This is a genomic window from Streptomyces purpureus (assembly GCF_014648195.1).
Lineage (GTDB): Bacteria > Actinomycetota > Actinomycetes > Streptomycetales > Streptomycetaceae > Streptomyces > Streptomyces purpureus.
This window is the reverse complement of record NZ_BMQQ01000035.1, coordinates 18,824-61,844: the sequence shown is the minus strand read 5'-3', so window position 1 is coordinate 61,844 and position 43,021 is coordinate 18,824. Positions and strand designations below refer to the sequence as shown.

Below are 43,021 nucleotides of genomic sequence, written 5' to 3'. Positions count from 1 at the left end.
AAGGATTCGGTCACTCTCTCCGCGCAGGCGTCCGCCGCCCCTCAAGACGCCTCGGCCGGCTTGGTGGCTCCCGCGCGGCCGTAAGGATTCGGTCACTCTCTCCGCGCAGGCGCCCGCCGCCCCTCAAGACGCCTCGGCCGGCTTGGTGGCTCCCGCGCGCGGCCGTAAGGATTCGGTCACCATCCGACGCCAGTCGCCCCCCGCCCCCTCAGGACGCTTCGACCGCGGCCTTGATGCGGCGTCCGAACGCGGGCGCGTCCTTGCGTGCGGCGCGCAGGGCGAATCCGGCCAGGAGCTTGCCGAAGCCGTGGCCCTCCAGGACGTTGAAGATACGTACGCGCGTCCGCCCGCCCGGCAGCTCCTCCAGGTCGTAGCCGCCCTCGGGGACCGTCACGAGGTTCTCGCTCACCTCGGCCCACCGGATCCGGTGCGGCGCCTGGAACTCGCTGATGCGGAAGGCCCGGCCGGTGGTGACCCCGGCGTCCTTCACCGTGCTGCGGAACACCGTCCCCACCTGCGTCGGTTCGTCCGGGGACCGCTCGATCCGCTGGACGCGGGGGCTGAAGGAGGGGTCGTTGCGGCCGTCGGCGAGGAAGGCGAAGACCTCCTCGATGGGACGGTCGATCTCGACGCTCGCCTCGAACTGTCCGGCCATGTTTACTCCTGACTCACCGGTAGCTGCTCTCCCGCAGGATCCCAGAGCCCCCGCAGCCCCGCGCGCCGGCCGCGCGGACGCGATCAGCGGGCGAAAACCCTCAGCCATCGGCGTCGAACACCGGATCGTGAATCCATCATCCGTTTGTCAAGGGTGTGGCATCATGGCGGCGCATCCGCAAGACCGCCGGAAGGACCACGGGATGGGCCACCGGCAAGACCATCCAAAAAGCTTCAGGGACTTCCGAACGTGAAGGACTGCGAATGAAGTTACCTGGCCCTGCGTTACCGTCGTCGGAAGAGCGGCGGCTCAGGCGCCGTCTCAAAGAGGTGCGGCACACCTGCGAGGCGCTGCTTGCGGACTGGGGTATGGAGCACGGCTGCGGGATAGAGGAACTCCACCACTATCTGTCCACGCAGCGCCGAAGGCCCATACATCTGATACCGATGACCTTTCCGGAACGCCACCTCTTCGGGATGTGGCTGAAAATGGATGACTTCGACATCATCGTTTTCGAGAAGGCCGCTTCGGCGTCCCACAAAGAGCACATCATCGCCCATGAACTCGCCCACATCGCCTTCGAGCACCGTGGATCCGTGAGCCCCTCGCCGAACGGTTCCGGCCAATTCCTCGACGACGTCGATCCGGCGGACGTACGCGGCATGCTGATGCGCTCGCGCTACAGCGAGGACGAGGAGCAGGAGGCCGAGACCATGGCCTCGCTGATTCTCGCGCGGGCCACCAAACGCTGGCTCGAACCGGCCTGGGGCGTCCCCGAGGAAGCGGCGGAGATCGTGGCGCGTATCGAGAGCGGTGTCGGAAACCCGGACCAGGGGGGCGTGTGATCTACGGAGTTCTTTCGTGGATCTGCGCGATCGGCGGACTCGCGGCCTTCGGCTACCGGCTGCCCGATCTGCTGCGCAGAAAGCACGACATCGCCCTGTGGGCGCTGTGCACCTACTTCCTCTGCTCCGGTCTCAGCTTCCTCGTCGACCTTGACGTCCTGCGGCTGCACATCTCCGACCTGTTCGGACACGCCAACATCACCTCACTGATCGTGCAGGTGCTGGTAGTCGTTCTCACCGCGGCCCAGCAGGTCGTGCTCGTCTACTGGTCCTGTCCGCCCGACGAGGCCCGGCGCCGCGCCCGCCGCCGGTTGCTGTTCTTCGCCGCCGCGCTCTGCGTCCTGGTGGCCGCGTCCCTCGCCGTCAGCCCGGTGGCCGACTCCGAGACGGCGACCTCGACGATCCTGCGGAGCATCCAGGACGGCGGCTACGCCGCCTACATGTCGTTCTATCTGCTGCTGTGCGCCGTGGGCCAGTTCGAGACCGTACGGCTCTCGCTGCGGTTCACGAAGATGGCCAACCGGCAGTGGCTCAAGGTCGGCATGCGCACCGTCACCCTCGGCGCGAGCCTGATCATGGTCTACTGCGTCACCCGCGGCATCCAGATCGCCGGCACCCGGCTGCACTTCGACGGCTCCGCACTCGACCCCATCCAGTGGACCTGCGGCAGCATCGGCGCCCTGCTCCAGATCACCGGCTGGACCATTCCGTCCTGGGGCATCCACCTCACCCGCGCGCTCGGCTGGCTGCGCAGCTACCGCTCCTACCTCCGGCTGCGGCCCCTGTGGTGGGCCCTCTACCAGGCCTCGCCGGACATCGCGCTGGCCCCGCCGCGGTCCTGGCCGCGCGACATCATCCCCACCCGCGACCCGCACTACAGCCTCTACCGGCGCGTCATCGAGATCCGTGACGGCCAGCTGATGCTGCGCACCTCGCTCTCGCTGGAGGACTTCTCCCGGATGGCCCGCTCCCTGCGGCTCCCCGAGGACCCCACGTCACCCCTGGGCGAGGCGCTCCAGGTCCGCGCCGTGCTCAGCAGGCCGCCCGCCGAGCGGGCCGAACGGGCGGACGCCACCGACATTCCCGTACGCCCGCCGTACGAGGACTTCCGGGACGAGGTGGAGTGGCTGACCAAGGTGGCGTCGTCGTTCTCCGCCCTCGGCCGGCGCCGCCTGGGCCGGGACGACGCCGAGCTGCTGTCATGACGCGGGCCGCCCGGCCCGCCGTGGGCCTCGGGGCGGCCTGCGGCGACGGATCCGGTACGACGGTCGCGCGCGTCCGGAGCGCCGTCCGGCGGCTCGTCGCCCTGGACGCCGAGCAGGGGGCGACCGCCGCGATGGAGGGCGTACGCGAGACTCTGCGGGAGGTTCCCGAACTCACCGCACCGCCCGTGAGCCTGACCGGACTCGGCGGCGACCTGCTCGCGGCGCTGGCGGAGCTCACCGAGGTCATCGGCTGGATCCTCTTCGACGCCGGCCTGCCCCGCCACGCCCACCGGGCGAACCTGCGCGCCCTGGCGCTCGCGGAACGCGCGGGGGACCGGTGGACGGCCCGGCTCGTGCTGCTCAACCACAGCATGCTCGGGGCCTACGCCGGGCAGCCGAGGGCCGCCCTGGAGAGCGCCGCCCGGGTGGTCGGCGCGCGCCCCCTGCCGGCCCGGGTCGACAGCCTCGTCCTGATCCGCCAGGCGCACGCCACCGCCCTGCTAGGCGGCCATGACGAGACCCTGCGGCTGCTCTCCCGCGCCCGCGGCCGCTTCCTCGACGGACTCTCCCGCCACGATCCCCCCTGGGCGTGGTGGATCGACGAGACCGAACTCCTCGGCCACCGGGGCTGGGTGCTGGCCCGGCTGCGGCAGTGGGACCGGGCCGTCCCCCTGCTGTACGAGGCGGCCACCGCGCCCGGACCCTCGTACCGCCATCTGTTCGGCGCGGAGCTGCTGTCGGCGCTGGTGGGGGCCGGGGCCTGGCGGGAGGCGGAGGGCCTGATCGAGGACCTCGCGCCCCGGGCCGCCCGTATCGGCTCCGTACGGACCACCGAGAGACTCGGCGGCACCGCGCGCGCCACGCGCGCCCACACCGCCGCTCCGGCGCGGCTACGGGACGCCGCCGCCTACCTGCTGGACTCCCTGCCCGCCTCGGCAGCCGGCACCAGCAGCCCCAACCCCCGCTACAGATAAGGGACAGCATGCGCCACATCCGGGTGTCGACGTCCGCGGCCGCGATCTTCATCGCGGCCTTACTCCTCCTGGCCTCCGGAGGACCCGTCACGGGCGCCGCCGTCCCAGCCGCCCCGGCGCCCGCCGCGGCGGAGCAGAACGTCACCGGGCGCATGAGCCCGTACGTGTCCACCCACCTCTACTTCGGCACCGGCCGCCACGACGGCAAACCGCCCATAACCGACGCGGAGTTCATGCGGTTCGTCAACGACGTCATCACCCCCCGCTTCCCGTCCGGGCTGACCCTCCAGGAGGGCCGCGGCCAGTGGCGCGACAAGGACGGCGACATCAACAGCGAGCGGTCCTACGAACTGACCCTGCTGTACCCCGCGAGACACGCACCTGCCCTGAACGACGACATCGAGTACATCCGCCGGGCCTACTGCGCCCTCTACGACCTGGAGTCCGTGGGCCGCGCCGACGTCCGCGCCCAGGTCGACTTCTGACCGTCCCCCCCGCACCCCGCACCCCGCACCCCGCACCCCGCACCCCGCATCCCGCATCCCGCGGATTGGCCGGCCGGCGGATTCAGCTCCGGGGATCGTCCGCCGCCTCCAGAGGCTCGGTGGCCGGTCCCTGGAGGACCGAACCGTCCGGGGCGAACCGCGAGCCGTGGCACGGGCACTCCCACGCCTCCTCCGCGTCGTTGAACGCCACCAGGCAGCCCATGTGGGTGCAGCGGGCCGAGACCGTGCGCAGGGTGCCCGACGCGTCCCGGTGGACGGCATAGGCGTGTCCCCGGTCGCGTACGACGGTGCCCGAGCCCGGGGCCAGGTCCGCCACCGTCTCGGGGCCCGGCAGATGGAGCCGGTCGCCCACGAAGTGCCCGGCGACCGACGCCTGGGACTTCAGCAGCCCCGGCACCTCCCGGACCGGCGGCAGCCGGCGCGGGTCGTAGAGCTCGGCCCACGGCGGGCGCGGACCGCCCGTCAGGAACGCGGCGAGCAGCCGGCCGGCCATGATGCCGCCGCTCATGCCCCAGCCGCCGAACCCGGTGGCGACGTACACGTGCTCGGTGCCCGGATGCGGATGCCCCACGAACGGCAGCCCGTCGACCGGGTCCACGTCCTGCGCCGCCCAGCGGAGCACGGGACCCGTCTCGCCGAAGCCCGGGAAGTACGCCCGCGCCCAGGTCTCCAGGCGGTCCCGGCGCTCGGCCACGTCGCCGTCGCCGGGCCGGAACGCCTCGCCGGTCACGATCAGCAGCCGGGTGTCCCGCCCGTACGGCGCCGTGCGGACCGAGCGGGTGTCGTCCTCCGGGGTGATGTACATGCCGTCCGGATCCGTCTCCAGCGGCACGGGGGCCGCCACGACCAGTTCCCGCCGCGGCGTCAGCCGGACCATCAGGGAGATGGGCCCGAAGGCGGGGAAGTGGGTGGCCACCACCGCGTCGGAGGCGTGCACGTCGAAGCCGTCGGCGCTCTCCAGGCGGATCCGGGCCTGCTCGTGCAGGGAGGTGACGCGGGTGTGCGCGAAGATGCGCCCGCCGGCCGCCGTGAAGGCGTCCGCCAGGGCCGTCAGGAAGGCGGCGGGGTGGAACTGGTATTGCTCGTCCAGCCGTACGGCGGCGGCCACCGGAAACGGCAGCGGGGTCTCGGTGACGAAGTGCGCGTCGAGCCCGGCCGTCCGGGCGGCCGCCGTCTCGGCCCTGATCTCGCGGACGCGGTCGTCCGCGCGTACGTACGTGTAGGCCGACCGCCGCTCCAGCTCGGCGTCGATGCCCCACTCGGCGCAGCAGGCGGCCGCATGGGCCAGCGCGTCCTGCTGGGAGGCCGCGTAGAGCTCGGCGCCTTCGGTGCCCGCCGTGTGCCGCAGCCGTTCGTAGCGCAGACCGTGCAGGGCGGTGAGCTTGCCGGTGGTGAAGCCGGTGGTCCCCGAGAGGATCTGGTCCGCCTCCAGGAGCACCGTCTCGCGCCCCGCCCTGACCAGCTCCCAGGCCGTCATCAGACCGGCGATCCCGCCACCGACGACGGCGACGTCGGTGCTCAGGTCCTCCTCCAGACGGGGCCTGGCAGGACGGTGCGCGGTGGCCAGCCAGTGCGAGAGCGGGGCCGCCCGCCCGGTCGTGCCGTTCATGATGCCTCCCGCCGGTGGTGAGCCCGTGTCGAAGGGCGGCTACCCGGCGCCGGGGGCCGGATGCGTGAGTGATCGGACCGTCACGGGTTGCGACCGGACCCGGGGCGCCCCAGAGTGAATGAGGCAAACCCCCTCGAATGCCAAGAAAAGGAGTCCGAGATGGCCAAGGCAAAGGGCAAGGCGCGTCAGGTCAAGGGGAAGATGAAGGAAGCCGCCGGTGACATGACCGACGACCAGCGCATGCAGGCCGAAGGCCGCGGTGAGCAGGCCGGCGGCAAGATGGAGGAGACCTCGGCCAAGGCGCGCGAGCGGATGAAGAAGAACAAGTAGTCCGAGCCGCCGAGCGGTCCGTGACCGGTGGCCCCGCACCCGCCTCGCGGGTTCGGGGCCACCGGTCCATTCGCGTACAGGCCTGAGGCTTGTCCGGCGCGGTCAGCCGGCCCTCGTCGACTCGTCGAGGGTGAACAGGCCGCCGTCGGGGTCGCGCAGGGTCAGCCGATGCCCGTCGCCCCAGCCGGTGCCCTCGACGACACCGCCGCCGTGCTCGACCGCCGCGGCCTTGGCCGGTTCGAGGGCCGGGACCTTGAAGTGGACCAGCCAGCGCGGCCGCAGCTGCGGCTTCGGAGCCGCCTCCTCCACCGGGCCGCTGTTCAGCCGGGCCACCGCCTGGCCGTCGTTGCGCAGGACCACCCGGTCCTCCTCGTAGGAGACCTCGCAGGAGCCCGCGCCGTCGTGGGTGTCCTGGCCCCACTCCAGGACCTCGCCGTAGAACATGGCCGCGTCGAAGGCGTTGCGGGTGTGCAGCTCCAGCCAGGCGGGCGCCTCCCCGTCGCCCACCCGCCACTCGGCGAGGACGCGCCCCTCCCAGACCCCGAAGGCCGCGCCCTCGGGGTCGGACACGAGGGCCGCCCGGCCTCCCGGAGGGAAGGAGACCGGGCCCACGCCGACGGTCCCGCCGCGCTCCCTGACACGTGAGGCGGCGGCGTCGGCGTCGTCGACGGTGAAGTACGGCATCCAGGACACCGGCACGGCCAGCTCGCCGGCCAGCGCCCCGATGCCCGCCACCGGCACGCCGTCCAGCTCGGCCACGGAGAACACCTGTCCCATCGCGCCCCGCCGGAACCTCCACCCCAGGACCGCGCTGTAGAAGCGCTCCGCCGCCTCCAGGTCGCGGGCCATCAGGCTCAGCCAGCAGGGCGCGCCGAGCACCTCCGACTTCACCAGCACCATGGCCACCCCTCCTTCCCTCGGTGCGGGTCCGTTCGGTGAATCAGGTGTGCAGGCGGCTGTTCGGGCCGTCCTGACCGTCGGCGGACTCGTCGTTGAACCAGTAGTCGCCCGCGGCCAGATAGCGGAAGGAGTGGCTGCTGCTGCTCGGCAGGGCGATGGTGACGGCCCGCCGCTCGTCGGCCGTGGCCTTGAGGGGGTGGGCGTGCGGATCCCAGCCGTTGAAGTCGCCGACCACGCTCACCGGCCCCGGCGGGTTGTCGGCCGGAAGGACGAAGGTGACCTCGGTCCGGTCCTTGCGGTGGGTGCGTTCGAGCATGGGGCGGCTCCTGCCGGAATCGGAGGGGGGAATCGCGACCATCCTGCTCCCGGCTCCGGCGGTCCGCACGTCGACACGGCCGACGGGCACTGCTCGGCGGGCCTGGGGAGCGCCCCCACACGATGTCTCGGATAGGGTGATTCGAGAGGAAATGCGCCCCCCGGGGTTAGGTCGTTGCGTTGGACACTCATCAGTCGACGAGCGAGGTACCGGACCAGCACATGGCGGCTGTCGGGTACGCGGGCGTGCTCCGAGAGCTCCTGCCGATAGCCCTGTGGCGCGAGGACACCCACGGCCGTGTCGTGGAGTGGTCGCTGGCCGCGCAGGACCTGCTCGGTTACCGGCCCGAGGACGTCATCGGCCGCCCCGCCACCCCTCTCCTCGTCCCCGAGGCCAACCGCGAACTCGCCGGCCAGCTGACCCGCCGCGTCCAGGCAGGCGAGACCGTCGTCGGCACCCTGCCCGTACGCCACCGCGACGGCCACGACGTCACGATGGAGATGTGGATCGTGCCCGCGCGCGACCCGCAGGGCAGTCCCGGCGCCATGCTGATCGCCGTGGAGACCTCCGAGGTCCTGCGCATGCGCGACTCCCTGGCCGCCCTGGAGAGCCTGTTCACCCAGTCGCCGATCGGGCTCGCCACCCTCGGCCCCGACCTGCGCTTCCTGCGCGTCAACGACGCCCTGGCCCGGATGAACGGCGTCTCCGCCGCCGCCCACCTCGGCAAACGCCTCACCGAGGTGGTGCCAGGCGTCAACGCCACCGCTCTGGAGTCGATGATGTGGCAGGTCCTGGAACGCGGCACGGCCGTCGTGGACGCCCGCCGCACCGGCCGCACCGCCGCCGACCCCGACCGCGACCGGACCTGGTCCTGCTCGTACGCGCCCCTCCTCGACAACGCCGGACGACGGCTCGGTCTGATCGCCTCCCTGATCGACATCACCGACAGCGAGCAGGCGCAGATCGACGCCGAACGGGCCCGGCACCGCTTCGCCCTCCTCGCCGAGGCCGGGGCGCGGATCGGCACCACCCTCGACCTGCACCAGACCGCCGAGGAGGTCGTCCAGGTCCTCGTGCCCCAGCTCGCCGACTCCGCCGACGTACAGATGCTGGAATCGGTCCTCGAACCCGACGAGTCGGCCGCCTCCACCCGGGGCGTACTGCGCCGTCTCGCTGCCCGCTTCCCCGACCCCACGGCCCCGACGGCCAAGCTCGCCGCGGGCCAGACCATCCAGATCCCGCTCGGCTCGGTGTACGAGCAGGTCATCCACGACGGCGTGCCGATGAACCTGTACACCTCAGACGTACCAGCCCTGATCAAGGAGCCCCGCGCCGAAGCGCTGCGGACGTACCTCACCACCCACATCGGCTCCGCCCGGCTCGTACCGCTGGTCGCCCGCGGCAAGGTGCTCGGGGCCGTGGCGGTCACCCGCGTCCGTGGCCGCGAACCCTTCGACCAGCAGGACTGCGTGCTCATCGACGAACTCGTCGCCCGCGCCGCCCTCAACATCGACAACGCCCGGATGTACACCACCCAGCGGGCCGCCGCCCTCACCCTCCAGCGCAGCCTCACCAACAGCGCCCTGCCGGACGTCACCGGACTGGAACTCACCGGGCGCTACCTGCCCGCCAGCGCCCACGACGTGGGCGGCGACTGGTTCGACGTCATCACCCTGCCCGAGGGCAGGACCGGCCTGGTCATCGGCGACGTGATGGGCCACGGCATCCACGCGGCCGCCGTCATGGGGCAGCTGCGCACCGCGGTCCGCACCCTCGCCCGGCACGACATTCCCCCCGAGCGGATGCTGAGCTCCCTCGACGCGGTCGTCGCCGACCTCGGCGAGGACGAGATGGCGACCTGCGTCTACGCCGTCCACGACCCGGCCACCGGCGTCTGCGTGATCGCCCGGGCCGGACACCCGCCACCCGCCGTGGTCGGCCCGGACGGCACGATCGCCTTCCTCGACGGGCCCCAGGGCACCCCGCTGGGCACCGGCGGGCACGACTTCAGGACCGAGCAGGTGCCGCTGCCGCCCGGCAGCCTCCTCGCCCTGTACACCGACGGCCTCATCGAGGCCCGCGGCCGCGACCTCGACCAGGGCATGGCCCAGCTCGGACAGGCGCTGCGGCAGGTCGGCCGGCCGCTGGAGGAGCTCTGCGACGGCATCCTGGACCGGCTGCTGCCGCACCCGGCGCAGGACGACGTGGCGGTGCTGCTGGCCCGTACCCTCCCGGGCATCCGCAGCTGACCCCGGGCGGGCAGGCGCTCAGATCGGCTCGACCGAGTCGATGTCGAAGAAGTCGGGGTAGGGGCCCTCCGGCTCCTCGGAGGAGCCCGGCAGCGGCTGCTCGGCCCAGATGACCTTGCCCTCCGGTGTGTAGCGGGTCCCCCAGCGCCGGCTGAACTGCGCCACGAGGAAGAGTCCGCGCCCGCCCTCGTCGGTGGTGGCGGCGTACCGCAGATGCGGCGAGGTGTTGCTGCCGTCGGCGACCTCGCACGTCAGGGTGCGGTCCCGCAGGAGCCGCACCCGCACCGGCGCCGAGCCGTGCCGGATCGCGTTGGTGATCAGCTCGCTGAGCATCAGCTCCGTACCGAACGCGAGCTCCGACAGCCCCCATTCGGTCAGCTTCTCCGCGACGACCGCCCGCATGGCGCCGACCGCGCTCGGCTCGAACGGTACGGCCCACTCCACGACCTGGTCGGGGCCGAGGGTCCGGGTCCGGGCCACGAGCAGTGCCACGTCGTCCCGGGGCCGTTCCGGCAGGAGGACGTCGAGGGCGGCCCGGCAGCTCTCCTGCGGGTCCCGGCCCGGCCCGCTCAGCGCCTCGCGCAGCAGGTCAAGTCCCTGGTCGATGTCGCGGGTGCGGTCCTCGACCAGCCCGTCGGTGTAGAAGACGAGCTGGCTGCCCTCGCTCAGCTCCAGCTCCGCCGTCTCGAACGGCATCCCGCCCACGCCGAGCGGCTGCCCGGCCGGGACCGGGGGCACGTCCACCGTGCCGTCGGGCCGGACCACCAGCGGCGGCGGATGCCCGGCCCGGCCCACCACACAGCGCCGGGACACCGGGTCGTAGACGGCGTACAGACAGGTCGCGCCCAGCAGGCCGCCGCTGTCGCCGCTCTCGGCGCCGTGGTCGATGCGCTGCACGAGGTCGTCGAGGTGGGCGAGGAGCTCGTCGGGCGCCAGGTCGAGGGCGGAGAAGTTGTGCACGGCGGTCCGCAGCCGGCCCATGGTGGCGGCGGCGTGCAGGCCGTGCCCGACGACATCGCCGACCACCAGCGCGACCCGGCTGCCCGGCAGCGGGATCACGTCGAACCAGTCGCCGCCCACCCCGGACTGGGCCGGCTGGTAGAAGTGCGCCACCTCCACGGCGCTCTGCTCGGGCAGCGCGCGCGGCAGCAGACTGCGCTGGAGCGTCACGGCCATCGCGTGCTCGCGGGTGAAGCGGCGGGCGTTGTCGATGCTGACCGCGGCGCGCGCGGTCAGCTCCTCGGCGAGGGACAGATCGTCGTTGTCGAACGGCTCCGGCTTCTGCGAGCGCCAGAAGTTGACCACACCGAGCATCACGCCCCGGGCCTTGAGGGGGGCCGTGATCAGCGAGTGGATGCCGTAGTCGAGGATGGCCTGCGCCCGCGGCGGGTCCTGCGCGAACCACCCCGGCGCCTCGTGCAGGTCCGTTACGACCTCCGCCTGGCCGGTGCCGAAGCCGCGGGCCTGCGGGGTGGACGGCAGGAAGTCGATCAGCCGCCCGCTGGGGTAGAGCGGCGAGTCGTCCCGGATACCGCTGACCGCCGACCGCCGCAGCGGCATGTTGGTGCCACTCGGCTCGTCCCCCTGCAGCACCGGCTCGGCCAGGTCGACGGTGATGAAGTCGGCGAACCGGGGCACGGCCACGGCGGCCAGCTCCTCGGCCGTACGCACCACGTCCAGGCTGGTGCCGACGCCGACCCCGGCGTCGTAGAGCAGCTTCAGCCGCCTGCGCGCCAGCTCGGCGCGGCTGCTGAGGACGCGCATCTCGGTGGAGTCGCGGATGGTGACCACGGCCCCCTCCGGCTGGCCGCGGGGCACGGTGGGCCGCTGGTTCACCACGAGGAGCCGGTCTCCCGCCGCCATGACCTCGTCGGTGGCCACCCGGCCGGACAGCAGCAGCTCGGCCATGTGCTGGTCGAGCTCGGAGAGCTCCCGGATCGGGCGGCCTTCGGCGTCCCGGGGCAGCCCGAGCAGCCGTCGTGCCTCGTCGTTGGCGAGGACCAGCCGGGCGTCCCCGTCGGTGATCACCACGCCCTCGCGGACGGCGTGCAGGACGGCGTCGTGGTGCTCGTACATCCGGGTCATCTCCAGCGGCCCCAGGCCGTGGGTCTGCCGTCGCAGCCGCCGGGTGATGAGTGCGGTGCCGACCGTGGCCAGGGCGAGCCCGGCCGCGCTGACGCCGAGGATGACCGGGAGCTGCCGGTCGACCACGTCGGTGACGTTCTGCACGGTGAGTCCGGCCGAGACCAGGGCGACGACCTTGCCCTCGTCGAACACCGGCACGATGGCCTGTATCTCGTCCCCCAGCGGCCCGCGCACGCTCTCGGTGTGCACCTCACCGGCGAGCGACGGCTCGATCGTGCCCACGAACCGCTGGCCGATGCGGTCGGGCTGGGGGTGGGTGTAGCGGATGCCTTCGGTGTCCATGACCACGATGAAGTCGACCCCGGCGCTTCTGCGGGTCTCCTCCGTCAGCGGTTGCAGGATCGCGGACGGGTCCGGGGCCTTGAGGGCCTCACGCAGTCCGATGGAGTGGGCGAAGGTCTGGGCCACACCCACCGAACGGTTCCGGGCCTCACGGTCGACGTCGCTGCGGCTCTGGAGCACCAGCGCGAGCACCGCTCCGGCGGCGAGCAGCACCACGACCGCCACCTGGAGGATGAACACCTGCCCGGCGACGCTGCGCGGATGCCCGGTCAGTGACCGCACCATCGCGCCTGGCACGGGTTGCGAGGATCGCCCACAGTCTTATTTGTAGCACCGAGAACCTCGACAACCGTGCTGAAAAGCACAGCAAATGAAAAAACGGCCTTCCCTCTTGACTTGTGTCAAATAGGGAGGAAACTCGTCATTACACCAGACAACCAGAGAGAGCCGCACCCGCTGAGGGAGACGTCCCGAAGCCCGCGTGACCCTTGTCTCGGCTCTGGCCAGGCCCCCGGCAGATCCTGCCCACGAGGGAGCCGTCAGCGACGGCTGACGACCCTCGGAGTGGAGCAGGAATGCCGGGGACTGTCGTGTGTCCGCGCGGCTACGCGGCGGTCCGCTCCAGCAGCCCCTTCAGACGCTGCTCGTTCTTCGGCATCTCCTTGCGGGCGTGCGGCCGGACGACCAGCGGGACGAGAACCTTCCCGATGCCGTGCGACTCGAAGTCCAGGGCGAGGGTCAGCCGGGAGCGCGTTCCGCCCTCCAGTGGCTCGATCGTGCCCCGCACGTCCCCGCGCACCGGGCCGTCGATGCCCTTCATGTGCCAGTACCGCGGTGGATCCATCTCGGTGATCTGCATGGTCATGGGGAACTCCCGCTTGCCCACCCGCCGGGTCACGGCGACCTTGGAGCCCACGGCCATCGGGGTGTCGCCCAGCGGCTGGGCCGAGACGGCGCTCTCCTGCCATTCGGGCAGATGGGAAGGGTCGGTCACATAGGAGAAGACCTCTTCGGGCCGACGGGAGATGTCGATGGTTTCCCTGATCTCGGACATCGTGCCCCCTTCAGGGGTGCCCCCCTTCATTGGCCTTTCGTCCAAATGATCCCACTTGGTGCCCCGCTTGGCCATGGCCGCCCGACCGCCGACCAGGCGGTCGGACGGCGGATCAGACGGCGGTACGGCGCCGGGCCGCGGCAAGCAGGCCAAGCAGCGCGAGCACCATCCAGCCCGTCAGATACAGGAACGCGGCCGCCGGTGAGAACGCCGTCCAGAGGACACCGGCGACGGTGGAGGCGGCCAGATTGCCGAAGGACTGGACGGTGGCGAGCAGCCCGAACGCCGACCCGCGCACCTCAGGCGGGGCGAGCGCGGCCACCGCCGAGTGCTGGGCCGTCTCCACGGCCCCGATCCCGGCCCCGGCGAGGACGAACGGCACGGCCAGCACCGCCACCGCGTCCCCGGCGCCCGCGAACAGCCCGTACGCCACGCCGAACAGCGCCACCCCGCCCGCCAGCACCAGCACCGGCCCCCGCGCCCCCAGCCGGTCCGACAGCCGCCCCGCCGGGACGGAAGCCGCCGCCGCGGCCACGTTGTACGCCGTGTAGAGGGCGAGCGCGACCGTGGTCGCCGTCCGTGTGCCGTACGCGGGCGCCAGCAGCTCGGAGGCGCGCAGGATCAGCAGCGTCGCGGCCACGTTGCCGACCTCGAACGCCGCCACCGCGCCCATCAGCCGCCCCAGGTCGCCCCGCAGGACCGGCCGCACCCTGATCCGCAGCGGCACCCGGTTCCGGCGGACGGGCCGTGGCGTGCGGCGGATCGCGTAGAGGATCGCGGCGGCCGCGAGCAGCCCGGGGATCACCGACAGGCCGATGGCCCAGGTCACGCCGAGCCAGGCGACCAGCCCGAGCGCGAGCAGCGGCCCGAGGATCGCGCCCAGGTTGTCCATCATCCGTTCGAAGCCGTACGCCCGTCCGTACGCCTTCACCGGCACGATGTCCGCGAGCAGCGCGTTACGGGCCGGCACCCGGATGCCCCGCGCCGTCCACGCCGCCGCCCGCAGGACGCCGACCTGCCACACGGCCGTCGCCCCGGCCGTCGCCGCACCCAGCACGGCGGTGGCCGCGTACCCGCCCACCGCCACCTTCCGCCGCCGCGACGGATCGTCGGCCAGTACGCCCCCGGCGAAGCGCGCCGCGCCCGCGAGCGCGTCCGATACCCCCTCGATCGCCCCGAGCGCGGCGGCCGGCGCCCCGAGCGTCGAGGTCAGCAGGGAGGGCAGGAGCGCGGTGGGGATCTCGTGCCCGACGTCGGCGAGCAGGCTGGCGGAGCCGATGCCCTTGACCCCGGGCGTCAGCCACGTCTCCCGGCCGGGGCCGCCGTCGGCGCTGCCTGCCGCCCCGCCGCCGGCTCCGCTCTCGCTCACGCTCCGGAGTCTTCCTCAGAAGGCCGGGCCAGGCGCGCCCGAACGCGCGGCGGACCGGCCCGGACGCCGCCGGGCGGCCGCCGACCGCCGCCGAACAGGCCTACCTCGACGCCCTCGACGCATACGACGCGGACGACCGGGGCTACAGCGAGATCATGTGCACCCGGCCCGACACCCTCGCCGCGGCCCTCGCCGACTCCCCGGCCGGACTCGCCGCCTGGATCGTCGACAAATACCGCGCCTGGAGCGACTGCGGAGGCGACCTGGAGAGCCGCTGGGACAAGGACACCGTCCTGACCGTCGCCCCCCTCTACTGGGCCACCGGCACGATCGGCTCGTCCTTCCGCCAGTACTACGACTACCACCTGAACGAACGTGTCCCGCCCATCACCGTGCCCGCGGCCGTCACCCTCAGCCATGAACCCGCCTACGCCGGCTACCCCCGCAGCCTCGCCGAACGCCAGTGCACCGACCTGCGCCACTGGTCCACCCCCGGGCGCGGCGGCCACTTCATGGCCCACGAGGAACCGGACCAGGTGGCCGCCGAACTGCGGACGTTCTTCCGGCTCCTGCGGGACGCCCGCTGACCCTCAGACCGGCAGCAGCCGCCCGATCAGCGCGCCCAGTTGCCGGGCGTTGCGGCACTCGTGCATGGTCGCCAGCGCCGCGTACGCCTCGGCGGCCGAGTCTCCCGTGGGCCACAGGGAGCGCTGCTCGGGGTTGAGCCAGTGGACCTGGCGGGCCTTGTCGGTGATGTGCCGCAGGGCGGGCAGGTTCGGGTCCCGCATGTTGGTGCGCGCGTCACCGAGGACGAAGACGGTGGTACGCGGGCCCAGCGCGTCGGCGTAGCGCTCGGCGAACTCGCCGAGTGCCGCGCCGTAGTCGCTGCGCTCGTGCCACCCCGTCACCGCCGCCTGCGCGAGGATGCGCTCACCAAGCCCCTCGGGGTCGGCCGAGCCGCGCCTGAGCAGCCCGGTCACCTCGTCGACGGTGTTGACGAAGGCGAACACCCGCACCTTGCTGAATTGCTCATGTACCGCCTGCACCAGCAGCATCGTGAAATTCGCGAACCCTGCCACCGAACCGGACACATCACAGAGCAGCACCAACTCCGGCCGTCCCGGGCGGCGCTTGCGCAGCACCGGCCGCACCGGCACCCCACCCGTCGACAGCGAGCCGCGCAAGGTCCGCCGCAGGTCGATCCGGCCGCGGGCGGCCCGCCTGCGGCGCGCGGCGAGCCGGGTGGCCAGCTTCCGGGCGAGCGGCTGCACGGTCCGGCGCAGCTCGGTGAGCTGGTCGCGGCCCGCCACGAGGAAGTCGACCCGGTCGGCGGTCGGCCGCACCGCCCGGCGCGCGATCAGCTCCGTGCCGCGCCGCTCGGCGACCCGCCGCCGCGCCTCGGTCCGTACCCGCTCCCGGAACGCCTCGATCCTGCGCCGGATCTCGTCGTCGACGAGCCGGTCGGTGAACTCCGCCCCGCCGGCCTCGCCCGCACCTTGCCGCACCGACGCCCGCACCCGCGCGAGCAGGGTCTCCGGCCGCAGCCGCGAGAGGGTCTGGTACGACGACCAGCCGTCCGAGCCGGGGGAGTTGCCGTAGCCGCCGAGCCTGTCCACGGCCTCGCCCGCCAGCCGGTCCAGCATCGCCCGGTCGTCGGCGGCCAGCGCTGCGGCGAGCCGCTCGCGCAGCGCGGCCGTGTCGAACTCCTCGTCCGGGGCGCGGCCCGTGCCCTCCCGTACCCCGACGCCGAGCGGGAAGTACAGGTCGAAGACCGGGTCGAACACCGCCCGCTGCCCCTGGTGGTGCAGGAGCGCCGCCGCCAGTCCCTCCCGCAGCCGGACCCGGTCGGCCAGCCCCAGCACGGACACCACCTGGGCCGCGTCGACCGTCTCGCCCGTACCGACCCGTACGCCGTGCGCGCGCAGCGCCCCCACCAGCCCGGTCAGCCGGTCCGGGACGCTCACACCGTGTCCAGGTCCAGGGAGGTGGCCGCCTTCACGATGTCGTCCTGGTGCTTGAGGATCACCCCGAGACTGTCGCGTACGACGGTCTCGTCCAGCGTGCCGGCGCCGAGCGCGAGCAGGGTCCGCGCCCAGTCGATCGTCTCCGCGACCGACGGCACCTTCCGCAGGTCCATCGCCCGCAGCGCGCCCACCACCCGCACCACGGAACGGGCCAGCGTCTCGTCGAGACCGGGCACCTTCAGGGTGACGATCCGGCGCTCCAACTCCTCCTCCGGGAAACCGATGTGGAGGAAGAGGCAGCGGCGGCGCAGCGCCTCGGACAGTTCGCGGGTGGCGTTGGAGGTGAGGACGGTGAACGGCCGCCGGGTCGCGGTGATCGTGCCCAGCTCCGGCACCGTGACCTGGAAGTCGCTCAGCACCTCGAGCAGCAGCCCCTCGACCTCGACGTCAGCCTTGTCCATCTCGTCGACCAGGAGCACCGTCGGCTCGTCTCCGCGGATGGCCGTCAGCAGCGGCCGGGCCAGCAGGAACTCCTCGCTGAAGATGTCCGTACGGGTCTCGTCCCAGCTCTCGTCGCGGCCCGCCGTGATTCGCAGCAGCTGCTTGGCGTGGTTCCACTCGTACAGCGCGCGGGCCTCGTCGACGCCCTCGTAGCACTGGAGCCGCACCAGCCGGGCTGCGGCGGCCTCGGCGACGGCCTTGGCCAGCCCGGTCTTGCCGACCCCGGCCGGGCCCTCGACCAGCAGCGGCTTGCCGAGCCGGGCGGCGAGGAAGACGGTGGTGGCGACCGCGGGGGAGACGAGATAGCCGGTGGCGGCCAGTCGCTCGGTGACATCGTCCACGGACGTGAACAACAGGGCCTCCAGCTGGGCGCGCGACGACGGTCAATGACCGCACTTGATCAGCTCCCGGCCTCCCCGCACAACGGGTGAGCGCTCGTTCATGTCGAACATCACGCTCCACCATCCGGCCGCCACCTCGAAATGGCCCACGCGACGGGGTGCCGCTGGGCCGGATCGCCGACCGGCGCGGGGCCGCGCGGGGCCGCCGTCGTCCTCGCCACGGCCACGAGCACCGCCGTCGCCTCGTTCCTCGTCATCCGCTCCTTCGGGACAGGAGTCACCGTCGCCCGGCCCCTCGGGCCGCTGCTGCTGACCGCACGCCTGGTCACCTGGGGCGTACCGGGCGGGCTGCTGCTCGGCGGGCTCGTCCTCGGCGCGCGTCGTACGCCATGGGGGCCGGTTCGCGCGCCGGGCCGCCGAGCGGGACGCGCGGGCGCGGGGGCCGACCGGGGTGCCGACGCCGGGCGGGAGCCTCAGCCGGAAGGCTTGGCGTAGTCGACGAAGCCCTGCCAGTCGAGCGCCACACACGGTTCGTCGCCGACCACCCAGGCGTCGTGTCCGGGCGGGCAGACCATGCTGTCACCGGGGCCGAACTCCTCCTCCGCCCCATCGTTCATCCGCACCCTGATCCGGCCGGACACGACGTAGCCCACGTGCGAGGCTTCACAGCTGTCGGTGCCGGCGATCGGCTTCACATGTTCGGACCAGCGCCAGCCGGGCTGGAACGTGGCCCGCCCCACCGAAGCGCCTTCCATGTCGACCAGTTCGAGCTGGCCCATGCCCGCCTCGAAGGGGCGGGTCTCGTCAGGGGTGTTCAGGCTTCTCTTGATGAGACCGGGCATCGTGTCATCTCCCTCGCCGGCTGCCCAGGCGGACATCGCCGCCGCGAGGACAGCCTTCCTCCTTCAGGCTACGCGCGGCCCACCGGTCGGTCCTGCTGGGCGTACGGCTCCCCGACGCCGTGAGGGTCATGCCGTCCGCCCCGGCCCCGACGCCCGGCCGACCGCCTCGACCAGCGGCAGCAGCCGGTACGGCACCCGCTCCCGCAGCGCCATCTCCGTCCGCGTCCGCACCACCCCGGGCAGCTGGATCAGCCGCTGGATCACATCTTCCAGATGGCCGTTGTCCCGGGCGACGACCCGGGTCAGCAGGTCCCCGCCACCGGTGATCGAGAACGCCTCCACGATCTCCGGCACGGCCGCCAGTGCGTCGCCGACTTCGTCCAGATGGCCCTGGGTCACCTCGATGTGCACGAAGGCGAGGACTGGATGGCCGAGCGCGGCGGGCGACAGGAACGGACCGGTGCCCGTGATCACTCCGTCCCGCTCCAGCCGGTCGATCCGCGCCTGGAGCGTGCCCCGCGCGATGCCGAGGATCCGCGCGTACTCCCGCACGCTCGTGCGCGGCCGCTCCAGGAGGAGCCGGAGGATGCGGGTGTCGAGTTCATCCACCGCCATGGTCCGTTGGCCTCCCTCCGGCCGGGCTGTCAGCGCCGTGACTGTACCAATGGCTCAGTGTACGAGGAGGCAGTTGAGCCACTGGTGCCTCCGATGCTTCCATCGTCGGGTAGATGGCGCCGCGCACGCGCCGGACCGGCGAAGGAGCCGGCCCCGGACCCGCGGCGCCTTTGCCATGTCCGAAAAACTCCGAAGTCCCGAAGGGTGTGCGTGTTCGGCAGTGGGGGCGGGACGACCGCCGTGAAGGGCGCGTCGAGCGTCGAGAACAGCTTCAAGAGCAGGTCCGGGAGGGGCGCCGCCCTCGTCGGCGCGGTGCGGCGGATGTTCGTCGCCCCCGACCCCGGACGCGTCCGGCTGCGCGTCTCCACCCGTGCCGTGCTGGGTGTCGCGCTCGCGGTGGCCGCCGCCGAGCTCGCCGGGCTCTCCCTGACCGCCTCCATCACCGGTGGTCTCGCCGCCCTCCTCGCCCTGTTCACCGTCGCCGACCCGACGGTCCGCCGTCAGGCCGTCACCACGGCCCTGCTGCCTGTCGTCGGCTTCCCCGTCCTCGCCCTGGCCACCACTGTGCACGGGGCCCCTCTCGTACGCGACTCGGTCTGGCTCGCGGTCGTCTTCTGCGGTGTGTACGCCCGCCGCTGGGGGCCGCGCGGCCACGCGCTCGGCATCTTCGCGTTCATGATGTTCTTCGTCACGCAGTTCCTGCACGCGCTCCCGGCCCAGCTGCCGGAGCTGTACGGAGCCGTGGCCCTGGCGCTCGCCGCCGTCTCCACCGTCCGCTTCGGCGTCTGGTGCATCGAACGGCGGGTGCCACCGCCCGCCGCACCGACCCCGCTGCCCGGCCGCGGCTTCGACCGCCCGACCACCCGGCAGGCCTTCCAGGCCACCGTGGCCTGCGCGGTCGCCCTCGCCGCCGGACAGATGCTCTCCCAGGAGCGCTGGTACTGGGCCGTCGGCACCGCCTGGTGGATCTTCGTCAACACCACGTCGCGGGGCGAGACGCTGGTCCGCGGCTTCCGCCGGGTCCTCGGCACCGTCATCGGCATCGCGGCCGGACTGCTCATCGCCGTACCGCTGGGCGGCGCCCCCGGCCCCACCGCCCTCCTGGTCGCCGTCTGCGTCTTCGGCATCTTCTACACCGCCGCCCCCTCCTACAGCTGGATGATGTTCTTCGTCACCGTGATGGCCGGGCTGCTCTACGGACTCCTCGGTGTTCTGCACCCGGGGCTGCTCCTCCTGCGCTTCGAGGAGACCGCGGTGGGCGCCCTCGGCGCGGTGGCCGGTGTCGCCCTGATCCTGCCCGTCACCACGCACGCCGCCACCAACGCCTGGATCCAGCGCGCCCTGACCTGCGTCCACGCCTGCACGGCCGCCGCCGCCCGGCGCCTCGCGGGTGACCCCGAGGCCGACCCGGCGCCGCTCGCGGCCGAGCTGGAGCTGCTGCTCGGGCGCGTACGGCTCTCCCTCGCCCCGCTCGTACACCCGCTCAGCCCCCTGCGGGCCCGCAAGGCACGGGCGCGCCAGGTCATCGCCCTGCTCGACACCTGCGCGCGGGAGATCCGCGGCCTGTCCGCCGTGGCGGCCGACCCGGCCGCCTCGCACGACGCCCGGCTCGTCGCCGCCGCCTGGCGTGTCGAGGCCGCCGTCCACGCGCTGGTCAGCCCCGACGAGCCGGTACGCCCCACGCCGGGCGAGGTGGCCGCCCCGCACCACCACCCCGGCGCCGAGGCGGCGCTCGGCCACCTCCAAGGCCTGGAGCGGGCGCTCGCCGACCTGGCCACCCCGCTGCGCTCCGCCCCGGGCGCCCCGCTGGTCTCCGCCTGACCTCTTGCCACCAACACCCCTCTTTGGTCTAGACCGCCTGCTACCGTCGGCGTGATCACGCGGACCGGGCAGAGGGGAGACGCCATGGGCGGCACAGACGGGAAGACGGCGGGTCTACGGGCCTACATCGGTTCGTTCACCTCGGCCGGCGGACGAGGGATCACCGCCGCGACCGTGGACGAGGCGACCGGCGCCCTCACCCCGACCGGCTGGACGGACGCCGTCGCCGACCCCTCCTACCTCGCGCTCGACCCCTCCCGGCCTGTGCTCCACGCCGTCTCGGAGACCGAGGAGGGGGCCGTCGCGGCCTTCTCCGTCGACGGCCCTGGGCCCCGGCCGCTGGGCGAGCCGGTGGCCGTACGGGGCTCAGGCCCCACCCATCTGTGCGTCACCGCGGGGCACGTCCTGACCGCCAACTACGGCTCCGGCAGCGTCACCGCCCTGCCGCTCGCCCCGGACGGCACGCCCGGGCCCGCCCGCGACGTGCTCCGGCACGAAGGCGGCGGCCCGGACCCCGACCGGCAGAGCGGGCCCCACGCCCACCAGGTGCTTCCGGACCCGAGCGGCCGCTGGGTGCTCGCCGTGGACCTCGGCACCGACAGCGTGACCGTCGCCGCCCTCGACCCCTCGGGCGGCACCCTCCGGCTCCACAGCCAGGCCCGGCTGCGCCCCGGCTCGGGCCCACGGCACCTCGCCTTCCACCCCTCCGGCACGTACGCCTACATCCTCAACGAACTGACGCCCACCCTCACCGTCTGCCGCTGGGACGCGGAGAAGGGCGCCCTGACGCCGCTCCACGAGGTCCCGGTCCTCCCCGAGGACACCCCTGCTGGAACGGTGCGGTGGTACCCCTCGGGGATCGTCGTCGCGCCCGACGGACGCTTCCTCTGGGCCGCCGTACGCGGCCACGACGGCATCGCCGTCCTCGCGCTCGACCCGGCCGGTGAGCGGCCCGCCCCGGTCGCCGCCGTCGGCTGCGGCGGACGCTGGCCCCGCGACCTCGCCCTGGACCCCTCGGGCCGCCGCCTCTACGTCGCCAACGAGCGCTCCGGCGACGTGACCTGGTTCGACCTCGACCCCGAGACCGGCCTGCCGCGGCGTAAGGGCGCCCTGGAGGCCCCCGCGGCCTCCTGCGTGGTCCTCGGCTGACTGTCCCCGCCGCAACGCGTGAGGGCCCGCACCGGACATCCGGTGCGGGCCCTCACGTACGTACCAGCGAACCGCCAGGTCAGCGGACCGGTGCCCCCTGCGGCTGCGCCGGGATGCCGAGCGCGGTCGTGTACTGGGCCAGCACCAGCTTGCCGATGGCCGGGTACGCGCCCAGCGGCTCGGCGGCCTGGCAGCCGGCCTCCTTCGCGGCGTCCTCGAGCAGCCCCTCCGCCAGCTCAGGACCGATCAGGTACGGGGCCAGCGCGAGCTGCGCCGAACCCGAACCGCGCAGCTGCTCCGCGACCGCGGTGATGGAACCCTCCTGGTCCAGCGCGGCGGCCATCACCGGCACCGCCAGGCGCGCGGCCAGCAGCATGCCCGTGATACCGGCGGCCTGCACGGCCTCCTCGCCGCCCACCGTGGCCAGGACGATGCCGTCGGCCGCCGTGGCGACCGTGAACAGCCGGGCACGGTCGGCGCGGGCCAGACCGGCCTCGGAGAGCCGTACGTGCACGGCCTCCGCGAGCAGCGGGTGCGGGCCGAGCACATCGGTCAGCTGGGCGGTGGCACGGCTGTCGGTCACGGCCTGGCGTATCGCCCGCACCAGCGCGCTGTCCGGGCCCGCGAGCAGCGGCACCACGACCGCGTCCGGGCCGGTGGGCTCCTCGACCTCGCGGCCGGCGGCCTGGGCGAGCTCGTAGCGCTCCACGCGCAGGGCCGCGGTCCGCGTCAGCACGGTCGCCAGCGTGGGGTACTCGTCGTCGTCGCCGTCCAGGTACCCGATGGCCGCCTCCAGGCCGGGCAGCTCGGAGCGCGCGATGCTGACGACCTCTTCGGCCAGGCTGCGCACGGCCGCGGACGGGGCGCCGGGAACGGCGAGAACGAGCGCGGGTGCGCCCTCGGGGGCCGCCGCGGGTTCAGGGCGACGGTGCCGCCCGGACTGACGGGGTCGCGGCATTCGTACAGGCAGGCCGGAAGCGGGCCCAGTGGGGGAGCTCATGGCGCCGCATGCTACTGGTTTTGCCCCTGGGACTGCTCGGGGAGGGGGCATTCCCGTGCCATCTGTCCGGCTTTGTCCGTTGGGTTCGGTACCGGTCAACTGCCCTGAAATGCCGGTACGCAGAGCATGCGGCCGTCCTGAGGCAGCCGCAGCGCGCCGGTGGCCAGGGCCGAGGCGATCCGCAGCGCACCGGTCAGCGGATCCCCCTGCGCCGACACCGGCCGGGCGTGCGGGAGTTGCCCGGCGAGCTCCGCCCGCAGCGGAACGAGCAGCGGCTCGCCCAGCTTGAACAGCCCTCCGGTCAGGGCCACTTCACACTCGGCCTCCGTCGACGCCGGATCCGGGCACACCGCCGCCGCCGTCTCCGCGATGTGCCCGGCGGCCCGTGCCAGGACGGCCGCGGCCACCGGGTCGCCGTCCGTCGCGCAGGCGGCCACCTCGGGCGCGAAGGACGCGAGGACGGCCGGCCGCTCGGAGCGCGGGTACAGCAGTCCGGGCAGCCCGTCCGCCGCTGTCCCGAACGCCGCCCCGGCCCGCGCGAGAAGCGCCGCGGAGCCGCCGCGGCGCCCGTCGAACGCCCGCATCGCCGCCTCCAGGCCCGCCCGCCCGATCCAGGCGCCGCTGCCGCAGTCCCCGAGCAGATGACCCCACCCGTCCGCCCGGCGCCACCCGGACGCGGCCGACAGGTCCGTGCCGAGGGCGATCAGGCCGGTGCCGCCCGCGACCACCGCCCCGGGCCGCTGCCCGAGCGCCCCGGCGTACGCGGTGACGGCATCGGCGGCCAGCGCCAGGCGCCGTACCCCGAGCGCCCGCTCCAGGGCCGAGGGCAGCTCGCTCCGCAGCCCGTCGCCGAGCGTCGCCATCCCGGCGGCCCCGACCGCCACCGCGGCCAGCTCCGCCCCCGCCGCCGGACCACCCGGGACCGGGGCGTCCGGTCGCGGCGCCGCCGTGGCGCCCACCCGTGCCAGCAGCTCCCGGGCCGCGGGCAGCAGTTGGGCCAGCAGGTGCCCGGCGTCGATCCCGGACGCGCCCGTCCGTACCGGCTCCCGGGAGGAGACGGTCTCCACCGGCGTGCCCGTGGCCGCGTCCGCGAGGGCGATCCGCAGCCCGGAGCCGCCCGAGTCGACCCCGAGCACCCAGCCGGACGCGGCCGCCGGTCTCACGGGAGGCGCCAGTCGACCGGCTGCGCCCCCTGACGGACCAGCAGGTCGTTGGCGCGGCTGAACGGGCGTGAGCCGAAGAACCCCCGGTCCGCGGACATCGGCGAAGGGTGCGACGACTCGATCGCCGGCAGGTTCCCGAGCAGCGGGCGCAGATTGCGGGCATCACGCCCCCACAGCACGGACACCAGTGGCTTGCCGCGTGCGGCGAGCGCCTTGATGGCCTGCTCGGTCACCTCCTCCCACCCCTTGCCGCGGTGCGCGGCAGGCTTGCGCGGCGCCGTCGTGAGCGCCCTGTTGAGCAACAGCACCCCCTGCCGTGTCCAAGGGGTCAGGTCGCCGTTGGACGGCCTCGGCGCGCCCACGTCGGTGTGCATCTCGCGGAAGATGTTCTCCAGGCTTCCCGGCAGGGGCTGTACCTCCGGGGCCACCGAGAAGCTGAGCCCCACCGCGTGTCCCGGAGTCGGGTACGGGTCCTGGCCGACGATGAGGACCCGCACCTCGTCGAAGGGCTGCTGGAAGGCGCGCAGGACATGCGCTCCGGCCGGTAGGTAGGTCCGTCCCGCCGCGATCTCCCCGCGGAGGAAGTCGCCCATGGACGCGATGCGTTCGGCCACGGGTGCGAGGGCTTCCGCCCACCCCGGCTCGACGATTTCTTTCAAGGGTCGTGCTGCCACGCCGTCACTCTACTGGCGCAGCCGTACTCTCCCGACCCGCTCGGGGCGGCGCTCAGCCGATCACCGCCGCCCGTACGCACAGCACGTCCGGCAGATGCGCGGCCACCTGCTGCCAGCTGTCACCGTCGTCCGCGCTCGCGTACACCTCGCCGTTGCGGTTGCCGAAGTAGACGCCCGCCGGATCCGCGTCGTCCGTACGCATCGCGTCCCGCAGCACCGTGCCGTAGTGGTCGCCGTCGGGCAGCCCGGCCGACAGCGGCTCCCAGCTGCGGCCCGCGTCACCCGTACGGTAGACCCGGCACCGCCGTCCCGCCGGGACCCGGTCCTCGTCGGCGTTGATGGGGAACACATAGGCCACGTCGGGCCGGTGGGGATGGGCGGCGACCGCGAAGCCGAAGTCGGAGGGCAGTCCCTCACCGATGTCGGTCCAGCTGCCGCCTGCGTCGTCGCTGCGGTACACCCCCCAGTGGTTCTGGAGGTACAGCCGGTCCGCGTTGCCCGCGTCCTGGGCGATCTTGTGCACGCACTGGCCGAACTCCGGATGCGGATCGGGCAGGAAGACCGCCGAGACCCCCTTGTTGGACGGAGCCCAGCTGTCCCCGCCGTCCAGGGAGCGGAACACCCCGGCCGCCGACACGGCCACCGTCAGGGCCTCGGGGGCCCGCGGGTCGGTCACGACGGTGTGCACGGCCTCGCCGCCGCCACCCGGCTCCCACCGGGACCGGGTGGGGTGCTCCCACAGCGGCCGCACCAGCTCGAAGGTCTCGCCGCGGTCCTCGGAGCGGAAGAGCGCGGCCGGCTCCGTGCCCGCGAACACCACGTCCGGCTGCTCGGGCCCGGCCGGCTGAAGCTGCCAGACACGCTCCAGCGAAGCACCCGTGTCCTTGGGGAACTTGATCGCCTGCCGCTTCGGCTCGGTCCAGTTCGCGCCGAGGTCGTCGGAGTGGAACACCGAAGGACCCCAGTGCGAGCTGTCTCCCCCGACGAGCAGTCTCGGCACGTCCCGGCGCGTGTCGATGCCGATCGCGTACACGGCCTGCGCGTTGAAGAACGGGCCGTCCAGCTTCCACCGGCCGCCGCGCCTGCGGCCGAGGAAAAGCCCCTTACGAGTACCTACCGCGAGTAGTACGTCGGACATCGCCGACACCTCCAAAACGCCGTTGTCTCGGATAGGGGCAAGTCTGCACCCGGCCACTGACAACGGCCCTTGGAGCCGTCGTTTACGCAGGTCGGCCCGGTCGTGTCCGCCTTCGCGGCGGACGACCGGGCCGGTCCAGGGGTGGATCAGATCGCCCAGGCGTACTGGTCGGGGGTGGCCGTCCGGGCGCCGAGCTCCCGGGCGGCGTGCAGTGCCCACGACGGGTTGCGCAGCAGTTCCCGGCCGAGCAGGACCGCGTCAGCCTCACCGTTGGCGACGATCTTCTCGGCCTGCGCGGTGTCGGTGATCAGGCCCACGGCCGCGACCGGCAGGTCCGTCTCGGCCTTCACCCGCGCGGCGAACGGCACCTGGTAGCCGGGCCCGACCGGAATCGAGGCGTCCTTGACGTTGCCGCCGCTCGACACGTCGAGCAGGTCCACGCCGTGCTCCTTGAGCAGGCGGGCGAGGCGGACCGTGTCGTCACCGCCCCAGCCGCCCTCCTCCAGCCAGTCGGTGGCGGAGATCCGGAAGAACAGCGGCAGTTCCCCGGGCCACACCTCGCGCACCGCGTCGACCACTTCGAGGGCGAGGCGGGTGCGGTTCTCGAAGGAGCCGCCGTACTCGTCGGTGCGGCGGTTGCTGTGCGGGGAGAGGAACTCGCCGATCAGGTAGCCGTGGGCGCCGTGCAGTTCCAGCACCTCGAAGCCGGCCGCCAGGGCCCGCTCGGCCGCCGCCCTGAACTTCCCCACGATCTCCTTGATCCCGTCCGTCGTCAGCTCGGTCGGTACGGGGTACCCCTCGCCGAACGGCACCGGGCTCGGGGCGACCGGCTGCCAGCCGTGGTCCTCGGGCGCCACCGGACCGCGGCCCTCCCAGGGGCGCCGGGTCGAGGCCTTGCGGCCGGCGTGTCCGAGCTGGATGCCGGGAACGGTCCCGCGCTCCTTCAGGAACGCGGCGATCCGGCGGAGGGGCTTGATCTGGGTGTCGTTCCACAGTCCGAGGTCGGCGGGGCTGATCCGGCCCTCGGGGGAGACGGCGGTGGCCTCCACCAGGATCAGTCCGGTGCCGCCGGCGGCCCGGGCGGCGTAGTGCGCGAAGTGCCAGTCATGGGCGACGCCCGCGTTCGGGCCGAAGACTTCGGCCGAGTACTGGCACATCGGAGCCATCCAGACGCGGTTGGGAATGGTCAGCGACCGCAGGGTGTAAGGCTCGAACAGGGCGCTCACGGCGGACTCCACTTCACGACGGGGCGGGGGAACCGAGGGCTCCCGGCTCACGCTTGTACGATACCCATCGTAGTACGGCGACTGTCAAACTACGATGGGTCTCGTACAATGGAGTCCCCGGACGAAGTGGAGCCGCAGTGACCACCGCCGCCACCCCCCGCTCTCTCGAGCACCCCACGCGCGCCGAGATCCGCCTGGAGGGCGTCCTGCACGCGCTCGCCGACCCTGTCCGGCTCCAGGTGGTCCGTGAACTGGCCGCGGCCGAGGACGAGCTGTCCTGCTCGTACTTCGACCTGCCGGTCACCAAGTCGACCACCACGCACCACTTCCGCGTCCTGCGCGAGAGCGGGGTGATCCGGCAGACCTACCGGGGGACGGCCAAGATGAACGGCATACGCCGTGACGACCTCGAGGCGCTCTTCCCCGGCCTGCTGGCCGGCGTCCTCGCCGCGGCCGACGCCGAGGCGGCCCGCCCGTCCGGCACCTGACCGCCCCAGTCCGCCGGTCCGGCGCCTGGCGCCCCTGGGAGGGCCGCCGGCCCGGCGGCCTCCTCAGCCGGGGCCCAGTGCCGCTCCGCGCAGCCCCGCCCAGTCCGGGATCTTCACCGTCTGGCGGCCCAGCGAGCGGCCCAGGGCGGCCTCCGCCTCCTCGATGGCCAGCCAGCCCGGCCACTCGACCGGATGGTGCCCCAGCGCCCTCATCGCCGCGAGCGGGTCCTCCTCGACGGTCCGCCGGGCCAGCGCGTGGGTGTCCGAGAGCAGGGAGGTGACCGTCTCCTTGGCGCAGGGGCGGTTGGTGCCGATCACACCGGTCGGGCCCCGCTTGATCCAGCCGGCCACGTACTCGCCCAGGGACGGCGCGCCGTCCCGCAGCACGCGCCCCGCGCTGTGCGGCACCGTCCCGCGCCGCTCGTCGAAGGGGAGCCCGACCGGCGGCGCGCCCCGGTACCCGACCGCCCGCAGCACCAGCTGGGCCTCGATGTCCTCGTACGCACCCGTGCCCCGCACCCCGCCGGCTCCATCCGGAACCGTCCGCTCGAACCGCACCCCGGCCACCCGGCCGTCCGCCTCCAGGAACTCGGCCGGCCGCAGGAAGAACCGCAGCGTGATCCGGCGGTCCAGGCCGCGCGGGTGCCGGTCGGACCAGCTCCGCACGACCTCCAGGTTGCGCCGGTTGACCGCGGGCAGCCCGGACGGGTCGGCGAACGCCGGATCGAGCGCGAGGTCCTCGGGGTTCACGACCACATCGGCTCCGGGCAGCGCACCCAGCTCGCGCAGTTCCTTGGTGGTGAACTTGGCCTGCCCGGGCCCCCGCCGGCCCACCATGTGCACCTCTCGCACCAGGGATCCCGCCAGCGCCGTCAGCGCGGTCTCCGGCACATCGGTCGGACGCAACTCGTCCGCCCCGCGCGCCAGGATGCGGGTGACGTCCACCGCCACGTTCCCCACCCCGATCACCACGGCCGAGCGGGCCCCCAGCGCGAAACCGTTGCCCGCTGCGTCCGGGTGGGCGCTGTACCAGGAGACGAAGTCGGTGGCTGAGACGCTTCCGGGCAGGTCCTCGCCCGGTACTCCTAGCCGGCGGTCGCGCGCGGCGCCCACGCAGTAGACCACCGCGTGGTAGAGCCCGAGGAGCCGCTGCGGGGTGAGGCCGTGCGCCCCGATCTCCACATTGCCGACGAAGCCGATCCGCTCGTGCTCCAGGACGGTGCGCAGATTGTTCTGCAGGGACTTGATCTTCTGGTGGTCGGGGGCGACCCCGTACCGCACCAGGCCGTACGGGCAGGGGAGCCGGTCCAGGACGTGCACCCGGACATCGGGCACCAGGGTCTGCTCCACCAGCGACTGGGCGGCGTAGACCCCGCTGGGTCCGGAACCGACGACGGCGACACGCAGCACGGCCGTACTCCTTCCCACCGGGGTTTCCAGCATCGCACCGCCGCGCCCCGGACGGGAGAGGCGCGCGGGTGATGTCGCGGCCGGCCCCCGCCGGTCACACCGCCGCGCTCAGAGCGAACGCATCCGGTTGATCTCGGCCGTCTGCTGGGCGATCACGTCGTTGGCCATCTCCTCGATCTGCACGTTGTTGCCCTCGGAGAGGGCCTCGGCGGCCATGGTCACCGCACCCTGGTGGTGGGTCGTCATCAGCTTCAGGAAGAGTTCGTCGAAGGCCGTGCCCCGGGCGGCGCGGAGCTGGGTCAGCTGCGCCTCGGTGGCCATACCCGGCATGGTGTGGTGGTCGTGGCCGGTGCTGGGCCGAGGGCCGCCGTGGGCTTTCAGCCAGCCCCGCATGGCACCGATCTCCGGCTGCTGGGCGGCGGCGATCCGCGCGGCCACCTTCTTCACCTGCGGGGAAGCGGCCCGGTCCGGCGCGAGGGCGGTCATCGTCAGCGCCTGCGCGTGGTGCGTGATCATCATTTGGGCGTAGCGGAAGTCGGCCGAGTTGGGTGAGTCGTCGGCCACCGAACGGGCGGCCTCCTCGGGTGAGATGGTGCGGGCCGGCTCGCCCGGCCTGCCCGGGGCCACGACCACCGGCCCCCCGTCCGCGGCGGCGCCGGACGCGGCCGGGGGCTCCGATTCGCAGGCGACCAGCGTGAACAGGGCGCCGGCGACGGTCGCGGCGACGGCGGCCGAGCGGGCGCGCATGGCTCTGCGGTTCGGCACGGTGACCTCCTTGGTGCGGCTGGGTGGCGGGGCGGGACAGCTTCTAGCACTGTTTCCGACACGACTGATCAAAAACTTGCAGGACGTCTCTGTTGCCATCTGTTGAGATGTCCATGCAAAGGAAGATACTGCCGGGGTCCGTGACCCGTTCCCCTGCGAACGGAGACAAGGGAGGACGCAGTGACCTCGTTGCGAACCACGCGTACGCGGCGCAGACGTCTGGGTGTGGCGACAGCCGCGGCCGGACTGCTGGCCACCCTGCTGACGGCCGGACCCGCGGCCGCCATCCCCGACCCCGGAGACGCTCCCCCCACCCAGAGCTCGGTGACGTCCGAGCAGGCGGCCGAAGCCAAGGCCGCCATCCGGTCCGGCGAGATCCCCGGCGTGGACCAGATCGTCCACAGCGCCAACATCACGCACGTCGCGAACATCCCGAAGGACGCCCTCCAGGGCACCAACTCGGACCTGGCCTTCCAGGGCCGGTACGCCTTCGCCGGCAACTACGACGGCTTCCGGATCTTCGACATCAGCAACCCGAAGGCCCCCAAGACCGTCGCGCAGGTCCTGTGCCCCGGATCGCAGAACGACGTCTCGGTCTCCGGAAACCTGCTCTTCCTGTCCACCGACTCCTCCCGGAGCGACGACTCCTGCGCGAGCACCACCCAGCCCGCCACGGAGAAGTCCTCCTGGGAGGGCATGAAGATCTTCGACATCAGCGACGTCCGCAACCCCAAGTACGTCGCCTCGGTCGAGACGGCCTGTGGCTCCCACACCCACACGCTGGTGCCCGAGCGCCGCGACGTCTACATCTACGTGTCCTCCTACTCGCCCGACGCGGCGTTCCCCGACTGTCAGCCACCGCACGACGGCATCTCGGTGATCAAGGTCCCGCGCAAGGCACCGCAGCGGGCCGCGGTCGTGAACTTCCCGGTGCTCTTCCCGGGTGAGGGACCCGACGGCGGCGGCAACCCCGGCCCGCCCACCAACCCGGGCGTACGGAAGACGACCGGCTGCCACGACATCACCGTGCTGCCCTCCAAGGACCTGGCGGCCGGGGCCTGTATGGGCGACGGCATCCTGTTCTCCATCAAGGACCCCGCCAACCCGAAGGTGATCGACCGGGTCCAGGACAATGTGAACTTCGCGTTCTGGCACTCCGCCACCTTCAACCAGAAGGCCAACAAGGTCGTCTACACCGACGAGCTCGGCGGTGGCTCCGCTGCCACCTGCAACGCCGCCGTCGGACCGAACCGCGGCGCCAACGGCGTCTACGACATCGTCGGCAAGGGCGACCACCGCAAGCTGGTCTTCCGCAGCTACTTCAAGATCCCGCGCCACCAGGCCGACACCGAGAACTGCGTCGCCCACAACGGCTCGCTGATCCCGGTCAAGGGCAAGGACCTCATGGTCCAGGGCTGGTACCAGGGCGGCGTCTCCGTCTGGGACTTCACCGACTCCGCCAAGCCCAAGGAGATCGCCTACTTCGAACGCGGCCCGCTCAGCACCGACGTGATCCGCTCCGGCGGCTCCTGGTCCGCGTACTACTACAACGGACACATCTACTCGAACGACATGGCCAAGGGCTTCGACGTGCTGAGGCTCGACGACCGCCGCACCGACCCGGCGAAGCGGATCCGGATGGACGCGCTCAACGTCCAGACCCAGCCGGACTACTTCGACGACTTCGACAACGACGACGACTGAGCCGGCGGCCGGGCCGGCGTCAGCGCCGGGCCGGTGACCGGCGTGCCGCCGCCGGGGGCATCCTCCGGCGGCGGCATCCCCAGCTCCAGGCCCAGCCCGTAGCGCTGGAAGAGCTCCGCCCGCAGCCGGGCCCGCGGCATCGGCGCACCGGGCAGCAGCACCGCGAAGACCGCGCCCATCAGCAGCGCCCGCAGCAGCGGATAGTCCGCGTCCACCTGATCGGAGCCGTACCGTCGGACCGTGTCCCGCAGCAGAAAGGCCAGCCGCTGCTGTTCGGGGCACTGCACAAAACCCTCCGCCTGCAGGATTCCGGCCATGTGCGCGCGCATCAGCACGGGCTGGTCGACGGCGAGCCCCAGGATCGCGTCGATCGCCCGGGCCAGCAGTTCGCGCCCGTCCTCCGTGCGCGGCTCGCGCTCCAGCGCCGCCTGCAGCGTCAGATGCATCAGCCGGTGCACGGCGGACTGGAGCAGCTGGCGTTTGCCAGGAAAGTAGTACGAGATCAGTCCGCGGGCGGCACCCGCCCGGTCCGCGATGTCTCCCAAGGTCGTGGCCTCGTAGCCTCGCTCGCCGACCAGCTCCACGGTCGCCTGGAGGAGCCGCTCGCGGGAACGCCGCCTCAGCTCTTCATTGACCTCTGCGCTCCGCGGGGACATGCTTAACTCCTGCGTTGACTGGCTCCCAGCCAATATACTCAGCGCGTCCCGGTGCGACGCCCTTCGTGGCTGGTCAGCGGGGTGGCCGTCTGTTCTGGGGCGACGCGGGGGATCGCCTCAGGACAGGCGGTTTCGGCCTGCCCTCATGTCCTTGCCTCCATCCTCCTCCTCTCCCGTAGAGGAGGACAGCGAGGGCCACCGTCAGCGCGCCGAGCAGCCAGCCGCCCACCACGTCGGTGATCCAGTGGACCCCGAGGTAGATCCGGGTCAGTCCGACCCCGAGCACGGACACCACGGCGAGCGCTACGGCGGCCCACCACAGCCGTGGGCCGGGGTACCGGCGGGCGAGCAGCCACAGCAGCAGGCCGCAGGTGACGGCGGCGGTCATGGCGTGGCCCGAGGGGTACGCGGCGTAGTGCGCGAAGTCCACCGGATCGGGCCACCGGGGCCGCTCACGGCCCAGCGCGGTCTTCAGCCCCTGCTGGACGACGGTGGCCAGCACGCTCGTCGCGGCCACCCAGAGCGCGAGCCGCCGCTGCCCCCGCCACCACAGGGCGACCACGGCCACGGCGATCAGGGCCCGCATCGTCCAGGGGTCCCACACCCAGTCGCTCAGCACCTGGTTCGCCTCGGTGAGCCCGGGCTCGGCCACCGCGTCGCGGTGCAGCCTGTGGGCCACCTTCCGGTCGACCGAGATCAGGGGCGCCCAGTCGACGGCCACGAGAACCAGCAGGACCGCGGAGAGCGCGCCGGTCCACAGCGCCCAGGTCCGGGCGGACAGCAGGGTGGGCGGGGCGCCGGGAGTGGAGGAGCGCATGGGGCGATCTTCCCCGAAGCCGGTCAGCGGAGCTATCCCAGCGCGCTGAGCCCGGGCACGAATGCCACCAGAAGCGGCACCACGGGCACCAGCGCGGCCGCCGCCGTGAGCCGCAGGCGCCGGCCCGCGGTGAGCCGGGGCGCCGCCGTGAGCAGCCGGTTCACGCGCCGCGGCAGCTCGGAGTCGGGAGTCGGACAGGGCCCGAACACGCCCCGGTGCTCGTTGAGTTCGACCAGCGCCAGCGCGATCGTGAGCCGCCCGAACCGCCGCGACGCCACGTCGTCGGCGGCCAGCTCGACGAGCCGGTGCATCTCCGCACGGAACGCGGCGAACACCGGTACCCCCGGAAAACCGTCCGCCAGCGCCGCCGAACAGTGCAGCAGCCAGTCGTGCCGGGCGCGCGCGTGCCCCTGCTCATGGGCGAGCACCGCATCGAGCTGACGGCCTTTCAGCCGCCGCAACGCGGCGGTGGTGACGACCAGTTGAGGAGCAGCTCCCGGCATCCACCAGGCATCCGGCCGCTCGCCCTCCAGCACCACCAGCGGTTCCTCGCCCGGCTCCTCGCCAGGCAACAGCGGGGCACGTACGAGCAGTTCACCGCGGCGCAGGCGGCGCCGGGCCGCCGCGCGGCGGATCTCGCGGGTGAGCATGGCGCCCGTCCACAGCCCGCCCCCGGCCAGCACCACGGCGAGCGCGGCCGACCACGGCTGATGGGTGCCCAGTGCGTACGCCTCGACGACGCCCCGGGGCGCGGGCGCGAACACGTGGCCCCGTACGGCCTGCCAGGCCGCGGCCGCGCTGAAGGTCATCGACAGCGCGAAGCTCAGCAGCACCGCGCCCACCACGCACTGCCACACCCACAGCGCCACCACGGGCTCTCGCTCCACCCAGTCGGCCCGGGGCAGAAGCCGTGGACCCACGACGGCGGTCAGGGCGCCGAGCGCGAGCAGCGCGAGGGAGACCAACATGGCGCCAGCCTATGAGTGCGCTCGTACTCCCGGGTATGGCCTCGCGCGCCAAGTGACGTACGCCACGGCCCTCGCCGCCCCGGACGGCCCGCGTCCGGTGGGGCCTCAGAGCGTGAACAGCATCGCCAGCATGGCCATCCCCATCGAGAGCCGGCAGGCCAGCGCCAGCTCCGGACGGACGCTCCACGCGAGGGCTCCACCCGGGTGCGCGGCCACGGGCACCAGCCGGGACCCGGTTCGCAGGACGTACCCCGAGTAGTAGAGCAGCAGCACGCCCGTCAGCAGGGGTATGCCCGACGCGCCGGAGGCCACCGAGTGCCCCACGTGCGCGCCCCCCGCCCCGGACCAGGTCCCCGTCATCGCCACGGCCATGTACACCATCGCCAGCGACCCCATCAAATGGTGCAGATGGTGCGGCAGGTGGCGCCCCGCCCACGGCCGCACGGCCCACAGCGCCCGCACGGCCGCGGCGCCGAACACCACCGCGTACACCAGCCAGGCCCACTGGGGCTGGGCCACCACGGCGGCCGGCAGCGCCATCACCGCCATACCGAACGCCATCAGCGCCTCACCACCCGCCGCCCTGCGGTCCTCACCCGCGCAGCCGTGGCGGCGCAGCAGGCAGTACGTCCCGGCCGCCGCGCACAGCACCACCAGCAGCCAGCCCGCCATCGACGGTCCGTGCACGGGCCACCTCCCCCTTCGACGGTGACAGACGGTCTCCTGAGGAATGCCCTGGGCACGACGGTCGCACGCGAGCGCACAGATGTACGAGGAGGTGTGCAGAGGGAGCGCGCCTGTCCCGTTACGCTCTGGGGCAGCGACACCGCCGTGAGGGGAGACTGGAAGACCATGGACACCGCCGCACTCCGGAGTGCCGGACAGCTCAGCTACCGGGACGCCGTCGAGGCCGATGTGCCCGCTCTGGTGTCCCTCGTCGAGTCCGCCTACCGCGGCGACTCCAGCCGTTCCGGCTGGACCACCGAGGCGGACATCCTCGACGGCCGGCGCACCGACGCGGACGCCGTGCGCCAGGTCGTCACAGCCCCCGGCTCGCGCCTGCTCGTGGTGGAGTGCGACGGCGAGCTGATCGGCTGCTGCCAGCTGGAACGCCGTGGCGAGGCCGCCTACTTCGGTATGTTCGCCGTCCGGCCCGGCACCCAGGGCGCCGGTCTGGGGCGCCAGATCATGGCCGAGGCGGAGCGTCAGGTCCGCGAGGGCTGGGGCGTGCGCGAGATGCACATGACCGTGATCTCGGTCCGCGAGGAGCTGATCGCTTGGTACGAGCGGCGGGGCTACCGCCGTACGGGAAGGATGACGCCCTTCCCGTACGGCGACGAGCGGTTCGGCGTCCCGCTCCGCGACGACCTGCAGTTCGAGCTGCTGGTGAAGGAACTCGGCCCCTGAGCGGAGCCAGCGGAGCCTTCGGATTCCCCGGAGCTCGTGGAGCCCGAGGTGCCGGATCCGGCACGGGCTAGGCCGTGAAACGGCCGGTGCGGCGGATCTCCGGGAAGTCGGTCGTCGCGCCGTCCAGCTGCAGGGCGCGGACCAGGCGCAGATGGTCCTGGGTGTTCACCACCCAGCCGATGACCCGCAGACCGGCGCCGTGGGCCCGCTCCACGGTCTCCAGGGTCAGCCGGCGGATGTTCAGGGCGAGGGCGCCCGCCCCGACCGCCTTGGCCCGGTCCACGATGTCGCTCTCCCAGTGGCTGGCGATCAGCACGGTGCGTACCCCCGGCACCAGCCGGGAGATCTCGGCGACGGCCTCGTCGTGGAACGACGACACCTCGACCCGCCCGACCAGGTCGCGCCGGTGCATCACCTCGGCGAGCGCGCGGGCCGCCGCCTCGTCCTTGATCTCGGCCTGGAGCGGTGACTTCACCGCGTCCAGGACCTCTTCGAACACCGGAATGCGCTCGCCCTGACCGGCGTCCAGCTCACGCAGCTCGGCCAGGGTCCGCTCGGCGATCGGTCCGGATCCGTCGGTGGTGCGGTCCACGTCCGCGTCGTGCATGACGACGAGGGCGCCGTCCTTGCTCAGATGCAGATCGAGTTCGATGGCGTCCATGCCGGCCTGTTCCGCCCGGACGAAGGAACGCAGGGTGTTCTCCGGTTCGACACCCATGACTCCGCGATGACCGATGGTGAGGAAACTCAAGATCTTCTCGCTTCCCGTCGATACTTCGGCTCGGGTCCCATGAGGGGCGCGTCGGTTCCGTCGGCGCTGGTGCCCCACGCGGCACGGCCGCAGCCTAATGGCCCGCATCGGCGATGTATCCGGTCACGCGCGGGCGAACGGAAGCATCCGTTCGCCTCCCGCGAGCCCTGCCGGGAGACCGGGCGCGGCAGCTTCACCCCTGGGTGGGCGCGTCGTCCCCGCCTTGACGCGCCAGCTCCCGGAGGTCCTCCAGCATCGCCTCGGCCAGCTCGAGTTCGGCGTGATGTTGCCGTTCGCTCCAGCGCAGCGCCACCCGCGGATGGGCCCACGCGTCGACGTCCTCGGCGTGCGCCAGCGCCTCGCGGACCGCGGCAAGCTCCGCTCGGGTGTGGGCGATGTGCTCCTCGACGAGGGTCCGCAGCCGCTCGGGCGCGGCCAGGTGCCCGAGCCAGACGCGCAGCAGCAGCGGATGCTTGAGCACGACCGGGCCGCCGTCGGTGCCGGCCCAGGCGGCGAGGGCGGCCCGGCCCGCCTCCGTAATGGCGTACCGGCGCTTGGTCCGGGGCTCCTCGGGACCGGAGCGCCGGGACGTGGCGTAGCCGGCCGCCTCCAGGCGGCGCAGCTCGGCGTAGATCTGGCTGATGGCGGGCGACCAGTAGAAGAAGCGGAGGGAGGCGTCCGCCCACTTCTTCAGGTCGTATCCGGTGCGCTCGCCGGGGAACGACAGCAGGCCGAGCACGGCCCACGCGGTGGGCGGCAGCTCAGGTCCTTCGGTCTGTTCCGTCCGCTGCTCTTGCTTCTTCGAGACCTGACGATTAGTCATATGGCTGATTGAAGTAAGGGCAACCGCACGGACGCAACCCCCTGGAGGTTCCGTGAAGTTCTCCATGATCTTCGAGGCGCAGCTCGCCGACCCGACCGTGGAGCGTGAGCACCAGCTGCTGCGCGACTGCGTCGAGCAGGCAGTCTTCGCCGAGGAGATGGGCTTCGACCGGATCTGGGCGGTCGAACACCACGCCCTCAAGTGGTACGCGCACATGTCCGCCCCCGAGATCTTCCTGACCTGGGTGGCGGCACGGACGACCACCATACGGATCGGTCATGGTGTCGTCTGCATGCCGTTCAACTTCAACCACCCCGTGCGGGTCGCCGAACGCGCGGCCATGCTCGACCTGCTCTCCGGCGGCCGCCTGGACCTCGGGGCCGGCCGGGGCGGCACGGAGCAGGAGACCTCGCTGTGCGGGGTAGACCGCGACCGTACGACCCAGGAGGTGGAGGAGGCGCTGCGGATCATCGGACAGGCCTGGCAGAAGGACGAGCTGGAGTACGAGGGCGAGCTGCTCAGGATCGGTCCGCATCCGGTCCTGCCCCGCCCCAGGCAGACCCCGCACCCACCCCTCTTCCTGGCCTGCAGCCGCGCCGAGACCCTCACCCGGGCCGCCGAGCTCGGCATCGGCGCGCTCGTCATGGGCTTCGCCGGGCCGGAGGCCGTCGGGCAGATGCGGGCGGCGTACGACGCCGCGCGCGCCGCGCGCAGCGGCGACAGCTTCGTCTCCACAGCGGTCAACGACCACTTCTCCGTGCTCTGCCCCACGATCGTCCTGGACGACGGGGCCGAGGCGCGCCGGATCGGGACGCGGGGGCAGCGCTTCTTCGCCCAGGCCATCGGGCACTGGTACGGCGGTACGGGCGTCCCCGACGAGGCGGTGGTGGAGGGCGCCGACGAGGCGGCCGAGATGCGTAAGGCAGCCGAGCAGGTGGTGGCGCGGCTGCACGAGCACGACATCCCCGTCCGGCCGAACGCCACCGCCACCTTCAACGCCGACCACGCCTATGGCACGGCCGAGGACGCCATCGCCCATGTGAAGCGGCTCAGGGACGCGGGCGCCGACGAGATCATGTGCCTGGTCCAGATGGGCACCGTCCCTCAGGCGGCCTGCATGGAGACCCTGCGGCAGTGGGGCGAGAAGGTCATCCCCTACTTCCGGGAGACGGCTTCGCGGGAGACGGCCTCGCGGGAGACGGCTTCGCAGGAGGCGGCTAGCCGGGGGACGGCCCGATAGCAGGGGATGCGCTTGCCCGCACCCATCCCGACAGGAAAAACAGCGGTGACCATGGGGGTCAGGCAGGATAATTTCTTCCCCCTCCCCTTGTGGGGGAGAACCTCGCACGGATACGGTGTCTTGACGCGAGGTTCTCCTGTGAAGGAAGAGGCATGACGGAAATTCTTGTGCAGGACATGGTGGGTGCGGACATAGCCGCCGCCAGGGTGGTGGACCACCCTGCCTGGCCCGAGCTCAAGAACGCGGTGGAGGAGATCCGTCCCTGGCAGTCCAAGGACGGCTCGATCGACTTCGACGCCGAGGGCGCGCCGTCCCGCGCGCTCGTCGAGAACGCCGTCGGCCGCATGACCGACGCGATCGAGCAGCTCTCCCCGCTGCTCCCGCACGACGCCGCCTACCACCGCGCCCTCGTCGCCGACCTGCGCGGCTGGGTGGACGGCGGATTCGCCGTGCCGGACTTCCTGGACTCCCTGCTCGCCTTCCACCCCGCGGCCGACCGCGTGGACGGACTGCAGCACCTGGTCGTCTTCCCGATGTACACCCAGAACGGCAACCCCGACCGCAACTTCGAAGCGGTCGTGCTGCGCATGGTCTGGCCGGAGTGGCTCGCCGAGCTGGAGGCCACCCGCTACGACAACCCGCTCTTCTGCGGCATCACCTTCGAGGACTTCACCGCGGGGTACGACACCCACTCCGCCGTGCTCTTCCCGGAGACCATCGCCGTGCGCGAGGCCCCCGAGCGCTTCACCTGGGGCGGCATCTTCTGCGACCGTGAGGCCGCCCGCTTCCGCAAGGTCACCGAGGCCGCCGTCGACATCCTGGGTCTCGAGCTGCCCGAGGACATCGCCGCCATGGTCGAGGACCAGGAGCGCTGCGAGAAGGCCTTCGTGCTCTGGGACATGGTCCACGACCGCACCCACAGCCACGGCGACCTGCCCTTCGACCCGTTCATGATCAAGCAGCGCCAGCCGTTCTGGATGTACGGCCTGGAGGAGCTCCGCTGCGACCTCACCGCCTTCAAGGAGGCCGTGAAGCTGGACGCCGAGGGCAATGCCCACGGCCGTGACGTGCAGTACGCCGTCCTGTTCGACCGGATGTTCCGCTTCCCGGTCTCCGGCGACCGCAACCGCAACTACGACGGTCTCGGCGGTCAGCTGCTCTTCGCGTACCTGCACAAGCACGACGTGGTGCGCTGGACCGACAACAAGCTGAAGATCGACTGGCAGCGCGCCCCCGAGGTCACCAACCAGCTCTGCGCCGAGATCGAGGAGCTGTACCGGGCGGGCATCGACCGCCCCAAGCTCGTCCACTGGTTCAAGGCGTACGAGCTCGTCTCCACCTACCTCGCCCCGCACCCGGGATCCCGCTGGGCCAAGGGCCCGGACGCCCTGGACCTGTCGCAGCCGCCGCGCAAGCTCGTGGACGACGTGCTTCCGGACGAGTTTCCCCTCAGCATGTTCTATGAGGCACTCGCCAAGAAACTGAAGGGCGTCATCGCCTCGGCCAAGGGGATCACTGCCGCGAACGCCGAGCGGGCCGCCGCGTGAGCATTCGCACCGAGAACGTGGAGGAGGGGACCATGAACGGCAACGGAAACGGCGGACCGCTCGACGGTGCCGTGATCGCGGTGGCCGGCGCGGCGGGCCCCGCGGGCCGTGCCGCGCTGCTGCGGCTGGCCGAGGCGGGAGCCACCGTGGTCGCCTCCGACGCGGACGCCGCCCGCCTCGCCGAGGCGGTCGACGCCGCCCGCTACGCCCACGGCGGCGCCACCGTCACCGGCGACACCGTCGACCTTTTCGACCTCGGCGCGGCCCGTGAGTGGGCCGACAAGACCGAGAAGGAGTTCGGGCGTATCGACGGCCTGGTCCACCTCGTTGGCGGCTGGCGCGGCAGCGCCACCTTCGCCGAGACCGACCTCGCCGACTGGGAGCTGCTCGAGAAGCTCCTGATCCGCACGGTGCAGTCGACGTCGCTCGCCTTCCACGACGCGCTGCTGCGCAGCGACCGCGGCCGGTACGTGCTGATCAGCGCCGCCGGCGCCTCGCAGCCCACCGCCGGCAACGCCGCCTACGCCGCCGCCAAGGCCGCCGCCGAGGCGTGGACGCTCGCCCTCGGCGACGACTTCCGCAAGGCGGGGGGCGAGGAAGGCCCCAAGGCCGCGGCTGCCATCCTGGTGATCAAGGCACTGGTGCACGACGCCATGCGCGCCGAGCGCCCCAATGCGAAGTTCGCGGGCTTCACGGACGTCAAGGAACTGGCCGAGGCCATCGCCGGTGTCTGGGACCGGCCCGCACGGGAAGTGAATGGACAGCGCCTGTGGCTGACCCCCAAGCCGTGATCCCCACCAAGACCGACGCGCGCCGGCACCACGATCCGTCCGTACGCGGGTTCGCCAGCGACAACTACGCCGGCGTACACCCGGAGGTGCTGGCCGCCGTCGCCCTGGCCAACGACGGCCATCAGGTCGCCTATGGCGAGGACGCGTACACCGAGCACCTCCAGCGGGTCATGCACAGCCACTTCGGCTCTTCCGCCGAGGCCTTCCCGGTGTTCAACGGCACCGGCGCCAACGTCACCGCGCTCCAGGCCCTCACCGACCGGTGGGGTGCGGTGATCTGCGCCGAGACCGCGCACATCAACGTGGACGAGGGCGGTGCCCCGGAGCGGATGGGCGGCCTCAAGCTGCTCACCGTCCCGACCCCGGACGGCAAGCTGACCCCCGAGCTCATCGACCGGCAGGCGTGGGGCTGGGAGGACGAGCACCGGGCCATGCCGCAGGTCGTCTCCCTCGCCCAGAACACCGAACTGGGCACGGTCTACACGCCGGACGAGATCCGGGCCATCGTGGAGCACGCCCACGCGCGCAACATGAAGGTCCACCTCGACGGCGCGCGGATAGCCAACGCCGCCGCCTCGCTGAACGTGCCGATGCGGGCGTTCACCAACGCGGTGGGCGTCGACGTCATCTCGTACGGCGGTACCAAGAACGGCATGATGTTCGGCGAGGCCGTGGTGGTCCTCAACCCGGACGCCGTCAGCCACATGAAGCATCTGCGCAAGCTGTCGATGCAGCTCGCCTCCAAGATGCGGTTCGTCTCCGTGCAGTTGGAGGCCCTGCTCACCAAGGACCTGTGGCTGCGCAACGCCCGCCACGCCAACGCCATGGCGCAGCGGCTCGCCGACGGTGTGCGCGGGGTGGACGGGGTGGAGATCCTCTATCCGGTCCAGGCCAACGCGGTCTTCGCGCGGCTGCCCCACGACGTGAGCGTGCGGCTGCAGAAGCGGTTCCGCTTCTACTTCTGGGACGAGGCCGCCGGTGACGTGCGGTGGATGTGCTCGTTCGACACCACCGAGGACGACGTGGACGCCTTCCTTCAGGCGCTGAAGGAAGAGATGACCCGCTGACGACCTGACCTCAGGCACCGTCACAGCGTGTATAGATATACGGCCGACCGGAAGTTGATTGACTTCCGGTCGGCCGTCTTCGTAGGGTCCCGGCGTATGGAACTCATCCAGAGCGCCCCGGAACTCTCCGGCTACCTCGCGGCGGACGAGGCGGTCGACCATCATCACCCCGTCGTACGGGAGACGGCCGCGCGGCTGCGCGCGGAGCACTCCGACGCATACTCATACGCCAAGGCGGCCTTCGAGTTCGTACGGGACGCCATCCCGCACTCGCAGGACTCCGGAGACCTCCGCGTCACCTGGCGCGCCTCGGACGTGCTGCGGCTTGGCACCGGCATCTGCTACGCCAAGTCGATCGCCCTGGTCGCGCTGTTGCGCGCGGCGTCGATTCCCGCGGGTCTCTGCTACCAGCGCCTGGCCGACGACGACGGCGGCAATCCGGTCGTCCATGGGCTGATCGCCCTCAAGCTGCCCGGCGAGGAGGCCTGGGTGCGGCAGGACCCGCGGGGGAACAGGCCCGGCATCGACGCCCAGTTCTCCCTCGACCGTGAACGGCTGGCCTTCCCCGTCCGCCCGGAGTCCAATGAAGTGGACTATCCGGTACTCTATGCTGAACCGCACCCGGTGGTCCTGGCTGCCCTGAAGGCCGCCCCGGACCGCCCGTACCTGTGGAAGACGCTTCCCACCGAACTCTGACGACCGACCATCGACGACGGACATCCGAACGGCGGATCATGACCCTGCAGCTCACCGTGGACGACGCGGTACGCACCCTCGTGCCCGACTTCACCGCGCTCGCCATCGAGGCCCACGGCCTGGTCAACGGGCCCAGTGACGAGGCCAGTTCGGCCCTCCTCGACGACGCGGCCCGCCGCCTCGCCGACCGCCTGGGCGGCCGCGCGCCGCACGAGGACGCGCACATGGCGGCCTGGCGCGCCGCCTACACGGCCTTCGGCGCCAAGCCGTCCCGGACCCGTAACTCCGCCGAGGCGCTCGCCAAGCGCGCCCTCGCCGACGGCGGCCTGCCCCGCATCAACCGCCTCGTCGACGCCTACAACGCGATCAGCGTGGCCCATCTCATCCCCGTCGGCGGCGAGGACCTCGACCGGATCCGCGGCGGGATGCGGCTCGTACGGGCCACCGGCACCGAGCCCTTCGTCACCGTCGCCGGCGGCGAGGAGAGCGTGGAACACCCCGACGCGGGCGAAATCGTGTGGTGCGACGACGAGGGCGTCACCTGCCGCCGCTGGAACTGGCGCCAGGGCCCGCGCACCCGGCTGGAGGAGAGCTCGGTCAATGCGATCTTCCTCCTGGAGAGCCTCGCGCCGATGACCCTCGCCGAGCTGGAGGAGGCGGGCGCCGAGCTCGCCGAATCGCTCCAGAAGCTCAGCCCGGGCGCGGAGCTCGCCGTCCGCACCCTCACCGCCTGAGCGGACCCCTGCCGCCCGACCGGATCGCCCGGTCTCAGTCGCGCACCTGCGCCGGCTCCGGAGCCGTACCCCCGAGGTGCGCGGGCACCCACCAGGTGTCGTCCGCGTCCTTGGGGCGTACGGGATAGGCGCGCTGGGCGGCCTCCAGGAGCTCCTGGACGCGCTCGCGCAGCCGCCGGGTGATCGCACCCGCGTACTGGTCGGTGGGCGCCTCCACGGGCTCCCCGACCCGGATCGTCACCGGGATGTGGCTGCGCTTGAAGTTCCGCGGCCGGCCCTTCGTC

The 43,021-nt window shown here is 72.5% G+C and carries 41 protein-coding genes and 3 pseudogenes; 19 read left to right on the top strand and 25 right to left on the bottom strand.

Annotated features, from left to right (window positions below; translation table 11 throughout):
- Positions 1–208: 208 nt before the first annotated feature.
- Positions 209–655, bottom strand: a complete 447-nt coding sequence (locus tag IEZ01_RS30545) for an SRPBCC family protein (protein ID WP_189204931.1) — start codon at positions 653–655, stop codon at positions 209–211.
- A gap of 263 nt (positions 656–918) precedes the next feature.
- Between IEZ01_RS30545 and IEZ01_RS30540 the strand changes: the two genes are divergently transcribed.
- The 4 genes and pseudogenes from IEZ01_RS30540 to IEZ01_RS30525 all read left to right on the top strand — a co-directional run bounded on the left by IEZ01_RS30540 (position 919) and on the right by IEZ01_RS30525 (position 4,164).
- The gene (locus IEZ01_RS30540; protein WP_189204930.1) at positions 919–1,500 is read left to right on the top strand and encodes a M48 family metalloprotease; all 582 of its coding nucleotides are present in this window, start codon (positions 919–921) and stop codon (positions 1,498–1,500) included.
- Positions 1,497–2,639 (top strand): annotated as a pseudogene (locus tag IEZ01_RS30535) (MAB_1171c family putative transporter); the annotation flags it as partial. The gene IEZ01_RS30540 and the pseudogene IEZ01_RS30535, both read left to right, overlap by 4 nt.
- A pseudogene (locus IEZ01_RS30530) lies at positions 2,576–3,679 on the top strand (NsdA family TPR-like regulatory protein); the annotation flags it as partial. The pseudogenes IEZ01_RS30535 and IEZ01_RS30530, both read left to right, overlap by 64 nt.
- An 8-nt stretch (positions 3,680–3,687) precedes the next feature.
- The gene (locus IEZ01_RS30525) at positions 3,688–4,164 is read left to right on the top strand and encodes a DUF3574 domain-containing protein (protein ID WP_019884369.1); all 477 of its coding nucleotides are present in this window, start codon (positions 3,688–3,690) and stop codon (positions 4,162–4,164) included.
- Positions 4,165–4,246: 82 nt separating this feature from the next.
- Here the strand turns inward: IEZ01_RS30525 and IEZ01_RS30520 are convergent, their stop codons facing one another.
- The gene (locus IEZ01_RS30520; protein WP_189204928.1) at positions 4,247–5,794 is read right to left on the bottom strand and encodes an FAD-dependent oxidoreductase; all 1,548 of its coding nucleotides are present in this window, start codon (positions 5,792–5,794) and stop codon (positions 4,247–4,249) included.
- 159 nt (positions 5,795–5,953) lie between these two features.
- Here IEZ01_RS30520 and IEZ01_RS30515 point away from each other — a divergent pair, with 159 nt between their 5' ends.
- Positions 5,954–6,124, top strand: coding sequence for a CsbD family protein (locus tag IEZ01_RS30515; RefSeq protein WP_019884367.1), 171 nt, complete (start codon positions 5,954–5,956; stop codon positions 6,122–6,124).
- Between the two features lie 102 nt (positions 6,125–6,226).
- Here the strand turns inward: IEZ01_RS30515 and IEZ01_RS30510 are convergent, their stop codons facing one another.
- Positions 6,227–7,024: a VOC family protein gene (locus IEZ01_RS30510; protein WP_019884366.1), complete on the bottom strand. Its 798-nt coding sequence runs from the start codon at positions 7,022–7,024 to the stop codon at positions 6,227–6,229.
- A gap of 40 nt (positions 7,025–7,064) precedes the next feature.
- Entirely contained in the window at positions 7,065–7,340 is a 276-nt protein-coding gene (locus IEZ01_RS30505) for an isoamylase early set domain-containing protein (protein ID WP_019884365.1), read from the bottom strand.
- Between the two features lie 221 nt (positions 7,341–7,561).
- Here IEZ01_RS30505 and IEZ01_RS30500 point away from each other — a divergent pair, with 221 nt between their 5' ends.
- Complete coding sequence (locus IEZ01_RS30500; RefSeq protein ID WP_229833295.1) at positions 7,562–9,589, top strand: SpoIIE family protein phosphatase; 2,028 nt, start codon at positions 7,562–7,564, stop codon at positions 9,587–9,589.
- Positions 9,590–9,607: 18 nt separating this feature from the next.
- Here IEZ01_RS30500 and IEZ01_RS30495 read toward each other — a convergent pair whose 3' ends face one another.
- The 3 genes from IEZ01_RS30495 to IEZ01_RS30485 all read right to left on the bottom strand — a co-directional run bounded on the left by IEZ01_RS30495 (position 9,608) and on the right by IEZ01_RS30485 (position 14,439).
- On the bottom strand, positions 9,608–12,301 hold the full coding sequence (locus IEZ01_RS30495) for a SpoIIE family protein phosphatase (protein ID WP_019884362.1): 2,694 nt from the start codon (positions 12,299–12,301) through the stop codon (positions 9,608–9,610).
- 319 nt (positions 12,302–12,620) lie between these two features.
- Complete coding sequence (locus tag IEZ01_RS30490) at positions 12,621–13,070, bottom strand: SRPBCC family protein (protein ID WP_019884361.1); 450 nt, start codon at positions 13,068–13,070, stop codon at positions 12,621–12,623.
- Positions 13,071–13,182: 112 nt separating this feature from the next.
- Complete coding sequence (locus tag IEZ01_RS30485) at positions 13,183–14,439, bottom strand: MFS transporter (protein ID WP_189204927.1); 1,257 nt, start codon at positions 14,437–14,439, stop codon at positions 13,183–13,185.
- A 155-nt stretch (positions 14,440–14,594) separates the two neighbouring features.
- Here IEZ01_RS30485 and IEZ01_RS30480 point away from each other — a divergent pair, with 155 nt between their 5' ends.
- Positions 14,595–15,026 carry a hypothetical protein gene (locus IEZ01_RS30480; RefSeq protein WP_229833294.1) on the top strand — a complete coding sequence of 144 codons (432 nt, stop codon included), beginning with the start codon at positions 14,595–14,597 and terminating at the stop codon, positions 15,024–15,026.
- Between the two features lie 3 nt (positions 15,027–15,029).
- On the opposite strand, the gene IEZ01_RS30475 is transcribed toward IEZ01_RS30480, so the two are convergent.
- Together IEZ01_RS30475 and IEZ01_RS30470 are read right to left on the bottom strand one after the other, a co-directional pair.
- Complete coding sequence (locus tag IEZ01_RS30475) at positions 15,030–16,403, bottom strand: VWA domain-containing protein (protein WP_019884357.1); 1,374 nt, start codon at positions 16,401–16,403, stop codon at positions 15,030–15,032.
- On the bottom strand, positions 16,400–17,257 hold the full coding sequence (locus tag IEZ01_RS30470) for an AAA family ATPase (RefSeq protein WP_019884356.1): 858 nt from the start codon (positions 17,255–17,257) through the stop codon (positions 16,400–16,402). Before IEZ01_RS30470 ends, IEZ01_RS30475 begins: the two co-directional genes overlap by 4 nt.
- Positions 17,258–17,386: 129 nt before the next feature.
- Here IEZ01_RS30470 and IEZ01_RS30465 point away from each other — a divergent pair, with 129 nt between their 5' ends.
- Positions 17,387–17,740 carry a hypothetical protein gene (locus IEZ01_RS30465; protein WP_019884355.1) on the top strand — a complete coding sequence of 118 codons (354 nt, stop codon included), beginning with the start codon at positions 17,387–17,389 and terminating at the stop codon, positions 17,738–17,740.
- Here the strand turns inward: IEZ01_RS30465 and IEZ01_RS30460 are convergent.
- Entirely contained in the window at positions 17,719–18,087 is a 369-nt protein-coding gene (locus IEZ01_RS30460; protein ID WP_028797245.1) for a cupin domain-containing protein, read from the bottom strand. The genes IEZ01_RS30465 and IEZ01_RS30460 overlap by 22 nt on opposite strands.
- Before the next feature lie 126 nt (positions 18,088–18,213).
- A complete protein-coding gene (locus IEZ01_RS30455; protein ID WP_019884351.1) occupies positions 18,214–18,702 on the bottom strand; it encodes an Lrp/AsnC family transcriptional regulator in 489 nt (162 codons plus the stop codon).
- Positions 18,703–19,023: 321 nt separating this feature from the next.
- Between IEZ01_RS30455 and IEZ01_RS30450 the strand changes: the two genes are divergently transcribed.
- Positions 19,024–20,523: an FUSC family protein gene (locus IEZ01_RS30450; RefSeq protein WP_028797244.1), complete on the top strand. Its 1,500-nt coding sequence runs from the start codon at positions 19,024–19,026 to the stop codon at positions 20,521–20,523.
- Positions 20,524–20,607: 84 nt separating this feature from the next.
- Positions 20,608–21,672 carry a lactonase family protein gene (locus tag IEZ01_RS30445; protein ID WP_019884348.1) on the top strand — a complete coding sequence of 355 codons (1,065 nt, stop codon included), beginning with the start codon at positions 20,608–20,610 and terminating at the stop codon, positions 21,670–21,672.
- 79 nt (positions 21,673–21,751) lie between these two features.
- Here IEZ01_RS30445 and IEZ01_RS30440 read toward each other — a convergent pair whose 3' ends face one another.
- The 5 genes from IEZ01_RS30440 to IEZ01_RS30420 all read right to left on the bottom strand — a co-directional run bounded on the left by IEZ01_RS30440 (position 21,752) and on the right by IEZ01_RS30420 (position 26,873).
- A complete protein-coding gene (locus IEZ01_RS30440) occupies positions 21,752–22,672 on the bottom strand; it encodes a sirohydrochlorin chelatase (protein ID WP_028797243.1) in 921 nt (306 codons plus the stop codon).
- A 95-nt stretch (positions 22,673–22,767) separates the two neighbouring features.
- Positions 22,768–23,847, bottom strand: coding sequence for an N-acetylglucosamine kinase (locus IEZ01_RS30435; protein WP_444545497.1), 1,080 nt, complete (start codon positions 23,845–23,847; stop codon positions 22,768–22,770).
- Positions 23,832–24,509, bottom strand: a complete 678-nt coding sequence (locus IEZ01_RS30430; RefSeq protein WP_028797242.1) for a uracil-DNA glycosylase — start codon at positions 24,507–24,509, stop codon at positions 23,832–23,834. Before IEZ01_RS30430 ends, IEZ01_RS30435 begins: the two co-directional genes overlap by 16 nt.
- Positions 24,510–24,561: 52 nt before the next feature.
- Positions 24,562–25,647: a WD40/YVTN/BNR-like repeat-containing protein gene (locus tag IEZ01_RS30425; RefSeq protein WP_189204925.1), complete on the bottom strand. Its 1,086-nt coding sequence runs from the start codon at positions 25,645–25,647 to the stop codon at positions 24,562–24,564.
- A 146-nt stretch (positions 25,648–25,793) separates the two neighbouring features.
- Entirely contained in the window at positions 25,794–26,873 is a 1,080-nt protein-coding gene (locus IEZ01_RS30420; protein WP_028797241.1) for an NADH:flavin oxidoreductase/NADH oxidase, read from the bottom strand.
- A 137-nt stretch (positions 26,874–27,010) separates the two neighbouring features.
- Here IEZ01_RS30420 and IEZ01_RS30415 point away from each other — a divergent pair, with 137 nt between their 5' ends.
- Positions 27,011–27,361 carry an ArsR/SmtB family transcription factor gene (locus IEZ01_RS30415; protein WP_019884342.1) on the top strand — a complete coding sequence of 117 codons (351 nt, stop codon included), beginning with the start codon at positions 27,011–27,013 and terminating at the stop codon, positions 27,359–27,361.
- 63 nt (positions 27,362–27,424) lie between these two features.
- On the opposite strand, the gene IEZ01_RS30410 is transcribed toward IEZ01_RS30415, so the two are convergent.
- A complete protein-coding gene (locus IEZ01_RS30410) occupies positions 27,425–28,771 on the bottom strand; it encodes an FAD-dependent oxidoreductase (RefSeq protein ID WP_189204924.1) in 1,347 nt (448 codons plus the stop codon).
- A 108-nt stretch (positions 28,772–28,879) separates the two neighbouring features.
- Positions 28,880–29,518, bottom strand: a complete 639-nt coding sequence (locus IEZ01_RS30405; protein WP_189204934.1) for a DUF305 domain-containing protein — start codon at positions 29,516–29,518, stop codon at positions 28,880–28,882.
- 198 nt (positions 29,519–29,716) lie between these two features.
- Here IEZ01_RS30405 and IEZ01_RS30400 point away from each other — a divergent pair, with 198 nt between their 5' ends.
- Complete coding sequence (locus IEZ01_RS30400) at positions 29,717–31,240, top strand: LVIVD repeat-containing protein (protein ID WP_189204922.1); 1,524 nt, start codon at positions 29,717–29,719, stop codon at positions 31,238–31,240.
- Here IEZ01_RS30400 and IEZ01_RS30395 read toward each other — a convergent pair.
- The 4 genes from IEZ01_RS30395 to IEZ01_RS30380 all read right to left on the bottom strand — a co-directional run bounded on the left by IEZ01_RS30395 (position 31,207) and on the right by IEZ01_RS30380 (position 34,368).
- On the bottom strand, positions 31,207–31,896 hold the full coding sequence (locus IEZ01_RS30395) for a TetR/AcrR family transcriptional regulator (protein ID WP_019884336.1): 690 nt from the start codon (positions 31,894–31,896) through the stop codon (positions 31,207–31,209). The two genes, IEZ01_RS30400 and IEZ01_RS30395, sit on opposite strands and share 34 nt — an antisense overlap.
- Positions 31,897–31,969: 73 nt before the next feature.
- Positions 31,970–32,713, bottom strand: coding sequence for a phosphatase PAP2 family protein (locus IEZ01_RS30390; protein ID WP_019884335.1), 744 nt, complete (start codon positions 32,711–32,713; stop codon positions 31,970–31,972).
- A 32-nt stretch (positions 32,714–32,745) separates the two neighbouring features.
- Positions 32,746–33,681, bottom strand: coding sequence for a M56 family metallopeptidase (locus IEZ01_RS30385; RefSeq protein ID WP_189204920.1), 936 nt, complete (start codon positions 33,679–33,681; stop codon positions 32,746–32,748).
- Between the two features lie 105 nt (positions 33,682–33,786).
- Entirely contained in the window at positions 33,787–34,368 is a 582-nt protein-coding gene (locus IEZ01_RS30380) for a DUF5134 domain-containing protein (protein WP_019884332.1), read from the bottom strand.
- A gap of 165 nt (positions 34,369–34,533) precedes the next feature.
- Here IEZ01_RS30380 and IEZ01_RS30375 point away from each other — a divergent pair, with 165 nt between their 5' ends.
- The gene (locus IEZ01_RS30375) at positions 34,534–35,088 is read left to right on the top strand and encodes a GNAT family N-acetyltransferase (RefSeq protein WP_019884331.1); all 555 of its coding nucleotides are present in this window, start codon (positions 34,534–34,536) and stop codon (positions 35,086–35,088) included.
- A gap of 67 nt (positions 35,089–35,155) precedes the next feature.
- Here the strand turns inward: IEZ01_RS30375 and IEZ01_RS30370 are convergent, their stop codons facing one another.
- Positions 35,156–35,839: a glycerophosphodiester phosphodiesterase gene (locus tag IEZ01_RS30370; RefSeq protein ID WP_078513231.1), complete on the bottom strand. Its 684-nt coding sequence runs from the start codon at positions 35,837–35,839 to the stop codon at positions 35,156–35,158.
- Positions 35,840–36,032: 193 nt separating this feature from the next.
- Entirely contained in the window at positions 36,033–36,662 is a 630-nt protein-coding gene (locus IEZ01_RS30365; RefSeq protein ID WP_106959771.1) for a PadR family transcriptional regulator, read from the bottom strand.
- Between the two features lie 52 nt (positions 36,663–36,714).
- On the opposite strand from IEZ01_RS30365, the gene IEZ01_RS30360 reads away from it, so the two are divergent.
- From IEZ01_RS30360 to IEZ01_RS30335, 6 genes are all read left to right on the top strand, one after another.
- On the top strand, positions 36,715–37,902 hold the full coding sequence (locus IEZ01_RS30360) for an LLM class flavin-dependent oxidoreductase (RefSeq protein ID WP_189204918.1): 1,188 nt from the start codon (positions 36,715–36,717) through the stop codon (positions 37,900–37,902).
- Positions 37,903–38,054: 152 nt separating this feature from the next.
- Positions 38,055–39,449, top strand: a complete 1,395-nt coding sequence (locus tag IEZ01_RS30355) for a DUF6421 family protein (protein WP_052185614.1) — start codon at positions 38,055–38,057, stop codon at positions 39,447–39,449.
- A gap of 32 nt (positions 39,450–39,481) precedes the next feature.
- Positions 39,482–40,240 (top strand): SDR family NAD(P)-dependent oxidoreductase, encoded by a 759-nt coding sequence (locus IEZ01_RS30350; protein ID WP_019884321.1) that lies wholly within the window; start codon positions 39,482–39,484, stop codon positions 40,238–40,240.
- Positions 40,237–41,307, top strand: a complete 1,071-nt coding sequence (locus tag IEZ01_RS30345) for a threonine aldolase family protein (RefSeq protein WP_019884320.1) — start codon at positions 40,237–40,239, stop codon at positions 41,305–41,307. The genes IEZ01_RS30350 and IEZ01_RS30345 overlap by 4 nt, the downstream gene beginning before the upstream one ends.
- A 96-nt stretch (positions 41,308–41,403) precedes the next feature.
- Positions 41,404–42,003 carry a transglutaminase-like domain-containing protein gene (locus tag IEZ01_RS30340; RefSeq protein WP_189204914.1) on the top strand — a complete coding sequence of 200 codons (600 nt, stop codon included), beginning with the start codon at positions 41,404–41,406 and terminating at the stop codon, positions 42,001–42,003.
- Between the two features lie 38 nt (positions 42,004–42,041).
- Complete coding sequence (locus tag IEZ01_RS30335; protein ID WP_019884318.1) at positions 42,042–42,737, top strand: B3/B4 domain-containing protein; 696 nt, start codon at positions 42,042–42,044, stop codon at positions 42,735–42,737.
- Positions 42,738–42,771: 34 nt separating this feature from the next.
- Here the strand turns inward: IEZ01_RS30335 and IEZ01_RS35355 are convergent.
- Positions 42,772–43,021: pseudogene (locus tag IEZ01_RS35355) on the bottom strand (1-acyl-sn-glycerol-3-phosphate acyltransferase); the annotation flags it as partial.

Coding starts and splice junctions, on each gene's coding strand:
- IEZ01_RS30545 (WP_189204931.1), bottom strand. CDS start 655: ATGGCCGGACAGTTCGAGGCGAGCGTCGAGATCGACCGTCCCATCGAG.
- IEZ01_RS30540 (WP_189204930.1), top strand. CDS start 919: ATGAAGTTACCTGGCCCTGCGTTACCGTCGTCGGAAGAGCGGCGGCTC.
- IEZ01_RS30525 (WP_019884369.1), top strand. CDS start 3,688: ATGCGCCACATCCGGGTGTCGACGTCCGCGGCCGCGATCTTCATCGCG.
- IEZ01_RS30520 (WP_189204928.1), bottom strand. CDS start 5,794: ATGAACGGCACGACCGGGCGGGCGGCCCCGCTCTCGCACTGGCTGGCC.
- IEZ01_RS30515 (WP_019884367.1), top strand. CDS start 5,954: ATGGCCAAGGCAAAGGGCAAGGCGCGTCAGGTCAAGGGGAAGATGAAG.
- IEZ01_RS30510 (WP_019884366.1), bottom strand. CDS start 7,024: ATGGTGCTGGTGAAGTCGGAGGTGCTCGGCGCGCCCTGCTGGCTGAGC.
- IEZ01_RS30505 (WP_019884365.1), bottom strand. CDS start 7,340: ATGCTCGAACGCACCCACCGCAAGGACCGGACCGAGGTCACCTTCGTC.
- IEZ01_RS30500 (WP_229833295.1), top strand. CDS start 7,562: ATGGCGGCTGTCGGGTACGCGGGCGTGCTCCGAGAGCTCCTGCCGATA.
- IEZ01_RS30495 (WP_019884362.1), bottom strand. CDS start 12,301: ATGGTGCGGTCACTGACCGGGCATCCGCGCAGCGTCGCCGGGCAGGTG.
- IEZ01_RS30490 (WP_019884361.1), bottom strand. CDS start 13,070: ATGTCCGAGATCAGGGAAACCATCGACATCTCCCGTCGGCCCGAAGAG.
- IEZ01_RS30480 (WP_229833294.1), top strand. CDS start 14,595: ATGTGCACCCGGCCCGACACCCTCGCCGCGGCCCTCGCCGACTCCCCG.
- IEZ01_RS30465 (WP_019884355.1), top strand. CDS start 17,387: ATGGCCCACGCGACGGGGTGCCGCTGGGCCGGATCGCCGACCGGCGCG.
- IEZ01_RS30460 (WP_028797245.1), bottom strand. CDS start 18,087: ATGCCCGGTCTCATCAAGAGAAGCCTGAACACCCCTGACGAGACCCGC.
- IEZ01_RS30455 (WP_019884351.1), bottom strand. CDS start 18,702: ATGGCGGTGGATGAACTCGACACCCGCATCCTCCGGCTCCTCCTGGAG.
- IEZ01_RS30450 (WP_028797244.1), top strand. CDS start 19,024: ATGTTCGTCGCCCCCGACCCCGGACGCGTCCGGCTGCGCGTCTCCACC.
- IEZ01_RS30445 (WP_019884348.1), top strand. CDS start 20,608: ATGGGCGGCACAGACGGGAAGACGGCGGGTCTACGGGCCTACATCGGT.
- IEZ01_RS30440 (WP_028797243.1), bottom strand. CDS start 22,672: ATGAGCTCCCCCACTGGGCCCGCTTCCGGCCTGCCTGTACGAATGCCG.
- IEZ01_RS30425 (WP_189204925.1), bottom strand. CDS start 25,647: ATGTCCGACGTACTACTCGCGGTAGGTACTCGTAAGGGGCTTTTCCTC.
- IEZ01_RS30405 (WP_189204934.1), bottom strand. CDS start 29,518: ATGCGCGCCCGCTCGGCCGCCGTCGCCGCGACCGTCGCCGGCGCCCTG.
- IEZ01_RS30395 (WP_019884336.1), bottom strand. CDS start 31,896: ATGTCCCCGCGGAGCGCAGAGGTCAATGAAGAGCTGAGGCGGCGTTCC.
- IEZ01_RS30390 (WP_019884335.1), bottom strand. CDS start 32,713: ATGCGCTCCTCCACTCCCGGCGCCCCGCCCACCCTGCTGTCCGCCCGG.
- IEZ01_RS30385 (WP_189204920.1), bottom strand. CDS start 33,681: ATGTTGGTCTCCCTCGCGCTGCTCGCGCTCGGCGCCCTGACCGCCGTC.
- IEZ01_RS30375 (WP_019884331.1), top strand. CDS start 34,534: ATGGACACCGCCGCACTCCGGAGTGCCGGACAGCTCAGCTACCGGGAC.
- IEZ01_RS30365 (WP_106959771.1), bottom strand. CDS start 36,662: ATGACTAATCGTCAGGTCTCGAAGAAGCAAGAGCAGCGGACGGAACAG.
- IEZ01_RS30355 (WP_052185614.1), top strand. CDS start 38,055: ATGACGGAAATTCTTGTGCAGGACATGGTGGGTGCGGACATAGCCGCC.
- IEZ01_RS30350 (WP_019884321.1), top strand. CDS start 39,482: ATGAACGGCAACGGAAACGGCGGACCGCTCGACGGTGCCGTGATCGCG.
- IEZ01_RS30340 (WP_189204914.1), top strand. CDS start 41,404: ATGGAACTCATCCAGAGCGCCCCGGAACTCTCCGGCTACCTCGCGGCG.
- IEZ01_RS30335 (WP_019884318.1), top strand. CDS start 42,042: ATGACCCTGCAGCTCACCGTGGACGACGCGGTACGCACCCTCGTGCCC.